We start from the raw sequence: 57,671 nt of genomic DNA on the forward strand, positions 1-57,671 counted from the left end.
CCTGGTAAGCATAACCGGCAGAATCGAACAGCAGCAGCAGAAAATAGAGTTCCTCCATAAAAGAATCCGGGAAATGCAGGATCGCAAAGGGCTTGAAGAGCAAAATATCAAACAGATTCAGCAGCGACTGGCTGATTTCGAGACACAGATTGAACAGGGTGGTTGTGAACTTGAGAACATCAGCGTTATTCTTGAACAGAAATCATCCGAACTTGAAAAACTTCAGGAACAGATAAGAACAATCAACCTGGCCTGCGCCGAAACCGAAACAGAACTGCAGGACGAGAAAACAGGCATAATAGATATTGTCAGGCACACCGCGCAGCTTCACAATGAAATTCAAAGCATAAACATATACCGCAATAATCTCAGCGGACAAAAAGACAGACTGGCCGACAGGGTCAGCCAGGCGAAACAGCAGTTCGAATCCATGCTCGGCGGCAAGGCTCAGAATCAGGCCCGACTCGACGATATAAATAAAGTCATCGCTGAACTGCAGCAGCAGCTCGAATCCAAACGGCAGCAGATAAATCAGATTGACAAAGATGTCGCCCGGACGAACGAACAGCTCGCACAGGAAAGAGAGCAGCGAAGCGCGATACAAAGCGAAATCAAAGTAATCGCCGATATGGAAAACAGACGCGAAGGCATTCATAACGCTGTCAAAAAAATCCTGAACCTGTCGCAGCAAAAACCATTTATCAAAGGCATTATCGCAGACATTATTCGCGCAAAGCCGGAATATGCCGCAGCCATAGAAGCGGCACTGGAAGGCAAAGCGGACGCAATCGTGTCGGACAGCACAGAACAGGTTCTCGGCGACAGGACCCTTGCCGAACAGGCCGGCGGAAGAGTCAGATTCATCTGCACAGACAGACTTGAGCCTTTTGTAGAAAGTCTCAGCTTTCCGCAGGCAGACGGTATTATCGGCAGAGCCGTGGAATTCGTCAGTTTCGACCATGAATACGCCCGGCTCGTCTGGCAGATGCTGGGAAAAACGATTGTCGTTGAAAATATTCAAAAGGCTTTCGAGCTTGCCTCTTTCTGTTCATTCGGCTACAGCTTCGTAACTATCGACGGTGATATACTCAACAGCGACGGCAGCTACAGCACAGGACCTATCGGAAAAGCGGTCGGCCTTATTTCGAGAAAAAGCAGGCTCCTGCAGCTTACCGGCGAAATGGAAAATGTCTCGGCAAATATATCGAGCCTTGAAACCAAGCTCGCCGCAGGCGTCAGGGAAAATGAACACCTCGAAAAACTCTGCAAAGACTTCAGGACAAGCGTCTATGAAGCCAATACTGAAAAGACAAATATCAGTTCTGACCTGAATGTAATCGAGCAGAACATAAAAAGACTTTCACAGGAACAGCCGATTCTGACCAGTGAAATCCAGTCGCTCGAAAAACAAATTTCTGACACTGTCCATAAAGAGTATCAGTCGAAACAGCAGCTTGAGGAGCTTGAAACAGTAAATGTCCAGAGGACAGAACGTATCGCCCAGCTTGAGGCTCAGCTTGCTGAAAAGAAAAAGACACTCGAACAAAACAGTATCGAGCTTACGGAACTGAAAGTCTTCATCGGCCAGGGGCAGGAGCAGAAAAAGGCTATCGAGCAGAAAATAGCGAGCCTGAACGCCCAGACTGAACACGGCAGGAGCGAACTGGCCTCTGCGCAGAATAATATCAAGTCCTGTACCGAACAGATTGAACAGGGCCAGAAAGACATACTCGGCACCGAAGCGGAAATTTCCGAACTGTTCACACAGAAAGACGCCGCCCATAATCAAAGCGTACAACTTCACGAAGAAGTTGAAGCTATGCTGCAGCAGAGAAATCAGACCGAAGAAATACTCAAACATGACAGGCTCCGCCAAAGCGAGCTCGACCAGCAGGTTAACCAGCTTAAAATGGAATTAGGACAGCTTCAGGTCAAGTCAACAGACCTTGTGCAGCGGGTAACGGAAGAGCTTGGTATGGACCTTGTCGCTGAGTATCAAAACTATAATGCGTCAGGCGAAATTAACTGGGACTCTGTCAGAGATGAAATCACGGAGCTTCGCGGTAAAATCGAAAGACTCGGAAACGTCAACGTCGACGCAATCGAACAGCAGGAAGAACTCGAAAAAAGAAATGAATTTTTAACAGGTCAGATAGAAGACCTCAATAACAGCAAAAATCAGCTTCAGCAGTTGATTAACCGTCTCAATAAAGAGTCGATGGATAAATTCGCCGTGACCTTCGAACAGATAAGAACCAATTTCCAGGAAGTATTCAGAAAACTGTTCGGCGGCGGAAAAGCAGATATTCTTCTTGAACAGCCTGAAGATATACTCGAAAGCGGCATCGAAGTTATCGCGCGTCCTCCGGGAAAAGAACCGAGAAGCATCAGCCTGCTGAGCGGCGGCGAAAAAACAATGACTGCGATTGCGCTGCTGTTTGCGATATTCAAAACAAAGCCTTCGCCGTTCTGTTTCCTTGACGAAGTTGACGCCGCTCTTGACGAGGCCAATAACGAGCGGTTCGACCTTATTGTGCAGGAATTCAAAAAGAATTCGCAGTTTGTGATTATCACTCACGCCAAACGCACAATGAGCATTGCTGATACGCTTTTCGGAATAACAATGCAGCAGAAAGGCATCAGCAAGAAGATAAGCGTTACTTTTGATAATTATCAGCCGCAGCAGGAAGAAGCCGCTGTTGCGTAATTCCGTCATCTGTTATTTAAAAACAGATTGCAAAAATGAGGGACATCCTGTACTCTTTGCGGACTCTTTTTATGCCGAAAAAAACAGACATATATAAACTTGCCAACGGAATGACCGTCATCGGTATTCCTGTGGCGAGTGTACAATCGGCGGCATTCGAGTTTCTCCTGCCTGCAGGCGCTTCTGTAATGCCCCACGGCTGCTGCGGAGCGCCGGCGATAATAGAAGACTGGATTTTCAGGGGAGCAGGCGGAAAAACAAGCAGAGAACTTTCTGATATGCTCGACGGGCTGGGCCTGCATCGGGGAAGCGGTGTCGAATCGAAACATATAACTTTATCAGCGGCGCTGCAGGCGGACAACCTGCCGAAAGCAATTGAACTTTACGCCGATATAATTCTCAAGCCCGCTCTCGAACCGGAGCAGTTTGAATATTCAAGACAGCTTGCGCTGCACGGGCTGCTGAGTCTCGAAGACGACCCCAGACACAAAATATCGCTTCTGTTGAGGGAACATTTTTATCCCGACCCGCTGGGCAAAAACACCGCAGGCAAACAGGAAGATTTACAAACTATTACGGCGGAAAAATGTAACGGAATAATTTCCGAAAATTTAAATATCTCTCAAACCATTTTCGCTGTCGCCGGCAAATACGATTTCAAAGAACTCTGTTCGATGCTCGAAAAACTCTTCGCGGGCGAAAAACCGAAAAAGGTAAAAGACATAATCGCCAAAAAACAGCCGCCTGCCTATCATCATTATCCGCACGAAGGTGCACAGGTGCATATTGGAATTATGACAAACAGCGTAACGCCTCATAGCAAAGATTACTACAACGCCAGAGTTGCCGTCGCTGTTCTTTCGGGAGGAATGAGTTCAAGACTGTTTACCGAAGTGAGGGAAAAAAGAGGGCTCTGCTACGCCGTCGGGGCAAGTTATCACAGCTTGAAGGAAGCGGCAGGCATCGGCTGTTACGCCGGAACCACGCCGGACAAAGCTCAGGAAACTTATGACGTAATAATAACGGAGTTCAGAAAGCTTGCCGATGGCATAAGCGAGCAGGAATTGTATCGCGCTAAAATAGGACTTCAAAGCGCACTGATAATGCAAAGCGAATCGACCATGGCCAGGGCCGGCGCCGCCGCGACAGATTACTATATGCTCGGAAAAGTCCGCAGCCTTGAAGAAATAAAACAGAATATAGAAAAAACGACCGTTAAAAGCATTCTTGATTTTATAAAAAATAATCCTTTCGATAAATTCTGCTCTGTAACCATAGGGCCGACGGAGATAAAACCGGTATAAACATGGAATTCAAACATAAAAAACTTGCGAATGGCCTGAATATCATCGGCGAAGTCAACAAAGACGCCCAATCGGCAGCGACAGGCTTTTTTGTTAAGACAGGCTCCCGCGATGAAACCGATGAAGTCAACGGTGTGAGCCATTTTCTCGAGCATATGCTCTTTAAAGGCACAGATAAAATTTCAGCACACGATGTCAACCGGAAATTCGACGACCTCGGCGCACAATACAACGCGGGCACCGCCGAGGAATATACTATTTATTATTCCGCAATTCTGCCCGAGCAACTCATCGAAGCCGCCGAACTATGGTGCAAATTGATGCGGCCGGCACTGAGAGATGATGATTTCAATATGGAAAAAAATGTCATCCTCGAAGAAATAGCGATGTACAAGGACCTGCCGGAGTTCGACGTCAGGGAAAGCTGCAGGACACTGCATTTCGGCTCGCATCCCTGCGGCAAAAGCGTCCTCGGCTCGGTCGAAAGCATAAAGGCACTGACAAGCGGACAGATGAGAAAATATTTCGAAAGCAGGTACGCCCCGAATAATATAACTGCCGCGATTGCGGGAAATTTCGACTTCGAGAAAATCTGCGGCTGCATAGAAAATCTTTGCGGCATCTGGAAACCCAAACAGGCCGAGCGGAAAACTGAATTTTTCGCCGGAACCGCTAAAAAGGAACATCAAAAGAAAAAAAGTCTCAACTGTCAGCATACCTGCCTGATGAGTCCTACAGTTTCATATCAGGACGAAAGAGCTTATGCCGCGACATTGCTTACCAAAATTATCGGGGACGACACCGGCTCGAGATTTTTCTGGGAACTGGTTGACAGCGCTATCGCTGAAACAGCGAGTATGCACTGCGAAGCAATGGACGGAGTAGGCGCTTTTTACAGCTATATCCGAACTGATTCGCAGAACGGCTCCAAAGCCATACAAATCGTCGAGAATATTTTCAAGTCTCTGAAGCAGGATAAAATTTCCGCCGCCGAACTGCAAAAAGCCAAAAACAAGGTACTGTCAGGCATTACAATTAAAAATGAAATACCGATGGGAAGACTTATTGAACTGGGGCTGAACTGGGTTTATCTGGGGCAGTATCGGCCGATTGAAGACGAAATTCAACGAGTAAAAAAAGTAACGCAGGCTGATATACAAAACCTTATCGAAGAATTTCCGCTTGAAAATTTCACGCAATTCTCTATCGGGCCGGAATAATAGCTTTCGTTTGATTTTTTATGTATTTGTGCTATAATACCGGCTATGCAGAACGATAAAAAAAATGACAGCAGAATAACCCCCAAAACCACGCCTCGTAATATGCCGACATTTGAGGAGATGATGAAAAGTACAAATAAACCAACGATTCAGGATACCGACAAAAAAGAATTCGTGAGCCAAATAGTAGAGAAAATCAGCCGGGCAAACGACGAAGATTTCTCAACGGAAGTGCCGTCATTCGACCTCGGACAGCAGATTCTCGCACAGCACAGAAAAATAGCCGCTCTTAAAAGAAAATCTCCCCTGCCGTCAAATCCTGCAAGCAAAACCCAACCTGCCGTATCGACAAAGGTTGTGCCAATCCAGTCCATATCCCATGCACCGGCTTCGCCGCAGCAAAAAATTATCGCTGAAATAATCGCCAGGGAAATCCTGACTCTGACCGGGGCAAGGCAATAAAACAAACCGTAGCGTCCTAACTGCTTTAATAACAAAAAGATATAAACAAACCCCATTTAAAGTCTTTGTTGACAACACCCCATTTTTAACTTAATATACTGCGTTTTTAAGGTTTGAATTCTGGAGATATTCTAATTATGACAACTGTAACTTTGATAACAGGCGACGGTATCGGGCCGGAAATCGCCGAGGCAGCAAAAAGATGTATTGACGCAACCGGCGCAGGTCTCAAATGGGAATTGGCTGAGGCCGGCGTTGATGTTATGGCTAAAACCGGCAATCCGCTGCCGCAGGCCACTATTGATTCTGTAAAGAAAAACGGTATCGGCTTAAAAGCTCCAATCACTACGCCGGTCGGAACAGGTTTCAGGAGCATCAACGTCTATTTAAGACAGGAGCTGGAACTTTACTCCTGCCTGCGGCCGTGCAAAAGTTACAAAGGCGTTCGAAGCAGATACAGGGATATCGACCTTGTGATTGTGCGCGAAAATACCGAAGACCTTTATGCGGGCATCGAATTCGAAAAAGGAAAAGACGAAACAATAGAACTTATCAACTGGCTCAATAAGCACAGTAAAAGACAAATCGGCAGCGACGCCGGCATAAGCATCAAGCCAATCAGCGTTAAAGGCACAGAAAAAATCGTCAGTTTCGCCTTCGAATACGCCAGAAAATACGGCAGAAAAAAAGTAACGTCCGTCCACAAGGCCAACATTATGAAATATACCGACGGCCTTTGGCTGGAAATCAGCAGAGAAGTAGCGAAGAAATACTCCGACATCGAATTTGAAGACCGAATCGTCGATAATATGTGTATGCAGCTTATTCAAAAGCCGGAACTCTACGATGTGCTGGTTCTGCCGAACCTTTACGGCGATATTCTCAGCGACCTGTGCGCAGGACTTGTCGGCGGACTTGGCGTCGCGCCGGGAGCGAATATCGGCGATAAAGGCGCTATCTTCGAGGCTACGCACGGCAGCGCACCAAAATACGCAGGCCAAAACAAAGTCAATCCGTGCGCCCTGATTCTGTCCGGCGTACTGATGCTTCAGCACCTGGGCAAAACAGATGAAGCAAGAAAACTCGAAGACGCCGTTGCCGCCGTGATTGCGGAAGGCAAAGACGTAACTTACGATATGAAAGCCGACAGGAATGACCCGACCGCTGTCGGAACAAGCCAAATGGCCGATGCGATTATTAAAAAAATAAAAAGTCAAAAATAGAAATTGAGGAACCGGCCCTGAGCGAAATTTTCTGGCGAAAATTAGTTACTTTAAAAAATCCGCCGCTCGGCCATAAGTCCGTTTGGGGATGGCTTACGCTACTGTTGCGTTCGGTACTGCTCGTACTTTCCTGTTTTTATCGATTCGCGGTTGCTTTACGAAATATGCTCTATGACAAGTCTATCCTGAAAACAGTAAAAGTTCCCGCTGCCGTGATAAGTATCGGCAATATCACCACGGGCGGAACGGGCAAGACGCCGCTGGTTGCATGGCTGTGCAATTATTTTACCGACAGGAATATCAAAACCGCTGTGCTGACAAGAGGCTACAAAGTCAAAAATTCTGTTTTTGCCGATGAGCCTGCAATGCTCGCCAAGGCTTCGCCGCAGGCGAAAGTCATAGTCAACCCGGACAGAATCGCCGGCGCAAAAAAAGCGATAAGCGAAAACAACGCCAAACTGCTGATTATGGACGACGGTTTTCAGCATCGAAAACTGGCAAGAGATGTCAATATAGTCGCTATTGACGCGACTGAACCGTTCGGCTATGAAAAACTTCTGCCCGCCGGCCTGCTGCGGGAACCTCTCGGCTCGCTGAAAAGAGCCGATGCAGTGGTAATAACACGTTCCAACCAGAACAGCCCTGAAAAAATCAGCGAAATTAAAAACAGGATATCGCAAATTAACCCTGATATTGTCTTTGCCGCGGCCGTGCATAAGCCACTATGCATAAAGCTTATAAAAGACCGGCAGATGCCGTTAAATGCACTTGCCGACAGGAAAATCTATGCTTTTTGCGGCATTGGAAACCCGGATGCCTTTTTTCAGACTCTGTCAGATATGGCTCTTAACATTGTCGGTACAAAAGTATATAATGACCACCATAAATACAGCGATGCCGATATCACGGCTATTTACGAAGACGCAAGATACAAACAGGCAGAGCTTGTCCTTACAACGCATAAGGACTGGATAAAAACCGCTCTTTTGTGTATTGATAAATTTGAAATACCGTTCGCCGCAATGCTCGTAGAACTTGCGTTTATTGACGGACAGGAAAAAGTCATCGCTCTTGTGAATAAGGCTCTTGAAAAATATGTATGACGAACTGATAAATATTGTACAAAACCTCGGCTCGCCCAAAGTGCTGCTGGCCGGAGATTTTCTGCTCGACATTTATGTTTACGGCGACGCCCTGAGAATAAGTCCGGAAGCGCCGGTGCCTGTTCTGAAAGTCGTCAGCAGAGAATACCGACCCGGCGGAGCAGCATCTGTCGCGGCGGACCTGGCGGCGCTTGGAGCAAAAACACTGTGCCTGGGTACGGTTGGAAAAGATGTAAACGCCCAAACTCTTAGAGAATTGCTTAAAAATACCGGCGCCGATATTTCCGGGCTGGTTGAAGTTGCCGACAGACCTACAATCACAAAACAAAGATTTGTCGGCCTTGCCCAGCATATTCATCCTCAGCAATTGTTAAGAGTAGACGAGGAAAAAGATGAGACTTTGAGTAACCAACACTATGAAAAACTTCTCGACCTGTACAAAAAGAAACTTTCGCAGGCCGATATCGTATGCCTGCAGGATTACAACAAAGGACTATTTGAAAAAGATTTTTGCGTTTCGCTGATTAAACTTGCCAAATCGGCGGGGAAAAAAGTTTTGATTGACCCTGCTCCAAAAGCGGATTTTGCAAAATACCGCGGTGCTTCGGTAATTACGCCCAACCGTCTCGAGGCATCAACAGCATCTGAAATTAACATAAAAACTATTGATGATGCCGCCAAAGCAGCGGTAATCCTTACCGAAAAACTTGATATCGATACCATTGTAATAACTCTGGATAAAGAAGGTTCATACCTGAAGACCGATTCCATCGAGCAGCATATTCCGACAATAGCGAGAAAAGTTTATGATGTCAGCGGCGCCGGAGATATGGTACTGGCCTCGCTTGCGGCCGCACTTGCGGCAGGAGTAGATTACAAAACGGCTGTCGAAATATGCAACGTCGCAGGCGGCATTGAAGTCGAAAAATTCGGTACAGCTACCGTTTCCATCGAGGAAATAGTAAACGAACTAATAAGCAGAAAACAAAAAAGCGGTTCAAAAATTAAAAGTGTCGACCAGCTCATAAGCCAACTCAAATGGCACAGAGGTCATAAACAGAAAATCGTATTCACCAACGGATGTTTCGATGTTTTGCACAGAGGCCATATAGAATTTCTTAGTTTCTGTAAAAAACACGGCGATATCGTCGTACTCGGTCTGAACAGCGACAAAAGCGTTAAAATTATAAAAGGTCCGGAAAGGCCCATCAATAACCAGCTCGACAGAGCGGCCGTTCTTTCTGGGCTGGAAAGCGTTGACTACATCGTAATATTCGACGAGCCAGACCCGCTAAATATAATAAAACAGGTAAAACCGGATGTCCTTGTCAAAGGACAGGATTGGGCGGAAAAAGGCGTCATCGGCAGAGAATTTGTCGAATCAACCGGCGGAGAAGTAGTTCTCGCTCCTCTGGTCGAAGGAAAAAGCTCCACCAATACCATAGAAAAAATGAAATCCTTAAGGAAACACAGCAAATGAAAAACCACATCATCCAAACAATCGCGATGCACAGAAAAATGCTCGACAATTTAGAGGCGGATTGCATCAGGGCAATTGAAGACACCGCCAAAACAATTATCAAAAGCATTGAAAAAGGCGGAATACTGTATATCTGCGGCAACGGCGGTTCGGCCGCCGACGCTCAGCATATCGCTGGAGAATTTATCGGCAGATTTCTGCGTGAAAGAAAGGCACTGCCCGCGGTCGCCCTTTCAACCGATACATCGATTATAACCTGTATAGGCAATGATTACAGCTTTGAAGATATATTTGCAAGACAGGTTGAAGGACTCGTAAAAAAACGGGACTGCCTGTGGGCGTTTTCAACAAGCGGCAAAAGTCCCAACATTTTAAAAGCGGCGAAACTCGCAAAAAAACTTGGAGCAAAAGTCATAGCGTTTACCGGCAAAAAAAACAGCCCGCTCGAAAAACTCGCCGATGTCTGTCTTTGTGCCGAGGCGGACAAGACTTTCGCCGTGCAGGAAATCCATCAGATTGCATATCATATAATCTGCGATCTGGTCGAAAAACATTTTGCATAGGAAATAAATTATGCCTGACAAAGCAATCTTTCTCGATAGAGACGATACTATCATCGAAGATACCGGCTATATAAACAGCGCAGAACAGGTGAAGCTCGTTCCGGCCGCGGCCTCTGCTATTGTCGAACTTAGAAAAATGGGTTACAAACTAATCGTCGTCTCCAACCAGTCCGGCATCGCCCGTGGAATAATTACCGAACAGGCACTGGCACAGGTACACGAAAGATTAAAGCTGCTTTTAGCGGAGCATAACGCCTATTTAGACAGGATATACTACTGCCCTTATCATCCTGAAGGAGCGATAGCGAAATTTCGCAAGGACAGTGACTGGCGAAAACCAAAACCCGGAATGCTGCTTGCCGCTTCAAAGGAAATGAAAATAGACCTGGCCCAGTCGTGGATGATCGGCAACGCTTACATCGACATCGCCGCCGGAAAAGAGGCCGGATGCAGAACCATTCTTATAAAATCGCACTTAAAACCGCCTGTAAAAAAAGCTGACGACCCTGACCCAGATTTTGAGGTGATAAACCTGCGGGAAGCGGTCAACGTAGTCAAGAGAGAAATTACACGAAAGCCCGCACCCGAGCAGCCGGGGCCGTCAGAAACTATACAACAGGCCGAAGACACACAGCTGCAGCAGACTGTTGCGGACATTAAGCCTGAACCGCAGTTGCCGCCGGAAGAAAAACCACAACAGATACCTGAAGAAAAAATACAGACTGAACAGCCTCCGGAGACAAAAACGGTCAATCAGCCTGCCCTTGAGTCCGACAGAACAGAACAATTGCTGGAGGAAATTAAACTTCTGCTTAAAAGCCATCAGAGGAACGAACAGTTTACTGAATTTTCCGCTATGAAGTTTACCGCAGGGGTTATACAGGTTCTTGTACTGTTCTGCCTCGTTGTGGCCGTATGGTACAAACTATCCCCGACAGGAAAAGACAACGCAGCCTTTACCGCTATCGGCTTTGCGATGGTCTTTCAGCTCATAGCGCTTACACTTTATGTTATGCACAAAGACAAGTAACGGAACCGGCGTATTATGAGCTGTAAAAATATATTAGTCTGGCTGCCTTCACCTATGGGCGACGCTATAATGGCAACGCCGAGCCTGCGATGCATCAGAAATCTCTTTGCAAAAGACAAAATTTTCTTTTGCGCAAACAAAACCGTCGCGGAAATCCTGTCCGGCTGTCCATTCGCCGACCAGTGGATAACAATCAAAGGAAACAATCCTTTCGCAGCGGCCCGGGAACTGAAAAAATATAATTTTGATACCGCAATCCTTTTGAAAAATTCATTCGCTTCTGCCCTTGCAGTATTTCTGGCAGGCATTAAAACACGCACAGGATACGCAAGAGACGGCAGAGGTATTTTTTTAACAGAAAAAATTATTCCGTCCAAAATCGCTTCTTTCCGCTTTAAACCGCTTTCAGCAATTGATTATTATCTGGCAATAGCCTCCCGGCTCGGTGCAGATACTGCAAACACAAAAACAGAGCTTTGCATCAGCGAAGGCGACAAAAAGGCGATTCTCGAAAAGTTTGGCGAAAAATTAAACGGTTCGAAACCTCTTGTTATACTCGTGCCGGGCGGAGCGTTCGGGCCGAGCAAGCTCTGGTCTGAGGAAAGATTTGCGCAAACTGCCGATTTTCTTATCGAAAAATTTTCAGCCAATGTGTTTATATCTGTAAGTCCCGTCAAAGAGGAAACTCAGATTGCAGAAAAAATCTGCTCTGCGGCAAAACATCCGATTATAAATCTGGCGAAAACTCCTGTTACGCTTGGGCAGTTAAAGACATTATTTTCATTTGCACAGCTTGTAATTACCAATGATACAGGCCCTCGTCATATAGCTATCGCGATTAATCGAAAAGTCATAACGCTTTTCGGGCCGAACAACCCCGCCTGGACAGAAAATGAATATCCTGATGAAATAAAAATTATCGCTGATGTCCCCTGTGCGCCCTGCGATAAACCCGTCTGCAAAAAAGACAAGCATTACTGTATGGAATCAATAACCGCACAGGCGGTTTGTGAGGCTGCTGAAAAATTTCTTGCCGGGGGCTCAAAATGAATGAGTTTGTGAAAATCGCCCCCAATTTCACCGTTCGCAGCGATTTCGTAGACTGTTTCAGGCAGATGAAACTGCAAAGTATAAATGATGTCTTTGATTTTTCTCTGGGCAAAAGCCTGACGAAAAAAAATCTGGCATCTTTTCGTGAAAGAATAATGTTTGAGACGGCCGGCCCCAATGCAACCCTGTTTCTAAAACGTTATCAGAATATTCCAAAACTGACACAATTAAAAAACTGGCTAAACAGACAAAAAAGAATATCGACAATGGCCTGTGATTTTGTCCCGGCCGAAAAATTACAAGAACTCGGCATAAACACGCCGCAAACAATCGCATTCGGCCAGGAATGGAATGGATTATTTGAAAAGCGAAGTTTCATCATAACCGAAAAAATCCCCGATTCAGTCAGTCTCGAAGAAAAACTTCCGAAAGTAACAAAAAACTTCATCGAAAATCTTGCGGCTTTTGTAAGAAAATTCCACAACACCGGTTTTCGCCATCGCGATTTATATCTTTGCCATATATTCTGCAATTCACAGGGGCAATTCACACTTATCGACCTTAACAGGGTATTTAAGCCCTTTGTTTTTTCTCAAAAATATTGTATAAAAGACCTTGCTCAGCTTTACTATTCGGCGCCGGGCGATATCGTTACAAAAACTGACCGGCTGCGATTCTTTTTAACCTATCTGCAAAAAGAAAAACTATCAAGACAGGACAAATTACTTATAAAAAAGATTAAATCAAAGGCTAATCGAATGGCCAAACACGACAAAAAACACAACAGAGCCGTGCCGTTCGAGAAAGATTAAACTGATGAAACTTGCGATAATAACAGAACGGGCAAATATAACATTGGGCGGAGCGGAAAAAAGCATCTTTGAGCTTGCCGCCAGGATGTCTCTGCTCGGAGTCGATGTTAAAATTCTCGCCGCTACAGGCACTGCGTCATCCCAACGGGTCAGGATTCTATGCGGCAATACCGAAAAACGCATTTCCTTAAAAATATTCGAACGGGCCGTTCGGCAGCATTTGAGCGAAGAACATTATGATATAATCCACAGCGTACTCCCCTTCGATTTCGCCGATGTTTATCAGCCCAGGGGCGGAAGCTACCCGGAAGCGGCTATCCGTAATGCGGCAAGCTATAATCTCGCCGCCTTGAGAATTTTCAAGCTTCTGACAAGCTTTGCCAATTTCAGAAGAACTGCACTTGCACGGGCGGAAAAGAAAATCTGTAAAAAAGAAAATGGCCCTGTCGTCGCCGCATTAAGCGAATATGTAAAAACGCAATTCAAAAGGCATTACAATCTGCCGGATAGTAAAATATTCGTTATTCCAAACGGAATTAAACTTACTCACAGTCTAAACAAGGCTCGAAGCGATAAGCTCCGTTCACAGATACTTGCGAAATTGAAAATCAAAGAAGCTCAGCAGCCCGTATTTTTCCTCTTTGCCGCTAACAATTTCAGGCTTAAAGGTCTCGTTCCCATTATCCGGGCGATGAAAATTCTTACTGACAAACTGACTAAAAGGCCTCCTTACCTGGTCGCGGCAGGAAAAGGCTCCGCAGCGGATTATCGCCGGCTCGGCCGAAAATTAAAAATTGAAGACAGGATAATTTTTATCGGCCCGACCCCGCATATTCAAAACGCCATAGATGTAACCGATGTCGCGGTACTGCCGACTTACTACGACCCATCAAGCAGATTCATCCTCGAAGCACTGGCGGCAGGCAAACCCGCAATTACTACCAGGTACAACGGCGCAGCAGATTTATTTACCGCCGACAGACATGGCAAAATTTTTGACTCGCCCGACGATATCGATTCTCTTGCCGAGGCAATGAGATATTTTTGCAATACCGAAAATCTTGCTGCCGCAGGAAAAGCAATCGAAGATGACGATATCAAATCAAAGGTTTCAATTGAAACTCACTGTAGAAAACTTCTTGTGTTATATGACCAGATAATCGAAAACAGGACACAAAAATGATGGCTGTAGTTTTAATTATTATTTCCTATTTTATCGGCTCAATTTCTTTTGCGATGCTGATTGCGAGAATGCACGGCATAGACCTTCGTGCAATTGGTTCAGGAAATCTGGGCGCGACAAATCTTGCCCGCGCCTGCGGCAAAAAATGGGCTTATATCTGCTTTGCCCTCGATGTACTTAAAGGTTTCGTCCCTGTCATCGCGGCAAAGCTATTGATTATCCCTGCTTCTCCATCAGCGGCACTCCTCACTGTCTGGCTGGCAACAGGCATCGCCGCAATCTTGGGCCATATTTTCCCGTTCTATCTTAAATTCAAAGGTGGAAAAGGCGTCGCTACAAGTTTCGGCGTTGTACTTGGCATCTGGCCTTATTACACAATTCCGGGTCTTATCGTGTTTGTCCTGTGGGCGGTGATTGTACTTATCTGGAAATATATCTCACTTGCTTCTGTTATTGCCGCAGCGATTTTCCCGATAGTAATGATTATTCTGACAGGAATATTAAAAAACTGGTACTTTAGCACTCTATGGCCGCTGATTTTGGCGGCAGCTATTTTATGTTCTCTGGTGATATTCCTTCATCGCACTAATATAAAAAGACTCCTCGACGGCAACGAAAATAAAGTCCTGCAAAAGGAAGACTAAGCCTTTAATTTAGATTCGAGAATCTTTGCCACCACTTGAGGATTCGCAGTTCCCTTTGTTTTCTGCATTACCTGCCCCATTAAAAAGCCGTGAGCTTTTTTGCTTTTCTTATCGCCGCTTTTGGCGTCCGCAACAGCCTGAGAATTCGCCGCGATAACCTCATCGACGATCTTTTCGAGTTCGCCCGCATCGCTTTTCTGCAAAAGATTGAGCGTTTCCGCTATTTTGCCGGGCAGTTCTTTGCTTTCTGTCATCTTCGCAAAAATCGTAACAGCAGCAGTTGCGCTTATCTGGCCTGAATCCGCCATTTTCGCAAGTTCGGCAAGTCTCTGCGGCTCTATACCGAGTTCCGCGACAGCGCAGCCTTTCTCATTAGCGATTTTCAAGCCGGCTTGTGTGATAAGATTGCAAATTCTTTTCGCGTCTCCGCCGGCCTTTACAGCATTATCGAAAAATTCCGCCGTTACCCTGTCTATCGTTAATACGCCCGCGTCATAATCACTCAAACCGTACTGACTGACGAAGCGAGCCTGCATTTTCAGCGGCAGTTCACAAAGTTTTGCATTAATTTCATTGAGCCATTTTTCATTCACAACAACCGGCACAAGGTCGGGGTCGGGAAAATAACGGTAATCGTGCGCCTCTTCCTTTTCTCTCTGCAAAACGGTAACTTCTCTTACATCGTCCCAGCCGAAGGTTTTTTTATTGCCGCTCTGCATAATCTCACCGCGTTCGAGGAAATTTTCAAGCTGCCGGTGCGCCTCATACGCCACACTTTTTTCAAGTGCTTTGAAGCTGTTAAGATTTTTAACCTCTGTGATGGGAGTTTTATATTCGCTGCTGTCTTTTTTAATATGCAGATTTACATTCGGCTCGAACCGCATATGACCTTTCTGCATATCCGCTTCTGAAACGCCCAGGAAACGTACAATCCTCTGCAATTCAACAGCCAGAGATTTTACTTCTTCGGCACTGTTAATATCCGGCTCTGTTACAATTTCCATTAACGGCGTTCCTGCCCTGTTAAGGTCAACCTGTGAAAAATTCCCTGCCGTATGAATATTTTTGCCGGCGTCTTCTTCAAGATGCACCCTGCGAATGCGGATTTTTTTCGCCGTACCGTCGGAAACGGGAATTTCTATAAATCCATTTGAGCCTATCGGCAAATCGTATTGACTTATCTGATAATTTTTCGGCAAATCGGGATAGTAATAACTTTTTCTGTCCCATTTCGTAAATTCCGCTACTTTGCAGTTAAGAGCGGTTGCCGTAAGAATTGCAAATTCTACCGCCTGTTTATTCATTACAGGCAGCGCGCCCGGCAGACCGAGACAAACCGGACAAACTCTGCTGTTTGGCTCTGCCGCGAATGCAAGCTCGCAGCCGCAGAACATCTTCGTCCGCACGGCAAGCTGCACGTGAATCTCAAGCCCAACAATAATCTTTTTGTCTATATCAGCCATTATATAAACCACGAATTTTTTACTTTTTATTTACTTCTATTTAACCACGAATAAACACGAATATACACTAATTTATATTTATTATTTATATCGCTATATTTGTACCCATTGTTCTGTTTCTACTCTATATTTTTCCCAAAAATTTCTTAATTTTTCTAAAGTTTCTTTAGAAGACAAAGGCTCATCGAGATATTCAAATAAATCAAATTCGTCAAATTGGCCATATTCAGGAATAGATAAAACAGAACCAAAACCACAAAATAAGACCTTATTCCCTATAAAACTTGCCGTTTTGCAAATAATTTTATGAACATCTAAAACTTTGCCTAAGGCATTCTTAATTTCATCCGCGATTCCATTCCTACTCTCAGGCGTAGCTGAATGTGCAATATATTTATTTACATAATCGCACAAATCCTTAATTTTTATCAATTCATCCATAAGATTCTTAAAAATACTATCTGGAATTAAATCGTCAGGACTTCTTTTGTCAGCAGCTATCCCCACTATAGAATCTATCCGCCTATGAAAATCTGTAGAAAATTCTATTTCATCTAAATTATGAAAGGCGAGAATATTTTTTCTGGTCAACAATGTGCTATTCTTTTTTATGTCTTCAATTAGATTATACAACGAATAAACTGTGTATTGTTTATTTTTTTGCACCCTATCTAAGTCTTTATCTACCAGTTTTCTTATTGACAGTAATTGGGTTTTGAAAAAAGCATCATTAATAAAACAATAAAGTCTTCTATTTTCTTTGATATTGCCTCTTTCATCTTTAGCTTTGTATTTCCTCGACTCATTTATGCACTGAAAAAAGGCACAATCGCTAATCATATCATAGATTTGATTACGAATAGAATGCATATCCTTTCCCAAAAGCATATTCTTCCACTCTTCGAATTTCTCTTGAAAACCTTTGACAGGTTGTACTTTAGAAACAGAATTTTTGTGTTTATTCGTGTTCATTCGTGGTTAATTAGTTCGTCATAAAACCAATCTCTTGTAAGTAAATTTTGGATTGCCGAAATTTAAAATTAATCCTAATTTCATTCCCGTAGCACGCAGATAATTCAATACTTGTGCTGTATGGACATTAGTAATGGCTTCAACAGTCTTTAATTCCAATATAATCTTGTTGTCCACAAGAATATCCGCAAAATACTGGCCTATCACTTTTTCATGGAAATAAACATTAGCTGGAGCCTGCTGTCTTGCAGGAATTCCATCCCTTTCAAACAGCATCATCATCGCATTCTCATACACTTTCTCCAGAAAACCACACCCAAGTTCATTATGCACCTCAAGTGCCAATCCTGTGAGTTTATAAGATAAATCCTTATAAATTATATTTTCTTCATCACACATTTAAGGCCGAATAAAAATTTTATTTAGTGTTTATTAGTGTTCATTCGTGGTTAATTATATATTTATAAAATTCGTGGTTTTTGTTTATGAAAATCCGTCTGATTTTCAAACATCTTTGCTATTCGTAAAAGTTTTTCTTCCTGGAATGTCGATGCTATTATTTGCAATCCTATCGGAAGATTTTTATCATCGAAGCCGCAGGGAATACTCATCGCCGGCACTCCCGCGAGATTTACAGCGATTGTATAAACATCTGAAAGATACATCTGCAGCGGGTCGGCTGTCTTTTCGCCGATATTAAACGCGGTCGTCGGACTTGTCGGCATTATAATACAATCCGCTTTTTCAAATGCAGCGGTAAAATCGCTCCGGATAAGATTTCGTACTTTAAGTGCTTTCAGATAATACGCGTCATAATAGCCGCTGGACAGCGCGTAAGTGCCCAGCATAATGCGTCTTTTGACTTCCTGTCCAAACGCCTCGGCACGCGATTTTGTGTAAATCTCGATATAATCGCCCGCGTTTTTGGTTCTGTGTCCGTAATGCACGCCGTCGTATCTGGCAAGATTGCTCGATGCTTCCGCCGTAGCGATTAAATAATATGCCGCAATCGCGTATTCGAAGTGCGGCATTTTTATTTCGATAATTTCCGCGCCGCTTTTCTTATAAATATCAATCGCCCCTTTAACCGCGGCAACAACCCGGCTGTCGGCCCCTTCGAGCAATTGCGGCACAACAGCTATTTTCAAATCTTTTACGCCGTTTTCTATTCCGGCAGAATAATCACACCTCGGAGATATTTTTTCATCGACGCTTGTGCTGTCTTTTTCATCATGCCCTGCGATAACACTCAACATCAATGCGCAATCGGCAGAATCTCTTGTTAATGGCCCAATCTGGTCGAGACTCGAACCATAAGCTACAAGGCCATATCGTGAAACTCTGCCATAGGTAGGTTTCAGGCCGACAAGGCCGCAGAAACTTGCAGGCTGCCTGATAGAGCCGCCTGTATCGGAGCCAAGAGCAGCAAAGCACATTTGTGCCGCTACCGCCGCCGCCGAGCCGCCGCTGCTTCCGCCGGGAACCCTGTTTTTATCCCAGGGATTAACCGTCTTTTTCAGACCCGAATTTTCAGTGCTCGAACCCATCGCGAACTCATCGAGGTTTGTCTTGCCGATTATGACAGCGTCAGCGGCAAGTAATTTATCAATCACAGTCGCATTGTAAGGCGAATGGAAATTTTCAAGAATCTTTGACCCGCAGGTAGTTGCGCCGAATGTTGTGCACATATTATCTTTAACAGCTATCGGCACACCCGCCAAAACACCAATGGGCTTTTTGGCAGCGATTTTTCCGTCAATCTCTTTTGCTTTTTGCAGGGCATCCTGTTTGAAAGTACTTAGAAACGCGCCGATTTGGCCGTCATATTTTTCTATCTGCCCAAAGACTGCCGAAACAGCACCGCTGCTTTTTATCTCGCCTTTGGCGATTTTATCGCGTAATTGACTGCAGCTTAGTTTTATTATTTCATCGTTCATTGTTTACTATTTTTTATGACTCAAAAACCATTTGTATAATTCATCATTTGCATAAGTTTCCTCCCAGCAGCCATGCCCAACTTCCGGATAAATGGTAAATTTCACGTCATTGTTGCCCGCCGCTTTAATTGCATCAACCATTTCCTGCGACCTTTGCAGGGGCACAACATCATCCTTTGCACCATGAAAAGCCCATACAGGAATAGTTATCCGTTTTGCCAAAAACAAATCACCGCCTCCACATACCGGCGCTATTGCGGCAAATTCCTGCGGATACCTTTCAGCCATATACCATGTACCGAAACCGCCCATACTCAGTCCGGTCAGATAAACTCTCGAAGCGTCGACATTATATTCAGTTTTTATATGGTCAATCAGCGCTTTTAAAGATTCAGCATATTCCGTCCACCACGCACCTTCAGGGCACTGCGGCGAAACGACAATAAACGGAAAATCTGTTTTCTTCTCCAGCATCTTCGGAATGCCCCACACTTTTACTTTTTTTAAGTCATTTCCGCGTTCGCCTGCCCCGTGAAGAAATACAATCAAAGGCAATGGCCGGCCTTTTTTGTCATAACCATCTGGCAGATATAACAAATATTTCAAACTTATCTGTACTTTAAAAACTTTTTCCTGCTGCTTTGATTTATTCATAGAACACGCCTTATTGCCGCAATAACCGTAAACTGTTAAAAACAAAACAATAAATAATATAGCTGTTTTGGAAATTAACTTCATAGGCTTGAATCTCCTTCCAGTATTTTGGGAACAATGAAAAACTGCTCATCTTTATCCGGAGCATTGGCAAGAGTTTTTTCAGTTCCTAATGATTGTTTTACTATGTCTTCTCTGAGGCAGTTATTAATCGGCAGACAATGTGCCAGCGGCTCGACTTTGCTCGTGTCCAGTTGATTAAGTTTTTCCACATATTCGAGGATAGCGCTAAGTTGACCTGTAAACTGGGTAATTTCAGTCTCGCTCAAATCCAGCCTGCTCAATTTGGCTACCCGTCTTACCTGTTCGATATCGATTTTTTTCTGAGCCATATCTTATACAAATTCAATATGAGTTTTAAAGTTTTTGTCATCTGCCTGTGGAAAATCGCTGCGGAAATGAACGCCCCTGCTCTCAGTTCGGGCCTCTGCCGCCTTTGCCATCATCAGGCAAACTGTAAGCATATTCTGGCATTCCCAGCCCTGCGGCAAATCGAAAACCTTATCCAGCACATACCGCTGCCAGAACGAGATAATTTCCTGTGCCTCGGCAAGGGGCTTTGCAAGACGGGTTATGCCGACGTTTCGCCACATAAGCGAACGAAGCGAATTAAGCACATCGGCGGTATCGAGCCTGCTCCTGTCGGATTGTGGTATATCGTAACGAAACTTTTTCAGACTCACACCGTCCCGGCTGGATTGCTCTGCCGCCTGACTGCCGGCAATTCTGCCAAAGACCAGCCCTTCAAGCAGCGAATTACTGCCGAGCCTGTTTGCGCCGTGCAGACCCGTCGAGGCAACTTCGCCGCAGGCAAAAAGATTGGCGATATTCGTTCGTGCCATACTATCCGTCTTTACGCCGCCAATCATATAATGGGCACTCGGACGAACAGGTATCAGGTCTTTGCTTATATCGATATCGAAACTTGTCACAAGTTCGCTGATTAGCGGAAAACGCTTCGCGAAATAATTCTTGTCGAAATGGCGAATATCCAGAAAAACATGTGTCGCACCTGTTTTGAGCATTTGAGACAGAATCGCCCTGCTGACAATATCGCGTGACGCAAGTTCGGCGTCGCGATGATACTCCGCCATAAAGGCATAATTATTGATATCCCGCAGAATCGCTCCTTCGCCGCGGAGAGTCTCTGTTATAAGCGCCCTCGACGCACCGGCTATATAAAGCGTAGTCGGATGAAACTGCATAAATTCCATATCGCATAAAACCGCGCCTGCCCGCGCAGCTACAGCAAGGCCGTCGGCGGTAGCGACTTCCGGATTGGTTGTCTCGCGATACAGCCTGCCTGCGCCGCCCGTGGCAAGGATAGTCGTCTTTGCCCAGATGATTTCCATCATTCCTTTGGAGTTATGACCAATTACGCCCAGACAGTCGCCGTCATCGCTTGTAATAAGGTCTACTGTATAGTAGTTTTCGATAATGGTTATGTTATCAAACTGTCTGACCTTATTTATAAGCGCCTGTGCAATCGCTTTGCCGGTATTGTCGCCGAGGGCATGAGCGATACGAGCGTGACTATGCCCGCCTTCGAGCGTAATGGAGATTGAACCATCCTGTTTCTTGTCGAATTCAGCGCCCCATTTGAGCAGTTCTCTCACAAGGCCGGGACCATCATTTACGACCCGTTCTACTGTATCGTTATCACATATACCGCAACCGGTATTTAATGTATCTTTAATATGCGAAGCGAAACTGTCGCCGGCATCAAGTACCGACGCGATGCCGCCCTGAGCGTTCCACGTATTGCTGTCTTCGAGCGTCTTTTTGCAGACCAGCACAACTTCACAACCATTTGCCGCCGCTTCAATCGCCGCGCGAAGCCCCGCCACACCGGCGCCTATTATTAAACAATCCGTAAAAAGCTGCTGGGTCGCAGCGGTATTTATCGGCACAAGGTAACGTCTCAAGTCAGGTTTTTTCAATGTCGCAGCCTTATCATTCATATATTTAAATCTTCAATAATTTTTGACCAGTCAACTTTATTTAGACTGTCCATAACAATATTACCGATAATGCCTTTTTCGATGTTCGTTTGATTATCGTAAGGCACAACAGCAAGGATTTGTGTTTTGCCGACTTTAGCGATACAAGCCGGTGCACTTTGCTCGGCAAAATCCGCCTTTGCCATATCATAACCGCTTATTACCACTCCGGCAAGCGGCAAACCGGAACTTCTTACGGCATCTATCGTTAAAAGCGTATGATTTATCGTGCCCAGTCCCGGCCTTGCGACAATAACTATGGGCAGATTAAATGCCTTTGCCATCGCCAGTACGTCAATTTTATCGGTTACAGGCACCCGGATTCCGCCGATACCTTCTACAATAATGTAGTCGGCTTTCGAGCAAATTTGACTATAAGCGACAGCCATTTTTACAAAATCTACTTTTCTGTTCTCCGCCTTTTCGCAGGAAAACGGGGCCGCCGGTTTGGCGAATTTAACCGGATTGATTATATCAAGACTCAATTCTGTGTCTGTACAACGCTTTAAAAACTCGGCATCTTCGCTTACAAGACCTGCTTCGGTTTTCCTGCATCCTGTTGCGACAGGTTTAAATACACCGGCTTTTTTGCCATCCTGCGAAAGTATCTTCGCAATCGCCCCGGAAATCAGTGTCTTGCCCACGCCCGTATCGGTACCGGTAATGAACAACCCCCGGCCTTTGTTTAGCCCCCACCCCTGCGGTGGGGGTTCGTTTATTTGTTTAGTGGGGGTTCGTTTTTTATTTGTTGTGTCGTTCGACATATTTTATTCTTTGCCTAAATTCCTGCTCTGAAAAACAAAATTGCTTGTCAAAACCGCGTGTCCAAATCCTTTCTTTACGGCTCAAGGCCATTCTCGAAATATTTTTGTATCTGCTGACAATTTGTTCAATTGTTTCTTTACAGGGTCTTGCTGTAATATGAACGTGATTTGAACGCACGGCAATTGCTTCTATATTATGGCCTATTTTCTGTGCTTCCGCAAGAATAGCTTTCAAGATAATGCTGCGGTCGGAAAAAGTCAGGACAACAGAGTCCTGTTTTCGCAAATTTTCATTTGCCTGTTCGAGGTTCTCATTTCCGCTAAAAGTTTTGCCGTCCTTTACAAAACCTCGCCTGTCACCCTGAAGCCAGGTTCCATAAGTCGTCCATGTAACCATATAACCGACCATAAAATCTTCCAATGGTTAGCCCCGACCCCTGCCATCGGAGTTTATTCCTTTGTTTAGCCCCCACCCCTGCGGTGGGGGCTAAACATTTTTAATAATTATCGGCAAATCATTTTTGATTGTATCGTAAACGATATCCAATAATTTTTGCAATGTATCCAAATCAATCGCCACCGGCGGCATAAGAACAATTACATCAGACAGCGGCCGCATCATCGCGCCTTTCGGCCGCATTGCGGAACAAACCTTTGCGCCAATCAATTTTTCATAATCAAAAGATTCTTTTGTTTTTTTATCTTTTACAATCTCAATTCCCGCCATCAAACCATATTGGCGGACATCGCCGATAAAAGGCAATCTCGCCATTTTTTCAAGATAATCGGCAATCAAAGCAATTTTGGCCGGTAAAGACTCAATGATTTTGTTTTCCTCGAAAAGTTCAAGCGAGGCAATCGCCGCCGCGCAGGCCAGTGCATTGCCGGTGTATGTATGACCATGATAAAAAGTCTTAAATTCGTCAGCGTTTCCCAAAAATGCATCAAAAACTTCCTGCGTCGTAAGTGTAGCCGCCAAAGGGAGATAGCCGCCGATAATACCCTTTGCAAGACACATAATATCCGGCTCGACACCCTCATTTTCACAGGCGAACATCTTTCCCGTCCTGCCGAAACCTGTCGCGACCTCATCGGCTATCAGAAAAACATTATATTTTTTCGTAAGTTCCCTAACGCCTTGTAAAAAACCATTAGGATGAACAATTATTCCAGCGGCGCCCTGAACAAGCGGTTCGACTATCACCGCGGCGATATTTTCAGAATACTTTTTTAAAAGTTTTTCAATTTTATCGAGCGTAAATTGTCTGCACTCCTCGGCAGTCCCGTCAAAACGATACGGAAAAGGCGATGGCACAAAAAAAGTATCGAAAAGCATTGGTTTAAAAATCGAATGGAATAATTCTATCCCGCCGACGCTTACCGAACCGATTGTATCGCCGTGATAAGACTGACCCAATGCGATGAATTTATCGTGTTTTTGCCCTTTGTTTCGATAATACTGATATGCGATTTTTAACGCTATTTCAACGCTTGTCGCGCCGCTATCCGAATAGAAAACCTTTTGTAAATTTTTCGGAGCTATCGCGACAAGTTTTTCGGCAAGTTCGATTGACTTCGTCTGTGCAAGACCTAAAAGCGTGCTATGTGCGATTTTGTCGAGTTGTTCTCTTATCGCATCATCGATTTTTTTTACTCTATGACCGTGGACATTGCACCAAAGACTGCTTACCCCGTCGATATAGCGTTTGCCTTCGGTATCGATTAAATAGAACCCGTCGCCCGATTCGATAACCGCCGGCTCACTGGCCAGCCATTGTTTCATCTGCGTAAACGGATGCCAGAGATAATTCTTATCAAGCCGTATTAGTCGTTCCGTTTTTTTATTCATTTTTGTGTTGTATTTTTCAATTGTTTATCATTTACATCGTTTGGCTCACCGGCTTTGATGCGATGCATCTTATCCGCCTGGTTGACTTTCCCGAAAATCTCGTACTTTTCATCGATACCATATTTCAGCATAAAATCCTGAAGCTCTTTCGTTGACGCTGTCAGTACAACACTGCCGTTTTCAGGACTTTCGTATTTTATGCTGTTCGGTTCGGACTTAAGCAGCTTATTAAGACCATCAGGATTCATAACGCGCAGTTCCAGTGAATCTTTTGTCAAATTTACTCTCATAAAAGTATGAGCGGGAACAAAATGTATCTTGTAAAAATCATTTTCTGTCAGTTTCAGTTCACCGGGAAATATATCGAGGAACATATTATTTTGTAATTTTCCGAGGCCAGTATTAAATCTGCCGGATTTGCCGTCTTTATCAATATAGATACATTCATAGCCCTTGCCGCTCGGCTTAAACTCCCAGATTTCATTGGAATCTGCCGACCAGATACCGACAAGGTTAGCATCGAAAATCCGTTCATTTTCAGTAAATAGCGGATGCAGCGACGGCACACAGCCGCCTAATACGACCGCCAGCAGATAAAATGTTATAATTTGCAATTTAGTTTTCATGGCTAATCTCCAAAAATTGATTTGCAAAACAGACCTTACAAGGCCAATATTATAGTTATGCAGCAGGAAAATGAAAAGGACAAACTCGCCGCCGAAAGGCAATTAATGGTTCGGAACCATTTGAAAAAACGGGACATTACCGACCCGGCCGTACTCAATGCCATGGCCGATGTGCCGAGGGAAAAATTCATACCTGCCGAGCATCTCAAGCAGGCTTATGATGACGGACCGTTGTCAATCGGCCATGACCAGACAATAAGCCAGCCGTATATTGTCGCTTTGATGACACAGGAATTGAAGGTCGATAAAAACTGCGATGTTCTCGAAATCGGCACAGGCAGCGGCTACCAGACGGCGATAATCGCAAAACTTGCCAAAGATGTCTTCACAATCGAAAGAATAGAACCTCTTTCCATAAAAGCCCGGCGAATTTTGACGGATTTGAATATTACAAATGTAAAATTTCATATCGGCGACGGAACATGCGGCTGGCCTGAAGACAAAAAATTTGATAGAATCATAATTACCGCAGCCGCCGCCAAAATGCCGCGGCCGCTACTCGAACAATTAAAAACAGGCGGCCTCGCCGTTATGCCAATGGGCGCCGAATATGTACAGGAACTTATAGTAATGGAAAAGACAGACGACGGCTTGAAAATAAAATCCGTCTGCGGCTGCAGATTTGTAAGACTCATAGGAAAGTTTGGCTGCGCAGAATAAATATGACAGAAAAAACTTCGAATAATATCAGCCTTGATATGCCCGTACAGTTTTTAAAGGGCGTCGGCCCCGCAAGGGCCCAAACCTTTGCTAAACTGGAGGTCAAAACCGCTGCCGACCTGCTCGAATATTACCCGAGAGAATGGTACTTTGCCCCGCCTCCGGTCAAAATAGAGCAGCTTAAACCTGACCATATCGTTACCCTGGCCGGTTTCATCGAAAGCACCGACTGGCAGGCATGGCGGAAGCCGCCGTATTTCGAGGCCTACGTCAATGACGATACCGGCGTATGCAGGATTATCTGGTTCCACGGCAGATTTCTGCAGGACAAAATTACACCCGGCGCAAAAATTGTAGTCTGGGGCAAAACCACGCTTTACAAGCACCAGCTTCAGCTTACAAATCCGAAATTTATAATCGTCGAAGAAGACGAAATAATCGCCGATAGTTTCAGCGGCCCGGTTTATCCGGCAACGGCAAATCTTTCCAGCGGTCAGATGAAAAAAATAGTTCACGATTCGCTCGACAAGCTCGTTGAATCGGTGCCGGAATTTTTCGACGCCGGCTTTCTGAAAAAAGCGAATCTCATCGGCCGCCAAAAAGCCTTTAAACAAATACATAATCCCCTGGACGAAACGCAGATTGCCGAGGCCAAACGCAGATTAAAATACGATGAATTATTTTTAATGCAGACCGCTCTTGCGCTGCGACGCTATAAAGTCAGGAATTTCGAAAAAGCCGTTGCCCTGAAATGCACCGACCAAATCGACAGCAGGATAAGAAAAAGATTTCCCTTCCTGCTTACCGAAGACCAGGACAGGGTAATTGAAGAAATCACCGCCGATTTGGCAAAAACCGTCCCCATGAACCGTCTCCTGCAGGGCGATGTCGGCAGCGGAAAAACCGTTGTCGCTCTTTATGCCGCCCTGGCCGCTATCGCCAATAAACAGCAGGCCGCGATAATGGCACCTACGGAAATCCTTGCTGCGCAACACTTTACGAGTATTGAGCGATACCTGAAAAACAGCAGTGTAAAAAGAGTCCTTATTACCGGCGGCCTCACAGGTGAAAAAAGAAAAGAAATTATTGATAGTATAAAATCAGGCGATACCAATATTGTCGTCGGCACTGTCGCACTTTTGCAGGAAGATATTAAATTTGCCGACCTTGCCCTTGTAGTAATCGATGAGCAGCATAAATTCGGCGTCCATCAGCGGGCCGGCCTGCGAAAAGATACGACCCCCCACTGTCTTGTCATGACGGCAACTCCGATACCGAGAACGCTTGCGATGACGGTCTTCGGCGATTTGGATATATCGATAATAAAACACTCTCCGCCCGGCAGAGGCGAGGTAATCACAAGATACATCCAGCCGAAAGATTTGCCCAAGGCCTACGAATTTATTCGTGAAAGACTCAAGGCGAAAAAGCAGGTCTTCTTTGTCTATCCGAGAATCGTTGACAGCGAAAATGGCGATGTCAAAGCCGCCATTGCCGAATATGAAAACCTCAGCAAGAAAATCTTTCCGGAATTCAAGGTAGGTCTTCTGCACGGCCAGATGTCCGGCGCAGACAAACAGAAAATAATGGATGATTTCCGCAAGGGTAAAATCCACTGCCTCGTCTCAACGGTTCTGATAGAAGTCGGCATTGATGTCCCGAACGCGACAATAATGGTTATCGAGGAGGCCGACAGGTTTGGCCTTGCGCAACTGCATCAGCTTCGCGGCCGGATAGCGAGAAGCTCGTCGAAATCATACTGCCTGCTGGTTGCCCAGACCGAAAACGAAACAGCGAAAAGCAGGCTTGAAATAATGGAACGCAGCAATGACGGTTTTGAAATCGCCGAGCACGATTTGAAGCTTCGCGGGCCGGGTGAGCTTTTGAGCGCACGTCAGCACGGCCTGCCCGACCTGAAAATCGCGAATATAATCGACGATTCCGATCTGTTGGTTATGGCAAGAAAAGATGCTTTTGAGCTTGTCGAAAAGGACCCGATGCTCACATCGGCCGGACATAAGAATATTCGCACCGAACTTATCCGCAAATTCAGCGGAAGCCTGACGCTGGTCGATGTGGCCTGAAAAATATTTAACCTTCTTGCAAAATCCGGTATTAACCCTAAAATAACTGCTGAATTCAATTGATTATGGAGAAGTATAAATGGTAAATATTTGTGATTTCGGCGCCTTCGGAGATGGAACAACCAATAACACAGAAGCTTTCTCTAAGGCTATTGAGAAATGCTCGAAAGATAAGGGCGGAAAAATAATCGTTCCTTCTGGAAAATATCTGACAGGCCCGATTTATTTAAAAAGCGATATAGACCTGCACATCGAGCAGGATGCTCTGATATTATTCAGCGATAATTTCAACGATTACCCCCCTGTTAAATCGAGATGGGAAGGCGTTGAATGTTTCGGATACTCGCCCTGCGTCTACGGCGAAAATCTGGAAAATGTTTCCATTACAGGGCCTGGAATAATTGACGGCCGAGGCTCGACCTGGTGGAAGGAATTTAAAAAACGCAAACAGGGATCTAAGGAACCCTCTTCCACCCGTGACAAAGAATTCGTAAAACTTAACAGCGATATCGACCTTTCCGATTGCGGCGGAGGCGGCATCAATTCCTTCTTTTTCAGACCGCCGTTAATACAGTTTAATAATTGCTCGAATGTGCTGCTCGATGGCTTTACGGCCCGCAATTCTCCTTTTTGGAATACACACATTCTTTACTGCAAAAATGTTGTAATAAAAAACACAACATTTCAAAATCCCGATGACGGCTGCAATGGCGACGGCCTTGATATTGACTCCTGTAACGGCGTCCGGATTTTTGACTGTAATTTCGATGTAAACGATGACTGCCTTTGTTTTAAATCCGGCATTGGCAAAGACGGAATGCGAGTAAACAAACCCTGCGAAAACGTTGCCGTAAAGAACTGTAAAATGCTGCGCGGCCACGGCAGTGTCGTTATGGGTTCTGAAACTGCCGCCGGCATTAAAAATATAGAAATCTCGGATTGTGTTTTCAACGGCACTGACCGCGGCATCAGGCTCAAATCCCGCCGCGGAAGAGCCGGAACAGTGGAAAATATTACGCTTAACAACATCACTATGAATGGCGTGGGCTGCCCGATAGTTATGAATTTATATTATGAATGCGGCGCAAAGCCCGAAGAAATCCAGGCTCTTTCAGACCGCAATCCGAGACCTGTAACAAAAACCACACCTTGCCTTAGAAACGTAAAAATAATAAATGTTACCGCCAATAATGCTCAAACCGCGGCAGCCGTCTTTTTGGGCCTGCCCGAAAGTCCCATTGAAAATGTATTGTTTGAAAATGTAAAAATAACAATGGCCAAAGACTGTAAACCCGGCCGTCCTGCTATGGCCTTTGGAATGGAAGAAATGCAGGGTCAGGGACTCATTGCCGACTGCGTGAAAAGCTTTACCCAGCGAAATACCCACATACAATAAATGTAAATCATCGCGGCTGAAAAAACTCAGGCTACCTCACAACATTTAGGCGTGACCCGCTAACTCATAATATGTGGGTCATACGAGCCGACATATAAATATGATTTTATTGAGTCATCTATTGTTTTACCTAAATGTTAAGCTATTATGCAGCCTGTTTCAAGATATGCCTAATTGTCGATGAATATTTGTTCCGCAGGCCATTAATTTCTCAGCAATGGGAATTCGGTAATTCGCAAATGTGTGCAGCCATAGGGAACCAGCGTTAAGTTTTCGAGAGGTTCGTTGGAATCCACAGGGCTTTGCGGCAAAGGACCGGCTGCATTGGTTTCAATTATCCATTGAGGCAATCGTTTTCCTTTGACAGATGCTTCAAGGGGAGCGTATTTTGATGAAAATGGATAATTACCGGCTGGTCTTTCCCGGAAGGTCAATGACTTTGCAGTATCATTGGTATCTATCGCAACCGCGTAATTCCAGGCGGACGCGGGATATACTTCCCAGTCTGCGTGCGGAAGTTTGCCCTTGAGCAGTTTCCAGTTCTCGGCGATTTTCAAAACATAAACAATCGGGCCACGCTCAATCGAAACGCCGTTATGATATCTTCGCTGAGTTCTTACCGGCATCGGCAGTTGAAGCGTCAATTTCGTCGTTCCTTTCCATTGTCTCTGGATAGGATAAAAAATTCCCGGTTTGGGCGTGACGGGTTTTTCATTTTCTATCGTTAATCGAGGTTTCTGCGTCCATTGTGGTATTCGCAAATAAAGTGTGAACGTGACAGCATTTTTCGTTTTGACGGTAAATGAAAGCTTATCACTGAATGGATAATCAGTTTTTAATTCTACTTCAACCGGAATCCCATTTACTTCAGTTTTTACGATACTCGGCGCATAAGCCACTGCCGCCAGACCATTATCTCCTTTTTTCATCCACAGATGAGACGCAAATTTCGGCCAGGCCTGGTGCATATTCGATGTACAGCAGCCATAACACGGCTCCAGGCCGAAAGTGCCTGAATCAGGAAAGTTTACGGTGTAAATTGCAGGACTTTTTGCAGCGCAGATGACCTGATTGGCCTGCTGGTCGAATTGATGAGCCCACATATCAGGCTTGAAAGTTGCAGGCAGATTATTAAACGCTATTCGTTCGAGCCTGTCGCCAAATTGCGGATTGCCAAGCAAACTTAACAGAGTCTCCATTGAAAACATATATTCGGCTACAGTGCAAAGTTCGGTTCCCTGTGAAGGATTTAGTCCGGCATAATGTTCGTCGCAGGTAAAGATGCCCGTCGCTTGGCCGTGATATTTGTCCAGCGTAGCGATTGCGTTATAAACTTCATCGCGGTCTGTAGGATCGTGAGACTGTCGATACCAGAGAGGATAAGCCTTGAGCGACATCGCGTTGTTTACGCCATGAGTGGAATAATTTATGTCCGCAGGCAGCATTTTTTCTTTGTATTTAAAATCAGCGAAATGCTCTTTCCAGTCAAGGCCCTGCTTATGCACTTTCGCCGCCAGTTCAAGAAGCCATGGCTGCGGGTTTCTGTCATAGAGCCAATAAACCGAAAGGACTAAATCGCCCCATCTTGGCTTTGACCAGTCGAACAATGGTTTGCTGTCAAGCAGCGTATTGAGTTTTTGGCAGCATCGTATCATTGCCGGCACAACGCGAGGGTCTCCGCTCGCCTGGGCGTACTGTGACATAGCTTTTAAAATTATAAATTCAGGCCAGGGGTCGTAAGCCTGACGGTCTTTAGCCTGAATAGGACCAAGCCAGCCGTCAGGTTGCTGATGAATTATGATATAATCAATCCATCGGCGCACTTTTGTTTTCAGGACACTATCATCAAGAAGATATGCAAGCGGTACAACACCATCGAGCCAATAAGGGCCGCGTTCCCATCCTTCGGCGTTTCCGCCAATCCAGCCGCTTTGTGCGATATCAGGCCAGAATTCATCGAGATGGCCGCTAAGTCCATTTGCCTGAATACGAAGCTGATTTTTCAGCCAGCCGGAAGGCTTAATTTCACCAAGCGGCAATGGCTTAAAAAAAACAGGCAGCAAGACCGAATTATCGTCCGCTGCCTGTGCTAAAGTTCCTGATGCAATAACAAATAATGTAAAAGCAATTTTTTTTATAATCTGTTTCATTCAATTAAAATACTTATTCGCTAAGCCATTCGCCGCCGGCGTCGATATTTTCTTTCGTAAAGATGCGTGATTTAATTGTAATATCTTTTGGAACTGTCTTGCCGTTCAAAATTTCCATTGCAGCTTCTACTGCTTCTTTACCGCCCGTTGGGTACTCAAAACTCACAGACAGCAATCCCTGTTTAACGTAAGCCTGGCCTTCCTGCTGAAGCGCATCGATACCGACAAAAATTATGTCCTTCTCTCTGCCTGCCGCCTGAGCCGCAAGATACGCACCGTGAGCACCGGCGTCATTATGCGCGTAAACAAGGTCTATTTGCGGAAATCTCGCGAGAGCAGATTCCATTTCCTTGCGTGCATTAGGCTCAAGCCACTTCATATCGACATCGAATATTATCTCTATACCATTGCTGCCCTTTATGGCTTCACGAAAACCGGCGTGCCTCTCCTGTGCAGGCGGCGTAGTCATCAGGCCTCTTAATTCAACTACTTTGCCTTTTCCGCCGAGTTTTTCAACAATCCACTTACCTGCAGCTTTGCCTATTTTTGTATTATCAGCGCCGACGAAACAGGTATATTTGTCACCAACGACTTTTCTGTCCAGAATAATAACTGGAATGCCCTTATCAATGGCCGTAGCGACCACGGGCGTAAGCGGAGCAGCCTCTTTGGGCGAAATAATTATAAGATTAACGCCGGCACTTATAAACTCCTCCATCTGTGCCTGCTGCCTGAGAGTATCATTCTGAGCATCTTTGAATACAACCTCAATTTCCGGATGCTGCTCGGCAGCCATTTTGACATCGGCATTCTGCTGAACGCGATAAGGCTCGCCCAGATTGCACTGACTCATTCCAATAATCCATTTGGCTTTCGTTTCTGCCGCCCCAGGCTGGCCAGGAGCTGTGGTTTGCGGAGTTTTTTTCGCACAGCCCGCCAAAATCAAAACCGCTGAAAACATAATTAACAAAAAAAGTTTTTTCATTTCATTCCCTTTCAGTATGAAAATCTATTTCTTACTTTTTTGCAGCAAAACAGCCGCTATTATAATTGCACCCGTAAGCATTAATCTTTTATCTTCGCCTACAGCGTTAATACTTAGAATCTTTTCGAGATATCCGATTGTCAGAACTCCTATAAGGGTCAGCCAAATACTTCCCTTTCCGCCCTGCAGGCTCGTTCCGCCTATTACAACCATCGCGATAGCTGACAATTCATAAGCAACCCCTGCTTCAGGATCGCCCTGCAGTTCCTGAGCGGCCTGGCATATTCCCGCTACCGCGCAGAAAAGACCGCTCATTCCATAAGCAAGAATCTTAGTCATCGCGACAGGAACTCCCGATAGCCTTGCGGCTTCTTCATTGCCGCCAATCGCATAGATATACCTGCCATATCTGAGTTTAACCAGCAGCAGCCACGAAATAAGCAAACATACAAGAAAAATAATTGTAACAACAGTAATATTGTTGCCCATAATTTTTGAGCTAATAGAATTGAAAATTGCAGGCACATCGACATATTTATATGAGCCGTCGGCCTGTTGAACTGCGGTGGAAATCTTTTGGCCGCCTGAAACCCATTTTGCAACTCCCCGGGCGAACACCATCATCGCCAAAGTAGCGATAAAAGGTTGAATTTTAAATCTCGCGATAAACGCACCGGAGCATACACCGCAAAGTGTGCCAATACAAATGCAGCCGATTACTGCAACGAAAGGATTAATACCTTTATGAATTGTAAACAGCGAAAAGCAAACCGCTGTCAGGGCAAGAATACTTCCTACTGAAAGGTCGATGCCGCCTGAAATAATTACCATTGTCATGCCGCAGGCAAGAATGCCATAAACTGATACGGCTCGAAGCATATCGCGATGAGTCCCCCATTTGAAAAACGCACCGTCAGCATTAAAGAGAAGGCCGATAACAAAAATAATTAACAGAGCACCCATCGCCCTGGTAACCGGAGAAGTTAGCCATGAGTTCGACAAATTTGCCGTCTTTTTCACTGCTTTCCCTTTCTTCAATAAAACTATCAGCCCATCGCAGCCTGGAGAATCTTCTCCTGGCTTGCATCGGACGCAGTAAACTGGGCCGTTATTCTGCCGCGATGCATTACTATTATCCTGTCACTCATCGCCAGCAATTCAGGCATTTCAGAAGTAATTAAAACTATGGCAATGCCCTGCGCCGTCCATTTATTCATCAATTCATATATCTCGTGCTTTGCGCCGACATCCACGCCGCGGGTAGGCTCATCCAGAAAGAAAACCTTCGGCTCTGTCTCAATCCATTTGGCAATTGCCACTTTTTGCTGATTGCCGCCGGACAGGGAATCAACCTGCATTGAAAGACCGGCAGCCTTTAGATTGAGCGAGCGGCTATGTCTTTGAGCGGTTTCTAATTCTTTCGCCGGCCTAAGCCAGAGGCCGGGAGAAAATTTCTTCAACGCCGCCAGAGTCGTATTATGAACTATATTCATACCGAGCACAAGGCCGGTCGTTTTGCGGTCATTAGTCAGAAGCGACAATCCCTTTTCAATTGCTTTTGACGGCATTGTCGGAATATAAGGCTTGCCGTTCAGTTCGATATTTCCCTGTGCATTTTTCCCGTAAGTACCGAATAATCCGTTAAGCAGTTCGCTGTTGCCTGAACCCTGGAGTCCTGCGATACCGAGAATTTCGCCTGCGCTTACGGAAAATGAAACATTCGAAACTGCAGGGGCAGGCTTGCCTGCAGGGTCAGCTACCGTAAAATCCTTTACGTTTAATGCGATATCGCCTTTCCGGCCCTGATGCCTGGGAAACTGCTGATTAAGTTCACGACCAACCATCCACTGAATCAATTTTGCCTGGTTTAATTCAGAAGTGGCGGCAGTTCCAATATATTTGCCGTCTCTCAGTACCGTAATGCGGTCGGCTATCCTGTATATCTCCTCCATCTTGTGAGTGATATATACAATACCGCAGCCGTTTTGTTTCAGCTTGGCGATTATCGAAAACAGTTTCTCAACCTCGACATCCGTTAACGCGCTTGTCGGCTCATCCATTACAATTATCCTGCAGTCAAACGCAAGAGCCTTGCATATCTCTATCATCTGCTGAGTGCTGAGCGGGTAATCTTCCACTTTGCGCGATACATCAATGTTGAGTCCCATTTCTTCAAGAAGCCGGCGAACCTTATTAGCCATCGCTTTTTTTGCAAGCCATTGCCAGCAGCTTTTTTCACGGCCGAGAAAGATGTTTTCCGCAACCGTCATAGTCGGGACAAGAGAAAGTTCCTGATGGATTACGGTAATTCCTACAGCCGCCGCTTCGTGAATCGAGGAAAATTTGATTGGTTTCGAATCTACCTTAATAGTGCCGAAATAATCCGTGTAAACGCCGGCAAGGATTTTTATCAGCGTACTTTTACCTGCTCCGTTTTCGCCGGCAAGGATATGAACTTCGCCGCTGTTTAATTCAAACTGCGCATTGGCCAACACCTGTACGCCGGAAAAACTCTTGAAGATACCGGTCATAGAAAGCAACTGTTTACCATGTTGATTAGGAGAATTCATAAGTTAATTTTTTCCCGCTGCCCAATCATAAGGAACATATTATGGTCAAAAGTTCCGTCATTATACAAGTCAAATATACCGTAACCAGGCTTACATTCATAGTGTCTGTTATTTCACCACACTCCGCAGACAGTACTGTCCGCATATTTCTTTTGCACAAACTATTGTGCCTATTATACTTGTCCAGCAAAAATATTCAATCTTTTTCTCTTTAACGTGATAAGGAGGTTTTAAAAATCTTATGATATATTTGAGATATTGCTAATATTTTTCATATAAACACTAATTTAAAATTCTTCTTCTATTGGCTATTATTAACAAAACCGGATTATGCGGAAAATTATTTGGAAACAACTCGCAATACTTGTCTATCAAATTATTTATTGCTGAGCTAATTACTGCCGGCTTTGATGCTGTCTTTGCTGAACGATCTTATATCGGTCTTTTCCAAAATGCCATCAGCAAGGAGATTGGCGATGAGTGGGCTGTTACTATCCATCGTTACCCAAAGGATATGATGATATACGCCGGGCAAAGTATCGGGAAGTCCGCCGGCTCCGGAAGTACCCATTACAATATAATCACGATTGTTTCTGAGGGTATAAGAATTGACGTGTTCATGGCCGGCAAAAACAGTGTAAGGCCGGGAGCCAAGAATTTTTTCGAGTTCGAGCCAGTTGGCGGGCGGAGTGGACTGTTTCCAAACAGGTTTGTGCATTACGACAAACGTCCAGCGGACACTGTTGTTATCGGCGAGGACCTTTTTGAAATAACCGAATTGCGCATCGGATATTTTCGAGCCGCTCGCGTCGCGCTCTTTCTGCTCAAACTGTTTGTATAACATTATAGTTTGCGGCGTAACACCCTGCTGAAGGGCTATTTCTTTTAATTTTTTCTTTTCTTTGTCCAGCTCAATCCTGACTTGAAGGTCTATGGCTGCGGAAGGGTCATCAGTATTGATGAACAGGAATAAGACCTTTTTGTAAAGCGCGTGAAAATAAGTTTTATGGCGGCGTTTCTGGTAAATCTGAACCATCATATCGTTTACCATATCGTGATTCCCGGGGACAGCGAAAAAAGGCACCTTTAGATTTGCGACAAGAGAATCAAACTCGTCCCACTGGCGATTGACAAGATTAGGGTCGTCAGTGTAACCATCAATGGCGTCGCCGACACTGACAACAAAGGCCGGCCGTATCAGATTTATCTTGTTTATAACTTGTCCGAAAACACCTTTTTGTTCTTTTCCGGTACGGTCGCCCATCACGACAAAGTGAAAATTGGCAGGATTGTCATACGCACCCTGTATTGTGTTATCGGAGATATTTTTGACAGAAACAGCGGGAATATCCGCCGCGACAGAAATAAGTGAAAATAAGGAAATAACGATAAAAAACATAACTTTGTTAATATTCATAACAGTTCCCTTTTTATATTTTTAAAATTTATAACATGGGATTTCCAGTTTAACATAATATATTCTTACTCAACTGCACCACCGAGCTGTATTTCCAATAGAATATCAAGGTTGACCAGCTTCATTTTTCATTCCCTGAAAATCAACATAAATTCTACGCTATATTAAAAAATTAGTCCAGAAAAATGCGAACTCGAAATCGTCTTAGAGTCAAAATATCTCGTTGCGAAAACATTTGTGCTTGATTTATGCCTAACGGCTGATTATGCTGATTACAGATTCAATAAAATAGATTCTTGCTTCGGCGGTAAAAAACAGCAAAATATACAATAAAAAATGCTTAAAAAAGTTTATAACAGAGAAAGTTTATCATAAATACTTTACTGAAAAGAGGATCAAAACGAAGAGTGGTTTTTTGCTTATATTGGTCTTGACTGTTTTAGTCGGTTTTTGCGGTCCCGTCCGGGGATGAACAGATTGGCAACAATTAATTGCTTAGGAGCTGATATGAAAAAAACGATCCTGCTGACAATGGTTCTAATCCTCATCTTGGGAATTTGTGAAAATACATTGGCCAGTTCCACACAAAAAATATTTGAGCCGAATACTGTCACTGCTGGTGAATTTAAGCTCATTTATGACCCTTCTGCAGGAGAAAAAGAAAAATGGTACATAAACGACCATTGCTTTATCAGAGGCACAGATGGGGTATGGCATATGTTTGGAATAACAAAAAGCGAGCCTGCAGGTCCTGCTGACGAAGTTAAATTCGCTCACGCTACCGCAAAATCATTAACTCAATGTCCATGGAAAAAAGAACCGTTTGCACTTACCGTTGACCCCAATTTCAGAGAAAAGCATCTTTGGGCGCCGCACGTGATATTTAACGATGGTCTTTATTATATGTATTATTGTGCCGGCGATGACGACCACAGCAAATATAAAATTCATCTTGCGACTTCAAAAAATCTCTATGACTGGCAGCGATTTCCAGACAATCCGATGGTCGTGGACGGCTACGATGCCCGCGATCCTTTCATTTTCAGACTCAAAGATAAATGGGTAATGTATTATACCGCAACGAGCAAGCCCGAAGGCGGCAATCACAATGTCTGTGCCGTTACAAGCAAAGACCTCATTCACTGGTCTGACAAAAAAGTAGTATATACTGACCCCTGCAGCGGCACATGGGGCGGCAATACTGAATCGCCGCAGGTTATACGCAGAGGAAAATATTATTATCTGTTCATCGGTCCGGGCGATAGTTATGTAACGACTACGGTTTATCGCAGCACCGACCCTTTTAAATGGACATACGAGCAGAAAGTTCCGATTATAAGAACCCATGCCGCCGAAGTTGTGCGGGATGTAGACGGACAGTGGTATATAAGCCATTGCGGCTGGGGTCAGGGCGGCGTTTATCTTGCACCTCTCAAATGGAATGACGGCGTTGACGATAAAGACACTTCCCTTCCACCGCCGGGAACATTCAGGAAAATATCTCTGAAAACTTATCGCGACAAAATGATGGCCGGCTGGCTGGGACAAATGGTCGGTGTAACATGGGGTTATCCTACGGAATTCAAATGCCTTGGAAAGATAGTTCCTGACCAAAATGTGCCTGTCTGGAAACCAGAAACAATTAACGATGCTTTTTGGCAGGATGACCTTTACGTTGAGATGACTTTTCTCAAAAGTATTCAGGATTACGGCTTTGATGTTTCTTATAATCAGGCTGGAATCGATTTCGCGAATACTAAATTTGAACTGTGGCACGCCAATAAAGAAGGCAGAGACAATTTAAGAAAAGGCATCGCCCCTCCTGATTCGGGCCATCCAAACTTTAATAAGCACGCAGACGATATCGACTATCAGATAGAAGCTGATTTCGCGGGGATTATTTCGCCGGGTATGCCGAACTTTGCAATCGAGCTTGGCGACAAGTTTGGCAGGATAATGAACTATGGCGATGGTTTGTACGGTGGATATTTCGTTTCCGCAATGTACAGCCTGGCTTATTTCGAGAAAGATATAAATAAAATTATCGAAGGCGCTCTTGAGTATATTCCCGCCGAAAGTCAATACGCACAGGCAATTAATGACACTATCCAATGGCACAAAAAATATCCGAAGGATTGGCAAAAAACGTGGAGCCTGATAAATGAAAAATATCAAAAGAATATGAACTTCAGGCAATTTTCCTGCGATAAAGGCGACTTCAATATCGACGCTAAAATTAACGGCGCTTATGTGGTAATGGGGCTACTCTACGGCAAAGGAAATATTGAAGATACTATAGAAATAGCAATGCGGTGCGGTCAGGACTCCGACTGCAATCCCTCAAACGCCGCCGGAATATTATTTACAACTATCGGATATGCGAGACTGCCTGAAAAATATAAAACAGTCAAGTTCGACCAGAAATTTGACCATACCGCTTATAATTTACCTTCGCTTTTTGACCTTTGCCAAACACTTGCTGAAAAAGCGGTTTGCCGTTCCGGAGGTTTCGTAAAAAAAGATATGCTTCTTGTTCCGTCTTGTCCGGCCAAACCTGTAAAACTTGAGCAGTCTTACTCGCCCGGAGACATTGCCGAAAGCAAATACGCAAAAGAACAAATGAAATTAATGCCGGCTGCTGCTAAATAGTTTAAGGGAAATGATTATGAAAAAACTTGCCGTTATTGCTCTGATTTTGTCTCTTGCCGCAATCGTTTTCGCATCGCAAAGCGTCTTCACAGGTTTTGCTTATACCAGCGGCGACAAGCTGATGGACGAGAACGGCCAGATGAAATTTATCAGCTTTAATATTCCCTGCCTGTTTTATAACGAAGACAATATGGCATTTACTGAAAAAAATCCATGGCGTCTGTCGAACGAATTCGAAATTAACGACGCTCTCGAAGCAGTAAGGCAAATGGGCGGACAGGTTATAAGAACATATTCTTTATCCGTGCGCCGTAAAGGTGAAGACCCCAATATTCCAAGACATATAACAGGACCAGGTCAGTTCAACAAAGAAGCTTTTATTCCGCTGGATTACATTCTTGCAATCGCCAATAAAAAAGGCATTCGTGTAATAATTCCATTTATTGACAACTGGAAATGGTGGGGAGGAATACCGGCTTGTGCAGAATTTAGAAGCAAAAACTTTAACGACTTCTGGACAGACAAACAGTTATTCGAAGATTACAAGCAAATCGTCAGTTTCGTAATTAACCGCACCAACACAATTACCGGCGTAAAATACAAAGATGACAAGGCGATTTTGGCGTGGGAAACAGGCAACGAACTTACAAGCCCTGACGAATGGACTGCAAAGGCCGCAGCCTTCATAAAAAGCATTGATAAAAACCATCTTGTTATCGATGGTTACCATAACACCCTATTGAAGGATAGTTCTCTCGAAGATAAAAACATTGATGTCGTTACAACTCATCACTATTCGAAAAATCCGCAGGACACAGTATCCCAGATAAAGAAAAACGCTGAAAAAAGCCGCGGCAAAAAACCTTATTTTGTCGGAGAGTTCGGGTTTGTTCCAACTAAGGACGTAGAAGCAATTTTAAATACTGCCATTGAACAGAAAACTGCCGGCGCGTTAATCTGGTCGCTTCGCTTTCGTAATCGCGACGGCGGGTTTTACTGGCACCACGAGCCTTATGGCGGCGATTTGTTCAAGGCGTATCACTGGCCCGGTTTCACTTCCGGTGCAGATTACGATGAAACCAACCTGATGTCTCTGATGCGCAATAAAGCTTTTGAAATCAGGAACCTGCCTGTGCCGGCTCTTGAAAAACCTGCCCCCACTGTTTTGCTTGATATTATGGATAATTCGCAAATATCCTGGCAGGGAAGCGCAGGGGCACAAAGTTACATAGTGGAACGTGCAATAAACGAAAACGGCCCGTGGACAGTCGCCGGAAAAAATATATCAGACACCGCATTCCAGTATAAACCTTTATTTAACGATACTACCGCCCCGCTTGGAGGCAAATGTTATTATCGCGTTAAAGCCCAAAATACCGCGGGAATTTCCGAGCCGTCAAATGTTAAAGGCCCGGTTTATGCTTTCTGCCGAACATTCATTGACGAAATGCAGGATTTGAATTCCATCAGCAGTCATAAAGGCAAAGTATCGCTTGAAAACAATCAGGCTCGCAGATTCAAGGAAGACAGCAGCAGACTTGCCGGCAAAAATGGCTCCTCAATTGTATATCATGTCAAAGAACCGATAATTTCATTTAAGCTGTATGCGTTTTTTCCGGACAACATTCAGGATTTTAAATTTTCCGTTTCAGATGACGGCAAAAAGTTCCAGCCGATTAAATTCGAAGAAGAAGATTACGGCATCGGCAAAGGCGATTATGATTATTATAGACCCGTACTTTATACAAGTGCTTTCAAATCGGATAACAGCAAATACTTAAAAATCGAATTTGCCGGCAAAGCACAAATCGGCAGAGTAGAAATAAAATACGCAAGTCTGCCGACAAAATTCACGCATACCTATTCGCCAACAGGTTTCATAAAAGGTTTCACATGGGGCTGGACCGGCCAAAGAGGCCAGTATCTCGGCGACGGCCCTGCCGACTCGATGAAGAAACTTGCTAAAACAGGCTCTAACTGGGTCTGTATATCATTCGGCGCAGATATGGAAAAGCCGGATATACCTGAAATTCAATGGGGCGATTCCTATAAACGTATGGCTACTGATGCGGAAATTCGCAGAGCTATACAATTGGCACGCGATAATAATCTTAAGGTGGCACTCAAGCCTGTCGTAAATGTTTACGATAGTACCTGGCGGGCATGGATAAAATTCAATGATTCATCAGGCAAAAAGGATATGGCCAGGTGGAACAAATGGTGGAGCGATTTCAGACTTTTCCTTTTGCACTACGCCAAAATCGCAGAGGATACTAACTGCGAGATGTTCTGCCTTGGCTGCGAAATGGAATCCACAGAAGAATTTGAAATAAAGTGGCGAAATCTTATTACTGAAATCAGGCAGATTTACGGCGGAGTTCTGACATATAACGCCAATCACGGCAGAGAAAACAAAATTGCATGGTGGGACGCTGTCGATGTAATAAGTATGAGTGCATATTATCCGGTCGGAACTGATGATGTACTTTTAGCTCTCAAAGATGATTTAAGCAAGGTGCCGCCATCTGACCGTTCTGTGGCAGCTATGGAGCAAAGATGGATACCTATCAGGGACAGCCTTGAGAAAGTAAGCAAAAAATTTGACCGTCCGATTTTCTTCATTGAGCTTGGAGTATGCAGCGCAAAAGGCTGTGCCGCGGCTCCATGGACGCACGAAGACCCGAATATGGTTTATGACGGCGATGAACAAAGCAATTTCTATCAGGCCGCAATGGAAAGTTTCTGGGACCAGCCGTGGTTCATCGGTTTTGCATGGTGGGAGTGGTCGTCGAAATTATACAATTTAGATGAAGCTAAAACCAATATCGGTTTCGGTGTATACGGAAAGCCGGCCGAAGATTTGGTTCGTCAGTGGTACAGAAAGGAAAAATAAATGAAAATTCATCCGGTTGACATCTTTATTGTTGCCGCCTATATGGTCGCGATGGTACTGATAGGTCTTTGGGTAACGCGCAAAGCTTCGAAAAATCTCGGCTCGTATTTTCTCGGCGATAATATGATGCCATGGTATATGCTCGGCATTTCAAACGCCGCAAGTATGTTCGATGTCAGCGGAACGATGTGGCTGGTTTATCTGCTGTTCGTCTATGGCGTAAAAAGCGCGTTTATCCCGTGGCTGTGGCCGACGTTCAATCAAATCTTCCTGATGGTTTATCTTGCGGTTTGGCTCAGACGCTCCAATGTACTTACAGGCGCAGAATGGATACGAACAAGGTTTGGAAACGGCACCGGCGCTACTTTATCTTATTTCAGCGTTGTAATATTCGCCCTTGTCAGCGTTGTCGGATTTACAAGTTACGGCTATCAGGGTATCGGCAAATTTGCCGCCGTATTTTTCCCATGGAAGATTTCTCCGCATGTCTATGCCATAGTTATCATAGGCATAACAACTCTTTACACAATGCTCGGCGGAATGTATTCGGTAGTAATAACTGACGTAGCTCAATTCTTAATTATGTTCGTTGCTTCAATAGCCGTAGGCATAATCGCAATGACGCGTACCTCGCCTGAAGCTATCGCTGCCGCTGTTCCTGCTGATTGGGGAAATTTGTGGTTCGGCTGGAGGCTGCATCTTGACTGGTCGGGAATAATGGCTTCGGCAAATACATGCATCCAAAAAGACGGCTGGTCATTATTCTCGCTCTTTATGATGATGGTATTATTCAAGGGAGTACTGGCAAGTATGGCAGGCCCGGCTCCGAACTATGATTTACAGAGAGTTCTTTCAAGTAAAAATACAAGGGCCGCCGCTCTTATGAGCGCTTCGGTTTCTTTTGTCCTGTTTATACCGAGATATTTGCTCATAGCTGGCATCGCGGTTCTTGCGCTGGTATTTTTCAGCCCGCAGCTTAATCAAATGGGGGCCAATGTAGATTTTGAACAAATACTTCCTTATGTTATTGGCAATTTTATTCCTGTCGGATTAATGGGCTTGCTTCTGGCAGGTTTGCTCGCGGCTTTTATGAGCACATTCAGCGCAACCATTAACGCAGGTGCCGCGTATATCGTCAACGATATCTACAAAGGCTATATCAATAAAAACGCATCCAACAGAACGTATGTTACGATGAGCTGCATCTTCACTGTTGTCGTTGTCATAGTCGGTATTATATTCGGTTTAATGACCAGCTCGATAAACGAATGGGTTATGTGGATTGTCGCCGGTCTTTACGGCGGATATGTGGCACCGAATGTTTTAAAATGGCATTGGTGGCGATTAAACGGTTTCGGTTATTTTGCCGGTATGATGGCAGTGATTATAGCTTCGATGATTATGCCGATTGCGCCGTTTTTCAGGGATTTGTCCGCAATATATGGTTTCCCGTTTCTGCTTGCCATCAGTCTGGCGGCATCTATTATCGGCAGCCTTGTTACGCCAACTGAAGATGAGGAAACTCTGAAAAAATTCTACAAACAGGTCCGGCCATGGGGTTTCTGGGAACCAATAAAAGCCATGGTAATATCAGAGAACCCTGATTTTGTGCCGAACAAAAATTTTGGGCGGGATATGATAAATGTTGCCGTAGGTATGGTTTGGCAGCTGACTTTCACTCTTGCTCCTATCTATCTGGTAATAAAAAATTTCCGCGCAATGACAATCTCGGTGATTGCAATGATTATCACATCAATTTTTATGAAACTTAATTGGTATGACAAACTGGATAAAGATTAGTATTTATGGCGCATAGTTCTATATAGAAAACTATTATAACTCTGGGACAAACACCAATAGCATATTCTATGTTTGTTTCACTTCCCAGCCATAGTCAATATATTGATGGTCAAAGGTTCCGTCATCATATAAATCAAAAAGGCCGTAGCCTTCCTCGCATTGATGAAAAGCTCCGCCCCACCATGCGCCGCAGACGGCACCGTCACAAATATAAGTTACATTGTTATATTCAAGACGCTCCAGCAAATGCAGATGACCACTTATACACAGTTTAACATTTTTATTCTGCCAAAACAGGTCAACTAACTTGTGAGTATCCAAATGCATCCATTCATCAGGAAGCGTCCAGCGGCCCTGTTTTAAATTATCGCCATCGAGAAGAACCGCCGCAGAGAGGATGGGAATATGGTTTATAAGACAAATGTGTTTATCCTTATTCGACTGGAGCTGATTAACAAGCCAGTTATATTGTTCATCATCAAATTTGGCTGTATAGACATCTTTCTCATCAGCATGAGTGCTGTCTAACATAATAATCCGCCACTTACCGGCGTCAAATGCGTAGTATCGGTTTTCAAGGCCGAATTCTTTGACGAATCTGGCCTTGCCCCACAGTTCTTCAGAACCTGTGGTCAAACTGTTCTTTTTGTCCCAGCCCCATATATCATGATTGCCGACACAAAATTTAATCGGCAGTTGGCATTCTTTAGCGAGAATTTCTTTAAGAGTATCAATTTGAACTTTCGCCCAGTTATCCTGAGCGCCGAGCAAATCCATCACATTGTCCCCGCCGGTGATTATCACTTCTGGACGGTCTTTAAGCGACTCCACGTGACGCAAAGCAGCAGTTAACCCATCGGGTGCGTTTCGCTTCGGTTCAAGGTGAATGTCCGTCATATGAGCGAATCTGATGCTTCGTTTTTTTGCAGTTTTTTTGATGCCTGATGCGGCTAATGTTTGAGAAGGTCTTAAAACACCGGCTCCTGCAGCACCTGCCGCAATTGCCAGAGAACCGCCGAGGAATTCACGTCGAGTAAGGTTTGTATCTTTAGACATTATGCCGCTCTTTACTCAAAACTGTTTTGTACAATTTTACAGTTCGGAATTTTTGCTAAGGTAATCCAGCACTTCATCCGCATAACAAAAAGCCAACCCTGTAACCGTATCGGCACAGCCGTAATAGACAGCGATTCTGCCGGTTGCCGGATCCTGCAGCGAGGCGCAGGGGAAAACAACGTTAGGCACATCGCCAATGCATTCGTAGACAGTGCGGGGATTTAGCAAATAATCTTTGCTTCGATAAATAACCTTCCATGGTTTTTCCAGGTCCAGCAATGCAGCACCCATACTATAAACGTACCCATTGCAGCTTGTCAAAACGCCGTGATAAAATATCAGCCAGCCCTGAGAAGTTTCAATCGGTATCGGCCCAGCTCCTATTTTTGTGCACTGCCAGGTCAGTTTTTCTGCTTTTGGCGACATCACGTGTCTGTGACAGCCCCAGTGAATCATGTCGGGACTGGAACTAATGAATATATCTCCGAAAGGCGTGTGCCCTGTATCGCTCGGGCGTGAGAACATCATATATTTGCCGTTGACTTTTCGAGGAAACAGCACGCCGTTTCTATTGAAGGGCAAAAATGAGTTTTCCATCTGGTAATATTTCTTAAAATCATTGGTGTATGCTATCCCGATAGTATAACCATGATAATTATTGCACCATGTAACATAGTACCTGTCCTCTATGCGGCAAACTCTTGGGTCATAGCCTTCGATAAATTCCGCAATCTCAGGTTCATTACAAATAAATTGAATCGGTTCAGGGTCAATTTGAAAACTAAAACCATCTTTGCTCTGGCCGCTGTGAATCCGCATATTTCGAGATTTGTCATCAACGCGAAAAACACCGGCAAAACCGCCTTTATATGGAACCACGGCGCTGTTAAATATGCTGTTCGAACAGGGTAAAAGATCCCTTGGTATTATAGGATTTTTGCTGTATCGCCAGACTATATCAGAACTGCTCTGGGGCCTTTCCTGCCACGGCATATGCGGTAAATTTTCCCCTTTGATTATTACTTTTGCTGCCATAACTTTTCTCCGAGCATCAAAGCTTTCATTTGTAATTAAATATTTTTATAGGCATTCTCGCCGCCGTTTAAAAGATGAATCAAAGGCTGCGGACGGTCTTTGCCCTCAATAAATTTGGGTCGTGCTGCCCAGGGAGTAACATTCAAAACGCCCGTTAAATCCATCCAGTACTGCAAACGCGGTACAGCCAGATTCCAAACCATATGTAAATGATTAGCCGGGGCATATTGTTTATATTCGACCATACTTGCATATTTAGGAACGACAAAAGTATGCGGCCAGTCAGGTGAAGTCAGATTACACATAGTCTTGCAAAGCTTGGCTGGAACGGATACTGTACAAGCCTCATCCCAGAACATACTAAACTTGTTATTGGCGGAACAATACGCCATCCTGCCTGCAATACCTTCAATGCCACCCGGCGTCACAAAGGTAGTACTATTTCCGCCACCCGGAAAATAATCAGTACCGGCCAGCGGCATAGAAATCCCTTTCATTATTTCTTTCAGACTTGCTCCGGGCTTTGCCGCCCAATCAAAAGATGCGCTGCCGGAATTATCGCCATCCACCATGCCCCTCCTGATGTAAGGAGCTTTCGGATTAACCTTTACGCGAATTTTATTGGCAATCGCTTTAATTTCCCAGCCTTCCCAAACCTTACGGAAGTCCATAAACAGCGGCGGATTGCCTCCTGACAGCCAGGCTAAGAACAACATGGTCAGCAATCCCTGCATATCCGCTTCGGTCGCATATGGTAGCGGAGCCTTTGGACCGTTATGGTCAAAGGTACTGTTAAACATCGATTCCATTGCATCTGCCACCGGCAAAGGTTTGCCTCGTAAATCAGAACCCCATTCGAGTTGGCTCATAAAGCCGCCGCCTACCGCATTCAAATCAGCCATCAATTGGCGATTAATAAGGTACATAGCAAGACTTTGATTAAAGCGTTCGCTATCAGCGTCTGTTTTCAATTGCAGCCGTTTGCCGAGATGATTATCGAACCAGCCGCGAAGTTCTTTCAGTTCTTTTTTATCATAAGCGCCTTTTTGCAGCATATCTGCCAACAGCTTCATATCCAGCCGGGTAATTTCAAGGCCGAATACATTTCGAGTGGGAAGAATATGTGCAAGTGCGGTTTCCATTCCCATAGAGTCGTGCCCGAAAATCATCACCCTTCTGCCCTTTAATGCCATAACGGTAACCGCCGCATAACACCAGTCAATCAGTGCCGTCGCAGTTGGTTTGCTCATCTTTGGATTCAGTCCGGTATCCGCCCAGTTGCCAACATTCAGATGAACCATTTTGCCGTACTGGCTGATTGCTCCGGAAAGAGCATGTGCATACACGACACCGGGTCTGGGGCCGCTGTTGCCGCAGGTAATATTCAGCGGCGTATCTTTTGGAAACTGCTGGAGCAGTGAAATTGTTGTTAGTTGCGGGAATGCCCATGTATCCGGCGCGCAGACCAGAATATTTACACCTGCCTGACGAAACTGCTGGGCCACTATATCCGCCTGCGGTTCGCCATCTACAAGAACTGAAGAATAAACTACACTAACAGGACTCTTGTCCGGCAGGACTACTTGGCCGCTGATAGTGTCGGCAACCATAGCGATAATATTTTGAGCCCGTTTTCGGCTCGCCGGGTCAATCCGCGGGTCACAAGGGGCAAATACACCGATAACAGGCATTCTCGGAGTTGCCTTATTGATTTCCATAAGACAATCCACTTTCATTTTTTTAATCATAAAAACACACTCCTTCAAAAGGGGTAATCCTATCTTTATACAAGATAAATTTAAAAAGTGAAGAAAAAAATATCCTCTCTAAATAGGCTCGAACCTTCAATATGAGCATACTGGCGAAAAATGACAATAGAAAATTCCGAAAAATCTCAGGTCCGGTATTTTGCTATGTGGATGAAGTTATTGATTGGCCGAGAAACAATTCTCAGCTTTGATTAATATCGAAGCTATTTTAATCCTATAAAGGTCTTTTTTCTTGTATTATCCTATTACAAACGATTGTGCATAGAAATATCTTGCATTGTCGCGGAAGATATTGTAAAATGTAAACTTGGAGGCGGATTGTATAATAGTTTGCGGTCGCAAAGCTGGTTGCGTTTGTGCATATTGAACGTTTGTTCCCTCCTTCGTCATTTTATGAAGACAACAAAATATCTATTTGTAATTATTTCTCTCGCTATCACTTTACAATCTGCCATAGCGGCAGAAGAAGCTATCGGAATTAATTTTTTCGACCTTGCCAATTCCGGTTTAGGTTCCACAACCTGCTGGGGCGACCCCAAATGTTATGTTTATTTAGGCGGCTCGGCTACATTCACAAGATGCAGCACAAATTATGTGCCGGTGAATATGAGCATCGGTGCCGGTTCTCTGGTTTTCACAACTAAAAAACCTTCCGGCAGTTACTGGAATGTTCAGTTCAAACTTGATTGGGGGCATTCGGTTAATTTTCTGCGATATGGCCAAACCCCGCTTCTGCATTTACGAGTCAAATGGGGCACAATCGCGTCAGGCGCAGATGTGCAAATATACCTGACTGACGACCAGTCGATAAAAGATTTGTACCGCTTATATAACGGAACCGGAACTTCATATTCCAACCAGTCGGCTTATGTAACGCTTTCCAATTATGTAACTCCCTCGACCTCTGTCTGGCAGGATGTTTATATCCCGCTGAGCGATTTTCTTATAAATAATCCCAATTTAGACATCACAAGAATCGGCGTACTGCAAATTTCCGGCGCCGGAACATACACATCAACCAATACGATGTATGTGGAAAAGATGAGAGTAGTTCCATCGGTTGCCAGCCAATATTCCGATATGATTAAGGTCAACCAGATTGGCTATCTGCCCAACAGCAAAAAACTCGCCATTGTAAGCTATGAATCCGGTGCGGTATCCTCTCCGCCGACATATTTTCAGGTCAGAGATGCTGCCACAGGTGATATTGTTTTTCAAAGTTACAGCCTTGTGCTAAAGACAGGTGCCGATGACCAAAGCGGCGATATTGTTCGCCACGCTGATTTTTCCGCCTTTACAACGCCGGGACGATATGTTGTCACCTGCCCGGAAATAGGACAGACATCTCAGGCATTTGATATACGAAGCGATGTTTTTGATGAAGTATTCCGCGATTCGCTTAGGTTCTTCTATTTTGCCCGCAGCGGACAGGCAATAGCCGCCCCTTATGCCGAAGGCTATACAAGGCCTGCGATTTACACAAACAATACAACCTGTGCTTATGATTACGATGATAATGCCTCCGATAAGATGTATGACTATGACCCTAACAATATAGGCATTACCGCTCGCGACGTTCAGGGCGGCTGGTTCGATGCCGGTGACCTGCATTTGGATGTTCACAACAATGTTACTTCATTATGGGTGCTGATGCAGACTTTGGACCGTTTTAAAAATAAACTTGGCCCAAATGTTTTAAACCTGCCTGAATCAAACGGTTCGACCAACGATATGGTCCTGCTCATAAAATGGGGACTGGATTGGTTGAAGAAAATGCAAAATCCGGACGGCAGCGTTCATTTTATAGTTTATGCCCCGTCCGGTGTTTATAGCTATCAGAAAATCTCTGACATATCGACCGGCTCTGCATGTGTTGCTGCCGGCACTTTCGCCAAGGCCTATACTCTGTTTTCAACAATCCCCGGCTACGAAACTTATGCCTCCGATTTGCTTACTCGCTCGCAATTATCATGGAATTGGCTCTCGACTCATACAACAAATTACAATCCTGTTTCGCCGGGTATCGGCGAGTGGTCTTACCGCATAAATGATGATACTTCTTTTCGTTCTTTCGCGGCCATCGAACTCTATATCGCAACAGGCAACAGTACTTACCGGACTTTTTTCGAGACCGCGTATAACAGTACAGGTAATCCTATAACTGCTTTCCCCGGAATTGACGATGGCGTAGGTGCTTCTGGTTCATCTTCATATTATAACTATGTCGCTATGCTCACCGGCATCAACGGCATCACTCCGGGCTATCTCGATTATGCAAACACGACAAGGCCCGTAACGGAATCTATAAGAACTGCTATCAAAAATGCATTTATCACTTCGGCTAACCAGCTTGTAAGCAGAGCCTCCGGCGGTTCCGCAACTTACAGGGTTCCGATGCTTATGTTCAACGACCTTTATTGGGGTTCCAGCGGAGTTCTATGCGGAAATGCTTATGTCTTGCTTCAGGCTTATGAATGGACGGGCACCACTACATATCGCGACACTGCCATAGATGTACTGGATTGGGTTTGCGGCCGAAATCCCGTCTCTCGAATTTTCATCACCGGCGATTACAGCGACTATCTGCACGGCACCGACCACTATTCATTTTATATGTTCGACCATTTAAACCCTGTACCGGGCTATCTGTGCGGAAATATCAATATGCTTTCCGGATACTTGTTGCAGCCATATATAAAATATTCGTGGAAATATTATTTGAATCTCCAAAATGCCGCAATTCTTGAACCATGCCTTCCCTGGCAGGCCAACTTATGTTTTCTATTGGGTTATTTTGCCGATGATTTGAAATTGCCTGATACTATTGACATTGCTTATCTGTCTGAATTTTCCAGCGCCTGGCTGACTACACCTGCCGATGCCGGCTGGAATCCAAATTGTGATATCGCTGTTCCGCCGGACCTTATTATTAATTTTAAAGATTTCGCAGTCCTCGCAAATCAATGGATGAACCGGTAATTGGCTGTAAGTTTTAATTATGCCAATGAACGCTGAAGTTGGTAAAATCATTAAAGTTTATTATTCCGTCGCCGACGCCGCGTCGTGGAGAGATCTCGCGATAATCGTTTTCTGTCAGCCATGAATCCGCTAAAATTTGTAAATCATCGGCGTTTGTCATCGTATCTCTGTTAAAATCCGCTTCATAGGGCAGCATTTCCGGCAGGACCATCATCTCTGTCGTAAAATGATAATCGAATGAACTGCCGAGAGTACCCGTATAAGCAAGCTCGACAAAAAATGCTGTCCACCCGTTTTGCGGCTGCGTTACTTGCGCCGTGTAAATTCCGCCGCCCGTATCGATAAGCTGCGTATGAACCCAGTTGTAACCTGTGGTTGAAAACCTGAAATCTCTGGCGGTTTGATTTGTAATCTGCCACAGGTAAACATATTTAGGAGCATCTGTTGTTTGGACGGTTATGGAACCATCTTCATTTATGGCCCAGGAAAATTGCGGTCTGGCCGTCCCATTTAAAAAATCATTATAAAAAGGAACCATACAATTGAATACATCGCCCGTTGCGCCGGAAAGATAATGGTCTGTATTAGGAACGTGTCTTAGATGTTTTTCGCCGGAAAGCCCGCTGAAATAAAATTGAATATTATCGCTGACGAAAAAATTGTCTCCCGCAGCGTTTATAATAAATTTCGGCATTGTCAGCCTGTCTCTGTATGCATAAGGGTCGACAATATTTATTAATTCCGTGCCGCGCGGGGTTTCAAATTGTTCGAAGATGCCCATATCCACGTAAGGCTGCAAAGCGATGGCCCAGAACCCATAAGACGCCCATTCATGCGAAAAAGACTTTTTCATATTCAGTAAATCACTTACTATCGGCGCAACGGCCGTAACTCTTGTGTCAACCGCCGCCGTTAGCCACGCTGTCCAGCCGCGTTTCGAGCCGCCTGTCAAAACAAAATGATTTATTGTTCTGCTGCCGCCTGCGCTGCTGCCTACAAAACTTACCGTTGCGTCCATACACCTGACTACCGATTTGACCATCGGCAGTTGAACAGGCCAGTTTGCATCGCCGCCATCCAAAAATTTTCTCCACGAATAAGCGACTATCTGGTCTTCGGTTCGATATATCGACTCATCCAGAAAATGCAATGGCTGATTTGGAACTGCTTTCAATATTACGATGACCGAACGTGTGGTCGCCGCAAGCCATCTGTATTGATAATCTATGCCCGGCGCAGAGTCTGTATAATTTCCGCCGTCAATTAATATCAGCGCCGCATCCCTGGTTGCTCCAAGCGACAAGTTAGGAACTACAACTGTCATCCAGTGATTCCAAACAGTATGGTCAACTTCCGATAAAGTTCTCCATTGCTGCGAAACAAGTTTTAGAGTGTAACCTTGTGTTTGTGTAAAACTGTCAGGACTGCTGCTGATTAGAGTGTATGAATAACACGGGTCGGCCATTGCGACATAATCGTCCAGTGCCGAACCGTGACAAAACAACGGCTGCACAAACAGCACTAAACATATTGTAATAAGTGATTTCACCTTGTGCCTCCTGCGAACAGATAGTTAATTTATTATATCATAAAAACTTTTTTCAGGAAATGAAATCGTCTAAAATCTCATCTATTTTTTTATAAAATACCAGTTTTTTGAGTGATTAACATAAACATTAAATCGCAATTATTACGTGTAATATTACGCTTATAATTACACATATAATATTATCGCCTTTGTTTGTCAGTTCCGCCTTTGCCCGGGATAACCTCTTATGGCATACTTGTTTTGTTGCGCAATCTGTTGCGGTAGTAGTCAAGAATTACCGCTGCAAGTATCACAATGCCCGTAATAAGTCTTTTTGTCGGCTCCTGAGCGCCGATCTGGGCAAGGCCTGTACTTAGCACACCTATAATCAAAACGCCGAGAAAAGTCCTGACAACCGACCCTTTGCCGCCCATAAGACTTGTGCCTCCGATAACTACCGCGGCTATCGCCTGAAGTTCCAAACCAATGCCCATGTTAGGATTAGCTGAAGAAAGACGTGCCGTTTGAATAACTGCCGCAATCGCCGTCAGGAAAGAACATATTGTAAAAACTGCGATTTTTACCGGTCTTGGGTCTATGCCGCTAAGCCTTACAACTTCTTCATTTGTGCCAATGGCTATCATATACCTGCCGAAAACGGTATATGACAAAATTATCTGGCCAAGCACAATAACTAAAAAAGCGATTATCGCAGGTATGGAAATCCCAAAAATGGCTGCATCGGAAATCCTTTCAACTGCGCTGCCAATGTAAATCGTTCTCGAATCCGTAACAAGATACGCAGCTCCCCGTGCGATTTCGAGCATTGCCAATGTTACTATAAAAGACGGTAGTTTCCAGCGAACGATAACTGCACCATTTAATAATCCGCACGCAAGACCTGTTAGACAGCACAATCCGATGGCCGCGATTAACGGTAAATGCCAATTTATCATCGCAACTCCGAGAACTGCACTGCAAAGAGCCATTACCGAACCGACAGAAAGGTCGATGCCGGCGATTATCAAAACAAATGTCATGCCTGCCGCGATGATTGTGATGTCGGGAATTTGATTTGCTATGGTTTTAAAAGTTATAACAGTAAAAAAATTGTTCGCTGTCAGGCCGAATATGATAATCAAAACTAAAAGTGCACCGAAAAGGCCCGTCAGTTCAGAAACCCATTTTTTTATATTATTTGAAAAAACATTCGGCATATTAACTCCATTTTTAATTTACATATTCACTGAAAGCGGCCTGCATAATATCATTTTCTGTCCAGTTGTTCCGGTCAAATGTCTGTACTAATTTGCCGTTCGACATAACCGCTATCCTGTGACAAATAATCATTAATTCCTGCAGGTCCGAAGAAACAACAATCAATCCCCTGCCCTTTGCGGTAAGTTCAGTCATTAATTTGTATATGTCGTATCGTGCCGCTATATCTATTCCCCGCGTAGGTTCATCGAAAATAAAAATGTCGCTGTCCCTGCAAATCCATCGCGACAAAATCACCTTTTGCTGGTTCCCGCCGCTAAGATGCATCGCATCCTGCCGCTGCGAGCTGCACTTAATATTCAATAAATCGATAAATTTTTCTGCACATTTATATTCTTTTTTCGATTTAATAAAACCGAAACTGCTCAACAAATCGTAATTGCCGATTGAAATATTGTCTTTCACAGCAAGGCTTAAAAGCAGTCCTTCGGATTTCCTGTCTTCGGGAATCATCGCCATCGATTTTGAAACAGCCGCTTTAGGCGATGTTAAAATCCTGCTTACATCCTGATTTTTAAGATTTATTCTCCCGCTTTGGGGCCTGTCGGCTCCGAAAATACAGCGAACCGTTTCCGTCCTGCCCGAACCTATAAGACCGGCTATGCCGAGTATTTCACCTTTGTGCAGATTAAAGCTGACATTTTTTACTTTCGGTTTACTGCACAAATCATTTATTTCCAAAATGACCTCTGTGCCCATTTTCGGCAATTCAAACTGTTCCTGACTGAATTTCCTGCCTACCATCTGCTGAACCATTTCGGATATACTCAGCTTGTCGGCAGAATCGGTAGTTATTTTTTGGCCGTCCCGGAGAACCGTTATCCTGTCGGCAATTTGTTTAATTTCGTTCATCTTATGCGAAATATAAATAATGCCCGCTCCGAGTCCTTTAAGAAATTTTATTCGTTCGAAAAGAAGTTTAATTTCTTTATCAGTAAGAGAGGATGTCGGCTCGTCAAGAATGAATATTTTGCATTTTTTATACAGGCCGGCAGCAATTTCCACCATTTGTTTTTGTCCGATGCTAAGTTTTCCTGCAGGCGTTGACGGGGCGATATTTCCAAGTCCTGCCGGCGACATCGCTTCTTTCGCTTCTTTGTGAAGCCGTGTATAATTAATAAATCCGCAGCGATTTACCATCGAATCAAAAAAAATATTCTCTGCGATACTGAGTGTATCGAGAATATTCAGCTCCTGCATTACCATTCGAACGCCCTGCTTCTGCGCCTGGCTTGTTGACAAAGGATCGTATTCAGCATCCGATAACTTCATTGTCCCCGCGTCAGACCGGATAACACCTGCTATAATTTTCGCAAGAGTGCTTTTGCCTGCCCCGTTTTCGCCTATGAGAGCGTGAACTTCTCCTTCGTGCAAACTGAAATCGATATTACTAAGCGCTTTTACGCCGGGATACGACTTTGAAATAGTTTGAGCTTCAAACAACATATTCAGCCGTTATTTTAAAGTTTCTGCTGTAATTAAATCGACCGGCGTTTCCTTATTTTCAGCTTTGCCTTTTCCATCTAAAATATCAAGTGCAAATTCAATTCCAAAAACCGCAAGTTTATCGGCATGCTGGTCAACCGTGCAAAGCATTTTGCCTTCTTTAAGCAATCTTTGAGCCGCCGATATATTATCGAAGCCTACAACAAGAATATCGTCTGTTTTTCCCGCTGTTCGCAAAGCCGCCACTGCCCCAAGAGCCATACTGTCATTTGCGCAAAGCACTGCTTTGATGTCCGGATATTCAGTTATAATAGCAGAAACCAGTTGATTGGCTTTAGCAGTTTCCCAATTTCCCGACTGCGATGTTACGATTTCAATTCCAGCTTCCTTCATCGCGTCTTCAAAACCAAGTTTTCGCTGCACGGCGTTAAAAGCGTTTGGTGCGCCTTCAATTATCGCGACCTTATCGCCCTTCTGCAATTTTTGAGCAAGGTATTGTCCCGCAAGGTAAGCACCTTTTCTATTGTCCGGCCCCACAAACGGAATTTGAATGTTTTTATCCTTAAGAACATCCTCATCGAGTTTGTTATCAATATTCACTACTACGATGCCTGAATCTATCGCTTTTTTGCACACACTGACCATTGCTTTTGAATCTGCCGGTGCAATTACAATTGCGTTGACCTGCTGCGCTATCATCTGCTCGACAAGGTCCATTTGCTTTGCGACATCAAGCTCGTCTTTTATTCCTGATGCAATGAGGCCGTATTTTTCTGAATTTTGCTTTTGATGCTCTCCTGCCCCGTCCTCCATCGTTTTGAAAAATTCATTGGCAAGCGATTTCATTATCAGCGAAATTCGCGGTTTTTGAGGTTCTTTTTTGCCGCAGCCGGGGATTAAAACAAAAATCGAAAGGATAAGCAAAATCGATATGTTTAATACTCGAATTTTCATAATCAGCACTCTCATTTCTTTTAAGTTTTTATAATCTTATTTTACAACCGGTATATTCGATTGCAAGCGTTGTTTCTTCAGGCCTGCCGAAACATTATTTATCTTTGAACATATAATTTAAATGTCTCAATTGCATATTTTCCTGTTTTTATTTTTATCGATTCTCCGTTTGAAGACAAAGGCTTGCCCTGCTCTTCAATAATATTTGTATGTTGAGCTTTAGAGATTCCAAAAGGAACTTTCAGCGATGAATTTGTGCCGTTTCCCTCTATTTCGTAAACCCTGACGACCACACCGTTATCATCTTCGCATTTTTTAATCGTGCTTATAAGAACATTTTTAGAAGACAGACTGAAAAAACTCTTTTCAACAGGCAAATCAGTATTTGCATTACGAGAAACATCATAAATTGCATATAGGAAATGATTCGATTCGATACCTGTCCGCCAATATTGTTTGTCGCTTGGGTTACAAGCTGTCAGAGAAAATTTAAAGCTATGATTGCCTTTCTGTTCGTACCAATTGCCTTCCCAGTGACAGCTTTTGCGAGTCGCCAAAAGAACCGGCTGCAAAACCGGATAATCCACCGGATTGCCGGTCGGGTCGATATAATCCCATACCGCAACGCCGCCGCCAATTATAATTCTGGCTTTGTCGTTGTATGCCGTTATAAAACTTTGTACTTCGCGCGGATATACCTCGGAGGCGTTTTGGTCATAATGCCCCTGCTCTGTCCAGCCGCCCGGCGCTCCTTTCGTTTCGTTCTCGCCGACTTTCAATATACCCATCGGCACTTCATAAGCGATTTTGCCGTTCGGTAAATCAAGTGGAAACGCCATTCTTATTTCACGATTATGCCGTCCCTGCCAGTTATTAATTTCTGCCTCGAAATCAATATTTTTGAAATCTTTATAAAAGATAACACGCTGAACGATTTGGCAATCGACAAAAGAATATCGTGTTTCAATCACATCTCGTACCCTGCCGGATTCTACAAGCGTCCATTGCGAACTGCGATTGCTTCCTTTATCAAATCCTTCCATCGAAGGCATTTGCACTTTCAAAAACTCCCCTGCCCCGTTACCGTTGGACTGCATTGAAAAAATCTCGCCGCCGAGAAATTTGCCGGTTTTAAGCAATTGGCGATTAAGCTGTTTATCATAAATACTTTTTATTCCGCCCTGTGCAAATTCCGCTTTATAATAATCGTTTTCATAATCGGTAATTACTTTGCCAACAGCCGCGGCAGTCATCAATTTGTTCGAATCTTCAATAAGATAATAAGTTTTATAACCGATAGACGGAATATCTTTTGCTGTAAAACTTAATTCGCCATGCAAAAACTGATGCGGCATAATATTCCCACCGTCGTCTGCAATATAGAACGAACCTTTAACGTTGTTGAGTTTTACTTTAACAATTCCATCTCGCATCCAGGAAAGGTCGTTGAAAACCACTATCTGCCGGCCTTTCCCAGCAGGTTTAATGCGAGCGGCAATTGATTGTAACGATTTATCGAGTATTGCTTTGCTCTGGTCGCGGGCAAATTCATATTTTTTAAGAAATACTTCATCTGTCACATCACCGTTCTTTCCGCCCCATCCGTGGTCAGGATAAACGGCCGCCTCCCATGCGTCGGATAATTCTTTCGCGGGATAATTATTAAAATCTCCTGCCAGAAGTGAATCGACAGTTGCGAACATTTCAGCCGCGGGCAGCAGAATCCCTGAGTCTCTTTTCGCTGAAACAGCCCAATGATGTGTCGGCCCGTGTATATAAAGCCAGATGTTCGGCCGCTCGCCGACAATAGTGTCAAGCTTTACGTCGGGCTTAACAACAGAATCCATAAAATTTTC

The 57,671-nt window shown here is 44.4% G+C and carries 44 protein-coding genes (2 of these 44 cut by a window edge); 20 read left to right on the top strand and 24 right to left on the bottom strand.

The annotated features are described in order from the left end of the window. From smc to plsY, 13 genes are all read left to right on the top strand, one after another. A protein-coding gene (gene smc / locus WC496_04425) for a chromosome segregation protein SMC (protein ID MFA5292263.1) crosses the window boundary here: on the top strand, positions 1–2,707 show its 3' portion. 863 nt of this gene lie to the left of the window's left edge; only the last 2,707 of its 3,570 coding nucleotides appear in the window; the start codon falls outside the window, past its left edge; its stop codon occupies positions 2,705–2,707. A 71-nt stretch (positions 2,708–2,778) separates the two neighbouring features. After that, complete coding sequence (locus tag WC496_04430) at positions 2,779–4,011, top strand: pitrilysin family protein (protein MFA5292264.1); 1,233 nt, start codon at positions 2,779–2,781, stop codon at positions 4,009–4,011. 2 nt (positions 4,012–4,013) lie between these two features. After that, on the top strand, positions 4,014–5,231 hold the full coding sequence (locus tag WC496_04435; GenBank protein MFA5292265.1) for a pitrilysin family protein: 1,218 nt from the start codon (positions 4,014–4,016) through the stop codon (positions 5,229–5,231). Positions 5,232–5,276: 45 nt separating this feature from the next. Further along, entirely contained in the window at positions 5,277–5,693 is a 417-nt protein-coding gene (locus WC496_04440) for a hypothetical protein (GenBank protein ID MFA5292266.1), read from the top strand. A 134-nt stretch (positions 5,694–5,827) separates the two neighbouring features. Continuing rightward, the gene (locus WC496_04445; GenBank protein ID MFA5292267.1) at positions 5,828–6,916 is read left to right on the top strand and encodes an isocitrate/isopropylmalate dehydrogenase family protein; all 1,089 of its coding nucleotides are present in this window, start codon (positions 5,828–5,830) and stop codon (positions 6,914–6,916) included. 104 nt (positions 6,917–7,020) lie between these two features. Then, a complete protein-coding gene (gene lpxK / locus WC496_04450) occupies positions 7,021–8,019 on the top strand; it encodes a tetraacyldisaccharide 4'-kinase (protein MFA5292268.1) in 999 nt (332 codons plus the stop codon). Further along, positions 8,012–9,499 carry a bifunctional heptose 7-phosphate kinase/heptose 1-phosphate adenyltransferase gene (locus WC496_04455; protein ID MFA5292269.1) on the top strand — a complete coding sequence of 496 codons (1,488 nt, stop codon included), beginning with the start codon at positions 8,012–8,014 and terminating at the stop codon, positions 9,497–9,499. Before lpxK ends, WC496_04455 begins: the two co-directional genes overlap by 8 nt. Then, positions 9,496–10,062 carry an SIS domain-containing protein gene (locus WC496_04460; GenBank protein ID MFA5292270.1) on the top strand — a complete coding sequence of 189 codons (567 nt, stop codon included), beginning with the start codon at positions 9,496–9,498 and terminating at the stop codon, positions 10,060–10,062. The genes WC496_04455 and WC496_04460 overlap by 4 nt, the downstream gene beginning before the upstream one ends. 10 nt (positions 10,063–10,072) lie before the next feature. After that, a complete protein-coding gene (locus WC496_04465; protein ID MFA5292271.1) occupies positions 10,073–11,092 on the top strand; it encodes an HAD-IIIA family hydrolase in 1,020 nt (339 codons plus the stop codon). Between the two features lie 15 nt (positions 11,093–11,107). Next, complete coding sequence (gene waaF / locus WC496_04470; protein MFA5292272.1) at positions 11,108–12,142, top strand: lipopolysaccharide heptosyltransferase II; 1,035 nt, start codon at positions 11,108–11,110, stop codon at positions 12,140–12,142. Continuing rightward, a complete protein-coding gene (locus tag WC496_04475; protein ID MFA5292273.1) occupies positions 12,139–12,954 on the top strand; it encodes a lipopolysaccharide kinase InaA family protein in 816 nt (271 codons plus the stop codon). The genes waaF and WC496_04475 overlap by 4 nt, the downstream gene beginning before the upstream one ends. Positions 12,955–12,958: 4 nt before the next feature. Then, positions 12,959–14,137, top strand: coding sequence for a glycosyltransferase family 4 protein (locus tag WC496_04480; protein MFA5292274.1), 1,179 nt, complete (start codon positions 12,959–12,961; stop codon positions 14,135–14,137). Further along, on the top strand, positions 14,134–14,781 hold the full coding sequence (gene plsY, locus WC496_04485; protein MFA5292275.1) for a glycerol-3-phosphate 1-O-acyltransferase PlsY: 648 nt from the start codon (positions 14,134–14,136) through the stop codon (positions 14,779–14,781). The genes WC496_04480 and plsY overlap by 4 nt, the downstream gene beginning before the upstream one ends. On the opposite strand, the gene gatB is transcribed toward plsY, so the two are convergent. The 11 genes from gatB to WC496_04540 form a co-directional block, all read right to left on the bottom strand. After that, positions 14,778–16,244, bottom strand: a complete 1,467-nt coding sequence (gatB, locus tag WC496_04490; GenBank protein ID MFA5292276.1) for an Asp-tRNA(Asn)/Glu-tRNA(Gln) amidotransferase subunit GatB — start codon at positions 16,242–16,244, stop codon at positions 14,778–14,780. The two genes, plsY and gatB, sit on opposite strands and share 4 nt — an antisense overlap. 93 nt (positions 16,245–16,337) lie before the next feature. Further along, the gene (locus WC496_04495; GenBank protein ID MFA5292277.1) at positions 16,338–17,216 is read right to left on the bottom strand and encodes a hypothetical protein; all 879 of its coding nucleotides are present in this window, start codon (positions 17,214–17,216) and stop codon (positions 16,338–16,340) included. 18 nt (positions 17,217–17,234) lie between these two features. After that, positions 17,235–17,615, bottom strand: a complete 381-nt coding sequence (locus WC496_04500; GenBank protein MFA5292278.1) for a GxxExxY protein — start codon at positions 17,613–17,615, stop codon at positions 17,235–17,237. Between the two features lie 62 nt (positions 17,616–17,677). Further along, entirely contained in the window at positions 17,678–19,153 is a 1,476-nt protein-coding gene (gene gatA / locus WC496_04505; GenBank protein MFA5292279.1) for an Asp-tRNA(Asn)/Glu-tRNA(Gln) amidotransferase subunit GatA, read from the bottom strand. Between the two features lie 6 nt (positions 19,154–19,159). Beyond that, a complete protein-coding gene (locus tag WC496_04510; protein MFA5292280.1) occupies positions 19,160–19,807 on the bottom strand; it encodes a prolyl oligopeptidase family serine peptidase in 648 nt (215 codons plus the stop codon). A gap of 80 nt (positions 19,808–19,887) precedes the next feature. Continuing rightward, a complete protein-coding gene (gene gatC / locus WC496_04515) occupies positions 19,888–20,199 on the bottom strand; it encodes an Asp-tRNA(Asn)/Glu-tRNA(Gln) amidotransferase subunit GatC (protein ID MFA5292281.1) in 312 nt (103 codons plus the stop codon). A gap of 3 nt (positions 20,200–20,202) precedes the next feature. Next, a complete protein-coding gene (gene nadB, locus WC496_04520; protein MFA5292282.1) occupies positions 20,203–21,828 on the bottom strand; it encodes an L-aspartate oxidase in 1,626 nt (541 codons plus the stop codon). Further along, complete coding sequence (gene bioD, locus WC496_04525) at positions 21,825–22,631, bottom strand: dethiobiotin synthase (GenBank protein ID MFA5292283.1); 807 nt, start codon at positions 22,629–22,631, stop codon at positions 21,825–21,827. Before bioD ends, nadB begins: the two co-directional genes overlap by 4 nt. Then, the gene (locus WC496_04530; GenBank protein ID MFA5292284.1) at positions 22,609–23,040 is read right to left on the bottom strand and encodes a transposase; all 432 of its coding nucleotides are present in this window, start codon (positions 23,038–23,040) and stop codon (positions 22,609–22,611) included. The genes bioD and WC496_04530 overlap by 23 nt, the downstream gene beginning before the upstream one ends. Before the next feature lie 78 nt (positions 23,041–23,118). Then, the gene (gene bioA, locus WC496_04535) at positions 23,119–24,480 is read right to left on the bottom strand and encodes an adenosylmethionine--8-amino-7-oxononanoate transaminase (GenBank protein ID MFA5292285.1); all 1,362 of its coding nucleotides are present in this window, start codon (positions 24,478–24,480) and stop codon (positions 23,119–23,121) included. After that, positions 24,477–25,106, bottom strand: coding sequence for a hypothetical protein (locus tag WC496_04540; GenBank protein MFA5292286.1), 630 nt, complete (start codon positions 25,104–25,106; stop codon positions 24,477–24,479). Before WC496_04540 ends, bioA begins: the two co-directional genes overlap by 4 nt. A 57-nt stretch (positions 25,107–25,163) precedes the next feature. Here WC496_04540 and WC496_04545 point away from each other — a divergent pair, with 57 nt between their 5' ends. From WC496_04545 to WC496_04555, 3 genes are all read left to right on the top strand, one after another. Further along, the gene (locus WC496_04545) at positions 25,164–25,826 is read left to right on the top strand and encodes a protein-L-isoaspartate(D-aspartate) O-methyltransferase (GenBank protein ID MFA5292287.1); all 663 of its coding nucleotides are present in this window, start codon (positions 25,164–25,166) and stop codon (positions 25,824–25,826) included. Then, on the top strand, positions 25,787–27,910 hold the full coding sequence (gene recG / locus WC496_04550; GenBank protein ID MFA5292288.1) for an ATP-dependent DNA helicase RecG: 2,124 nt from the start codon (positions 25,787–25,789) through the stop codon (positions 27,908–27,910). Before WC496_04545 ends, recG begins: the two co-directional genes overlap by 40 nt. A gap of 79 nt (positions 27,911–27,989) precedes the next feature. Beyond that, complete coding sequence (locus WC496_04555; protein MFA5292289.1) at positions 27,990–29,306, top strand: glycoside hydrolase family 28 protein; 1,317 nt, start codon at positions 27,990–27,992, stop codon at positions 29,304–29,306. A 203-nt stretch (positions 29,307–29,509) separates the two neighbouring features. On the opposite strand, the gene WC496_04560 is transcribed toward WC496_04555, so the two are convergent. The 5 genes from WC496_04560 to WC496_04580 all read right to left on the bottom strand — a co-directional run bounded on the left by WC496_04560 (position 29,510) and on the right by WC496_04580 (position 36,428). Beyond that, on the bottom strand, positions 29,510–31,456 hold the full coding sequence (locus WC496_04560; protein ID MFA5292290.1) for a beta-L-arabinofuranosidase domain-containing protein: 1,947 nt from the start codon (positions 31,454–31,456) through the stop codon (positions 29,510–29,512). Between the two features lie 13 nt (positions 31,457–31,469). Further along, positions 31,470–32,441, bottom strand: coding sequence for a substrate-binding domain-containing protein (locus tag WC496_04565; GenBank protein MFA5292291.1), 972 nt, complete (start codon positions 32,439–32,441; stop codon positions 31,470–31,472). 24 nt (positions 32,442–32,465) lie between these two features. Further along, the gene (locus WC496_04570; protein MFA5292292.1) at positions 32,466–33,461 is read right to left on the bottom strand and encodes an ABC transporter permease; all 996 of its coding nucleotides are present in this window, start codon (positions 33,459–33,461) and stop codon (positions 32,466–32,468) included. Between the two features lie 26 nt (positions 33,462–33,487). Beyond that, positions 33,488–35,011: a sugar ABC transporter ATP-binding protein gene (locus WC496_04575; GenBank protein MFA5292293.1), complete on the bottom strand. Its 1,524-nt coding sequence runs from the start codon at positions 35,009–35,011 to the stop codon at positions 33,488–33,490. A 391-nt stretch (positions 35,012–35,402) separates the two neighbouring features. Further along, a complete protein-coding gene (locus WC496_04580; GenBank protein ID MFA5292294.1) occupies positions 35,403–36,428 on the bottom strand; it encodes a metallophosphoesterase in 1,026 nt (341 codons plus the stop codon). Between the two features lie 507 nt (positions 36,429–36,935). On the opposite strand from WC496_04580, the gene WC496_04585 reads away from it, so the two are divergent. The 3 genes from WC496_04585 to WC496_04595 are packed head-to-tail and all read left to right on the top strand — an operon-like array spanning position 36,936 to position 43,770. Beyond that, complete coding sequence (locus WC496_04585; GenBank protein ID MFA5292295.1) at positions 36,936–39,077, top strand: ADP-ribosylglycohydrolase family protein; 2,142 nt, start codon at positions 36,936–36,938, stop codon at positions 39,075–39,077. Between the two features lie 16 nt (positions 39,078–39,093). Continuing rightward, positions 39,094–41,970 carry a hypothetical protein gene (locus tag WC496_04590; protein ID MFA5292296.1) on the top strand — a complete coding sequence of 959 codons (2,877 nt, stop codon included), beginning with the start codon at positions 39,094–39,096 and terminating at the stop codon, positions 41,968–41,970. Continuing rightward, complete coding sequence (locus WC496_04595) at positions 41,971–43,770, top strand: sodium:solute symporter family protein (GenBank protein MFA5292297.1); 1,800 nt, start codon at positions 41,971–41,973, stop codon at positions 43,768–43,770. It begins immediately after the preceding gene. A 66-nt stretch (positions 43,771–43,836) separates the two neighbouring features. Here WC496_04595 and WC496_04600 read toward each other — a convergent pair whose 3' ends face one another. Genes WC496_04600 through WC496_04610 form a run of 3 tightly spaced genes read right to left on the bottom strand, consistent with a single transcriptional unit; the run spans position 43,837 to position 47,609 of the window. Further along, a complete protein-coding gene (locus WC496_04600) occupies positions 43,837–44,826 on the bottom strand; it encodes a metallophosphoesterase (protein ID MFA5292298.1) in 990 nt (329 codons plus the stop codon). 36 nt (positions 44,827–44,862) lie between these two features. Next, positions 44,863–45,861, bottom strand: coding sequence for a glycoside hydrolase family 130 protein (locus tag WC496_04605; protein ID MFA5292299.1), 999 nt, complete (start codon positions 45,859–45,861; stop codon positions 44,863–44,865). 35 nt (positions 45,862–45,896) lie between these two features. Continuing rightward, the gene (locus WC496_04610; protein MFA5292300.1) at positions 45,897–47,609 is read right to left on the bottom strand and encodes a hypothetical protein; all 1,713 of its coding nucleotides are present in this window, start codon (positions 47,607–47,609) and stop codon (positions 45,897–45,899) included. A gap of 414 nt (positions 47,610–48,023) precedes the next feature. On the opposite strand from WC496_04610, the gene WC496_04615 reads away from it, so the two are divergent. Beyond that, entirely contained in the window at positions 48,024–50,609 is a 2,586-nt protein-coding gene (locus tag WC496_04615; GenBank protein ID MFA5292301.1) for a glycoside hydrolase family 9 protein, read from the top strand. A 13-nt stretch (positions 50,610–50,622) separates the two neighbouring features. Here the strand turns inward: WC496_04615 and WC496_04620 are convergent, their stop codons facing one another. The 5 genes from WC496_04620 to WC496_04640 form a co-directional block, all read right to left on the bottom strand. Then, positions 50,623–52,158 (bottom strand): PhoPQ-activated protein PqaA family protein, encoded by a 1,536-nt coding sequence (locus WC496_04620; protein ID MFA5292302.1) that lies wholly within the window; start codon positions 52,156–52,158, stop codon positions 50,623–50,625. Positions 52,159–52,382: 224 nt separating this feature from the next. Further along, positions 52,383–53,354 carry an ABC transporter permease gene (locus WC496_04625; protein MFA5292303.1) on the bottom strand — a complete coding sequence of 324 codons (972 nt, stop codon included), beginning with the start codon at positions 53,352–53,354 and terminating at the stop codon, positions 52,383–52,385. A gap of 13 nt (positions 53,355–53,367) precedes the next feature. Then, a complete protein-coding gene (locus tag WC496_04630; protein MFA5292304.1) occupies positions 53,368–54,861 on the bottom strand; it encodes a sugar ABC transporter ATP-binding protein in 1,494 nt (497 codons plus the stop codon). A 9-nt stretch (positions 54,862–54,870) separates the two neighbouring features. Next, a complete protein-coding gene (locus WC496_04635; GenBank protein ID MFA5292305.1) occupies positions 54,871–55,815 on the bottom strand; it encodes a sugar ABC transporter substrate-binding protein in 945 nt (314 codons plus the stop codon). A 98-nt stretch (positions 55,816–55,913) separates the two neighbouring features. Then, a protein-coding gene (locus tag WC496_04640; GenBank protein MFA5292306.1) for a glycoside hydrolase family 38 C-terminal domain-containing protein crosses the window boundary here: on the bottom strand, positions 55,914–57,671 show its 3' portion. It continues 879 nt past the right edge of the window; 1,758 of the gene's 2,637 nt are visible here — the last part of the coding sequence; its start codon lies beyond the right edge, outside the window; it ends in the stop codon at positions 55,914–55,916.

This window comes from Phycisphaerae bacterium (assembly GCA_041652575.1).
Lineage (GTDB): Bacteria > Planctomycetota > Phycisphaerae > Sedimentisphaerales > UBA12454 > UBA12454.

What these genes read in the sequence shown, in the direction of transcription:
- WC496_04595 (MFA5292297.1), top strand. Translation starts at nt 41,971, where the DNA reads ATGAAAATTCATCCGGTTGACATCTTTATTGTTGCCGCCTATATGGTC.
- WC496_04575 (MFA5292293.1), bottom strand. Translation starts at nt 35,011, where the DNA reads ATGAATTCTCCTAATCAACATGGTAAACAGTTGCTTTCTATGACCGGT.
- WC496_04615 (MFA5292301.1), top strand. Translation starts at nt 48,024, where the DNA reads ATGAAGACAACAAAATATCTATTTGTAATTATTTCTCTCGCTATCACT.
- WC496_04460 (MFA5292270.1), top strand. Translation starts at nt 9,496, where the DNA reads ATGAAAAACCACATCATCCAAACAATCGCGATGCACAGAAAAATGCTC.
- bioD (MFA5292283.1), bottom strand. Translation starts at nt 22,631, where the DNA reads ATGTCGAACGACACAACAAATAAAAAACGAACCCCCACTAAACAAATA.
- WC496_04500 (MFA5292278.1), bottom strand. Translation starts at nt 17,615, where the DNA reads ATGTGTGATGAAGAAAATATAATTTATAAGGATTTATCTTATAAACTC.
- WC496_04560 (MFA5292290.1), bottom strand. Translation starts at nt 31,456, where the DNA reads ATGAAACAGATTATAAAAAAAATTGCTTTTACATTATTTGTTATTGCA.
- WC496_04610 (MFA5292300.1), bottom strand. Translation starts at nt 47,609, where the DNA reads ATGATTAAAAAAATGAAAGTGGATTGTCTTATGGAAATCAATAAGGCA.
- WC496_04630 (MFA5292304.1), bottom strand. Translation starts at nt 54,861, where the DNA reads ATGTTGTTTGAAGCTCAAACTATTTCAAAGTCGTATCCCGGCGTAAAA.
- WC496_04495 (MFA5292277.1), bottom strand. Translation starts at nt 17,216, where the DNA reads ATGAACACGAATAAACACAAAAATTCTGTTTCTAAAGTACAACCTGTC.
- nadB (MFA5292282.1), bottom strand. Translation starts at nt 21,828, where the DNA reads ATGAATGATAAGGCTGCGACATTGAAAAAACCTGACTTGAGACGTTAC.
- WC496_04585 (MFA5292295.1), top strand. Translation starts at nt 36,936, where the DNA reads ATGAAAAAAACGATCCTGCTGACAATGGTTCTAATCCTCATCTTGGGA.
- WC496_04590 (MFA5292296.1), top strand. Translation starts at nt 39,094, where the DNA reads ATGAAAAAACTTGCCGTTATTGCTCTGATTTTGTCTCTTGCCGCAATC.
- bioA (MFA5292285.1), bottom strand. Translation starts at nt 24,480, where the DNA reads ATGAATAAAAAAACGGAACGACTAATACGGCTTGATAAGAATTATCTC.
- WC496_04555 (MFA5292289.1), top strand. Translation starts at nt 27,990, where the DNA reads ATGGTAAATATTTGTGATTTCGGCGCCTTCGGAGATGGAACAACCAAT.
- WC496_04510 (MFA5292280.1), bottom strand. Translation starts at nt 19,807, where the DNA reads ATGAATAAATCAAAGCAGCAGGAAAAAGTTTTTAAAGTACAGATAAGT.
- WC496_04565 (MFA5292291.1), bottom strand. Translation starts at nt 32,441, where the DNA reads ATGAAAAAACTTTTTTTGTTAATTATGTTTTCAGCGGTTTTGATTTTG.
- WC496_04435 (MFA5292265.1), top strand. Translation starts at nt 4,014, where the DNA reads ATGGAATTCAAACATAAAAAACTTGCGAATGGCCTGAATATCATCGGC.
- WC496_04440 (MFA5292266.1), top strand. Translation starts at nt 5,277, where the DNA reads ATGCAGAACGATAAAAAAAATGACAGCAGAATAACCCCCAAAACCACG.
- WC496_04455 (MFA5292269.1), top strand. Translation starts at nt 8,012, where the DNA reads ATGTATGACGAACTGATAAATATTGTACAAAACCTCGGCTCGCCCAAA.
- WC496_04605 (MFA5292299.1), bottom strand. Translation starts at nt 45,861, where the DNA reads ATGGCAGCAAAAGTAATAATCAAAGGGGAAAATTTACCGCATATGCCG.
- WC496_04625 (MFA5292303.1), bottom strand. Translation starts at nt 53,354, where the DNA reads ATGCCGAATGTTTTTTCAAATAATATAAAAAAATGGGTTTCTGAACTG.
- WC496_04480 (MFA5292274.1), top strand. Translation starts at nt 12,959, where the DNA reads ATGAAACTTGCGATAATAACAGAACGGGCAAATATAACATTGGGCGGA.
- WC496_04540 (MFA5292286.1), bottom strand. Translation starts at nt 25,106, where the DNA reads ATGAAAACTAAATTGCAAATTATAACATTTTATCTGCTGGCGGTCGTA.
- gatB (MFA5292276.1), bottom strand. Translation starts at nt 16,244, where the DNA reads ATGGCTGATATAGACAAAAAGATTATTGTTGGGCTTGAGATTCACGTG.
- WC496_04465 (MFA5292271.1), top strand. Translation starts at nt 10,073, where the DNA reads ATGCCTGACAAAGCAATCTTTCTCGATAGAGACGATACTATCATCGAA.
- plsY (MFA5292275.1), top strand. Translation starts at nt 14,134, where the DNA reads ATGATGGCTGTAGTTTTAATTATTATTTCCTATTTTATCGGCTCAATT.
- WC496_04600 (MFA5292298.1), bottom strand. Translation starts at nt 44,826, where the DNA reads ATGTCTAAAGATACAAACCTTACTCGACGTGAATTCCTCGGCGGTTCT.
- gatC (MFA5292281.1), bottom strand. Translation starts at nt 20,199, where the DNA reads ATGGCTCAGAAAAAAATCGATATCGAACAGGTAAGACGGGTAGCCAAA.
- WC496_04475 (MFA5292273.1), top strand. Translation starts at nt 12,139, where the DNA reads ATGAATGAGTTTGTGAAAATCGCCCCCAATTTCACCGTTCGCAGCGAT.
- WC496_04580 (MFA5292294.1), bottom strand. Translation starts at nt 36,428, where the DNA reads ATGAATATTAACAAAGTTATGTTTTTTATCGTTATTTCCTTATTTTCA.
- WC496_04635 (MFA5292305.1), bottom strand. Translation starts at nt 55,815, where the DNA reads ATGAAAATTCGAGTATTAAACATATCGATTTTGCTTATCCTTTCGATT.
- WC496_04430 (MFA5292264.1), top strand. Translation starts at nt 2,779, where the DNA reads ATGCCGAAAAAAACAGACATATATAAACTTGCCAACGGAATGACCGTC.
- gatA (MFA5292279.1), bottom strand. Translation starts at nt 19,153, where the DNA reads ATGAACGATGAAATAATAAAACTAAGCTGCAGTCAATTACGCGATAAA.
- WC496_04530 (MFA5292284.1), bottom strand. Translation starts at nt 23,040, where the DNA reads ATGGTCGGTTATATGGTTACATGGACGACTTATGGAACCTGGCTTCAG.
- WC496_04545 (MFA5292287.1), top strand. Translation starts at nt 25,164, where the DNA reads ATGCAGCAGGAAAATGAAAAGGACAAACTCGCCGCCGAAAGGCAATTA.
- waaF (MFA5292272.1), top strand. Translation starts at nt 11,108, where the DNA reads ATGAGCTGTAAAAATATATTAGTCTGGCTGCCTTCACCTATGGGCGAC.